The 57,671-nt window shown below is 63.7% G+C and carries 52 protein-coding genes (1 of these 52 running past the window's edge); 33 read left to right on the top strand and 19 right to left on the bottom strand.

What is annotated here, in order from left to right; genetic code table 11:
* From ET21_RS0112015 to ET21_RS0111965, 11 genes are all read left to right on the top strand, one after another.
* Positions 1-719 carry the end of a 2-hydroxymuconic semialdehyde dehydrogenase gene (locus ET21_RS0112015; protein WP_081856707.1) on the top strand. It extends 796 nt beyond the left edge of the window, so only the last 719 of its 1,515 coding nucleotides appear in the window; its start codon lies beyond the left edge, outside the window; the stop codon is at positions 717-719.
* Positions 716-1,528, top strand: a complete 813-nt coding sequence (locus ET21_RS0112010; protein ID WP_272945212.1) for a fumarylacetoacetate hydrolase family protein — start codon at positions 716-718, stop codon at positions 1,526-1,528. Before ET21_RS0112015 ends, ET21_RS0112010 begins: the two co-directional genes overlap by 4 nt.
* Complete coding sequence (locus ET21_RS0112005) at positions 1,521-2,309, top strand: fumarylacetoacetate hydrolase family protein (RefSeq protein WP_030539894.1); 789 nt, start codon at positions 1,521-1,523, stop codon at positions 2,307-2,309. Before ET21_RS0112010 ends, ET21_RS0112005 begins: the two co-directional genes overlap by 8 nt.
* On the top strand, positions 2,306-3,571 hold the full coding sequence (locus ET21_RS0112000) for an acyl-CoA dehydrogenase family protein (RefSeq protein WP_202807129.1): 1,266 nt from the start codon (positions 2,306-2,308) through the stop codon (positions 3,569-3,571). The genes ET21_RS0112005 and ET21_RS0112000 overlap by 4 nt, the downstream gene beginning before the upstream one ends.
* A gap of 7 nt (positions 3,572-3,578) precedes the next feature.
* Entirely contained in the window at positions 3,579-3,794 is a 216-nt protein-coding gene (locus tag ET21_RS0111995) for a 2-hydroxymuconate tautomerase family protein (RefSeq protein ID WP_030539892.1), read from the top strand.
* On the top strand, positions 3,791-4,714 hold the full coding sequence (locus tag ET21_RS0111990) for an acetaldehyde dehydrogenase (acetylating) (protein ID WP_030539891.1): 924 nt from the start codon (positions 3,791-3,793) through the stop codon (positions 4,712-4,714). The genes ET21_RS0111995 and ET21_RS0111990 overlap by 4 nt, the downstream gene beginning before the upstream one ends.
* Positions 4,714-5,787, top strand: a complete 1,074-nt coding sequence (gene dmpG, locus ET21_RS0111985) for a 4-hydroxy-2-oxovalerate aldolase (RefSeq protein ID WP_051768155.1) — start codon at positions 4,714-4,716, stop codon at positions 5,785-5,787. The genes ET21_RS0111990 and dmpG overlap by 1 nt, the downstream gene beginning before the upstream one ends.
* A 103-nt stretch (positions 5,788-5,890) precedes the next feature.
* Positions 5,891-6,238 carry a 2Fe-2S iron-sulfur cluster-binding protein gene (locus tag ET21_RS0111980; protein WP_051768154.1) on the top strand — a complete coding sequence of 116 codons (348 nt, stop codon included), beginning with the start codon at positions 5,891-5,893 and terminating at the stop codon, positions 6,236-6,238.
* A complete protein-coding gene (locus ET21_RS0111975; protein ID WP_030539888.1) occupies positions 6,235-6,669 on the top strand; it encodes a heme-binding protein in 435 nt (144 codons plus the stop codon). Before ET21_RS0111980 ends, ET21_RS0111975 begins: the two co-directional genes overlap by 4 nt.
* Positions 6,670-7,602 carry a catechol 2,3-dioxygenase gene (locus ET21_RS0111970; RefSeq protein ID WP_030539887.1) on the top strand — a complete coding sequence of 311 codons (933 nt, stop codon included), beginning with the start codon at positions 6,670-6,672 and terminating at the stop codon, positions 7,600-7,602.
* Positions 7,603-7,650: 48 nt separating this feature from the next.
* Positions 7,651-10,203: a TonB-dependent receptor gene (locus tag ET21_RS0111965; protein WP_030539886.1), complete on the top strand. Its 2,553-nt coding sequence runs from the start codon at positions 7,651-7,653 to the stop codon at positions 10,201-10,203.
* Positions 10,204-10,291: 88 nt separating this feature from the next.
* Here ET21_RS0111965 and ET21_RS0111960 read toward each other — a convergent pair whose 3' ends face one another.
* From ET21_RS0111960 to ET21_RS0111950, 3 genes are all read right to left on the bottom strand, one after another.
* A complete protein-coding gene (locus ET21_RS0111960) occupies positions 10,292-12,091 on the bottom strand; it encodes a bifunctional diguanylate cyclase/phosphodiesterase (RefSeq protein ID WP_051768153.1) in 1,800 nt (599 codons plus the stop codon).
* Positions 12,092-12,473: 382 nt separating this feature from the next.
* Complete coding sequence (locus ET21_RS0111955) at positions 12,474-14,921, bottom strand: TonB-dependent receptor (protein WP_223308010.1); 2,448 nt, start codon at positions 14,919-14,921, stop codon at positions 12,474-12,476.
* Between the two features lie 313 nt (positions 14,922-15,234).
* Complete coding sequence (locus ET21_RS0111950; RefSeq protein ID WP_030539883.1) at positions 15,235-15,903, bottom strand: SDR family oxidoreductase; 669 nt, start codon at positions 15,901-15,903, stop codon at positions 15,235-15,237.
* A gap of 236 nt (positions 15,904-16,139) precedes the next feature.
* Here ET21_RS0111950 and ET21_RS25865 point away from each other — a divergent pair, with 236 nt between their 5' ends.
* From ET21_RS25865 to ET21_RS0111925, 4 genes are all read left to right on the top strand, one after another.
* On the top strand, positions 16,140-16,415 hold the full coding sequence (locus ET21_RS25865) for an SWIB/MDM2 domain-containing protein (RefSeq protein WP_051209749.1): 276 nt from the start codon (positions 16,140-16,142) through the stop codon (positions 16,413-16,415).
* Positions 16,416-16,672: 257 nt separating this feature from the next.
* Positions 16,673-19,759 (top strand): response regulator, encoded by a 3,087-nt coding sequence (locus ET21_RS0111935; protein WP_030539882.1) that lies wholly within the window; start codon positions 16,673-16,675, stop codon positions 19,757-19,759.
* Positions 19,744-20,619, top strand: coding sequence for a protein-glutamate O-methyltransferase CheR (locus ET21_RS0111930; RefSeq protein WP_030539881.1), 876 nt, complete (start codon positions 19,744-19,746; stop codon positions 20,617-20,619). The genes ET21_RS0111935 and ET21_RS0111930 overlap by 16 nt, the downstream gene beginning before the upstream one ends.
* On the top strand, positions 20,612-22,444 hold the full coding sequence (locus ET21_RS0111925; RefSeq protein WP_030539880.1) for a response regulator: 1,833 nt from the start codon (positions 20,612-20,614) through the stop codon (positions 22,442-22,444). The genes ET21_RS0111930 and ET21_RS0111925 overlap by 8 nt, the downstream gene beginning before the upstream one ends.
* A gap of 274 nt (positions 22,445-22,718) precedes the next feature.
* Here ET21_RS0111925 and ET21_RS0111915 read toward each other — a convergent pair whose 3' ends face one another.
* Positions 22,719-25,313 (bottom strand): TonB-dependent receptor, encoded by a 2,595-nt coding sequence (locus tag ET21_RS0111915; protein WP_237751548.1) that lies wholly within the window; start codon positions 25,311-25,313, stop codon positions 22,719-22,721.
* A 274-nt stretch (positions 25,314-25,587) separates the two neighbouring features.
* Here ET21_RS0111915 and ET21_RS26640 point away from each other — a divergent pair, with 274 nt between their 5' ends.
* On the top strand, positions 25,588-26,049 hold the full coding sequence (locus tag ET21_RS26640; protein WP_162180705.1) for a cyclopropane-fatty-acyl-phospholipid synthase family protein: 462 nt from the start codon (positions 25,588-25,590) through the stop codon (positions 26,047-26,049).
* A gap of 31 nt (positions 26,050-26,080) precedes the next feature.
* Complete coding sequence (locus tag ET21_RS0111905) at positions 26,081-26,794, top strand: methyltransferase domain-containing protein (RefSeq protein ID WP_030539876.1); 714 nt, start codon at positions 26,081-26,083, stop codon at positions 26,792-26,794.
* Here ET21_RS0111905 and ET21_RS0111900 read toward each other — a convergent pair.
* The 8 genes from ET21_RS0111900 to ET21_RS0111865 all read right to left on the bottom strand — a co-directional run bounded on the left by ET21_RS0111900 (position 26,784) and on the right by ET21_RS0111865 (position 36,195).
* Complete coding sequence (locus tag ET21_RS0111900; RefSeq protein ID WP_030539875.1) at positions 26,784-27,866, bottom strand: NAD(P)/FAD-dependent oxidoreductase; 1,083 nt, start codon at positions 27,864-27,866, stop codon at positions 26,784-26,786. The two genes, ET21_RS0111905 and ET21_RS0111900, sit on opposite strands and share 11 nt — an antisense overlap.
* On the bottom strand, positions 27,866-28,936 hold the full coding sequence (locus tag ET21_RS0111895; RefSeq protein ID WP_030539874.1) for a type III polyketide synthase: 1,071 nt from the start codon (positions 28,934-28,936) through the stop codon (positions 27,866-27,868). Before ET21_RS0111895 ends, ET21_RS0111900 begins: the two co-directional genes overlap by 1 nt.
* Before the next feature lie 291 nt (positions 28,937-29,227).
* Complete coding sequence (locus ET21_RS0111890; RefSeq protein ID WP_030539873.1) at positions 29,228-30,370, bottom strand: LLM class flavin-dependent oxidoreductase; 1,143 nt, start codon at positions 30,368-30,370, stop codon at positions 29,228-29,230.
* Between the two features lie 71 nt (positions 30,371-30,441).
* Complete coding sequence (locus ET21_RS0111885) at positions 30,442-31,524, bottom strand: helix-turn-helix transcriptional regulator (RefSeq protein WP_030539872.1); 1,083 nt, start codon at positions 31,522-31,524, stop codon at positions 30,442-30,444.
* A 91-nt stretch (positions 31,525-31,615) separates the two neighbouring features.
* On the bottom strand, positions 31,616-33,886 hold the full coding sequence (locus ET21_RS0111880; RefSeq protein ID WP_030539871.1) for a TonB-dependent receptor: 2,271 nt from the start codon (positions 33,884-33,886) through the stop codon (positions 31,616-31,618).
* Between the two features lie 127 nt (positions 33,887-34,013).
* Entirely contained in the window at positions 34,014-34,544 is a 531-nt protein-coding gene (locus ET21_RS0111875; protein WP_030539870.1) for a nuclear transport factor 2 family protein, read from the bottom strand.
* Between the two features lie 102 nt (positions 34,545-34,646).
* The gene (locus ET21_RS0111870; protein ID WP_030539869.1) at positions 34,647-35,414 is read right to left on the bottom strand and encodes an SDR family NAD(P)-dependent oxidoreductase; all 768 of its coding nucleotides are present in this window, start codon (positions 35,412-35,414) and stop codon (positions 34,647-34,649) included.
* A 37-nt stretch (positions 35,415-35,451) separates the two neighbouring features.
* A complete protein-coding gene (locus tag ET21_RS0111865) occupies positions 35,452-36,195 on the bottom strand; it encodes a helix-turn-helix transcriptional regulator (protein WP_030539868.1) in 744 nt (247 codons plus the stop codon).
* Between the two features lie 135 nt (positions 36,196-36,330).
* Between ET21_RS0111865 and ET21_RS0111860 the strand changes: the two genes are divergently transcribed.
* The 4 genes from ET21_RS0111860 to ET21_RS0111845 all read left to right on the top strand — a co-directional run bounded on the left by ET21_RS0111860 (position 36,331) and on the right by ET21_RS0111845 (position 39,679).
* Positions 36,331-37,404 carry a Rieske 2Fe-2S domain-containing protein gene (locus tag ET21_RS0111860; RefSeq protein ID WP_021239312.1) on the top strand — a complete coding sequence of 358 codons (1,074 nt, stop codon included), beginning with the start codon at positions 36,331-36,333 and terminating at the stop codon, positions 37,402-37,404.
* 32 nt (positions 37,405-37,436) lie between these two features.
* Entirely contained in the window at positions 37,437-38,207 is a 771-nt protein-coding gene (locus tag ET21_RS0111855) for an SDR family NAD(P)-dependent oxidoreductase (RefSeq protein ID WP_030539867.1), read from the top strand.
* Positions 38,208-38,425: 218 nt separating this feature from the next.
* Positions 38,426-39,112 carry a hypothetical protein gene (locus ET21_RS0111850; RefSeq protein WP_021239314.1) on the top strand — a complete coding sequence of 229 codons (687 nt, stop codon included), beginning with the start codon at positions 38,426-38,428 and terminating at the stop codon, positions 39,110-39,112.
* A 63-nt stretch (positions 39,113-39,175) separates the two neighbouring features.
* Positions 39,176-39,679: a nuclear transport factor 2 family protein gene (locus ET21_RS0111845; RefSeq protein WP_030539866.1), complete on the top strand. Its 504-nt coding sequence runs from the start codon at positions 39,176-39,178 to the stop codon at positions 39,677-39,679.
* Between the two features lie 189 nt (positions 39,680-39,868).
* Here ET21_RS0111845 and ET21_RS0111840 read toward each other — a convergent pair whose 3' ends face one another.
* Both ET21_RS0111840 and ET21_RS26635 read right to left on the bottom strand, forming a co-directional pair.
* Positions 39,869-40,714, bottom strand: a complete 846-nt coding sequence (locus ET21_RS0111840; protein ID WP_030539865.1) for a hypothetical protein — start codon at positions 40,712-40,714, stop codon at positions 39,869-39,871.
* Positions 40,715-40,726: 12 nt separating this feature from the next.
* Positions 40,727-41,590, bottom strand: a complete 864-nt coding sequence (locus ET21_RS26635) for a TauD/TfdA family dioxygenase (protein ID WP_051768150.1) — start codon at positions 41,588-41,590, stop codon at positions 40,727-40,729.
* A gap of 110 nt (positions 41,591-41,700) precedes the next feature.
* On the opposite strand from ET21_RS26635, the gene ET21_RS26630 reads away from it, so the two are divergent.
* From ET21_RS26630 to ET21_RS0111815, 4 genes are read left to right on the top strand one after another with little or no spacing between them, the layout of a single operon-like run.
* Positions 41,701-42,984 carry a TetR/AcrR family transcriptional regulator gene (locus ET21_RS26630; RefSeq protein WP_021239318.1) on the top strand — a complete coding sequence of 428 codons (1,284 nt, stop codon included), beginning with the start codon at positions 41,701-41,703 and terminating at the stop codon, positions 42,982-42,984.
* Between the two features lie 51 nt (positions 42,985-43,035).
* A complete protein-coding gene (locus ET21_RS0111825) occupies positions 43,036-43,686 on the top strand; it encodes a TetR/AcrR family transcriptional regulator (RefSeq protein WP_162180704.1) in 651 nt (216 codons plus the stop codon).
* Positions 43,687-43,732: 46 nt separating this feature from the next.
* Positions 43,733-44,851 carry a Gfo/Idh/MocA family protein gene (locus ET21_RS0111820; RefSeq protein ID WP_030539861.1) on the top strand — a complete coding sequence of 373 codons (1,119 nt, stop codon included), beginning with the start codon at positions 43,733-43,735 and terminating at the stop codon, positions 44,849-44,851.
* Positions 44,848-45,750 carry a hypothetical protein gene (locus ET21_RS0111815; RefSeq protein ID WP_051768148.1) on the top strand — a complete coding sequence of 301 codons (903 nt, stop codon included), beginning with the start codon at positions 44,848-44,850 and terminating at the stop codon, positions 45,748-45,750. Before ET21_RS0111820 ends, ET21_RS0111815 begins: the two co-directional genes overlap by 4 nt.
* A 45-nt stretch (positions 45,751-45,795) precedes the next feature.
* Here the strand turns inward: ET21_RS0111815 and ET21_RS0111810 are convergent, their stop codons facing one another.
* Complete coding sequence (locus ET21_RS0111810) at positions 45,796-46,515, bottom strand: EthD domain-containing protein (RefSeq protein WP_021239322.1); 720 nt, start codon at positions 46,513-46,515, stop codon at positions 45,796-45,798.
* A 27-nt stretch (positions 46,516-46,542) separates the two neighbouring features.
* Positions 46,543-47,304 carry an SDR family NAD(P)-dependent oxidoreductase gene (locus tag ET21_RS0111805; protein ID WP_030539859.1) on the bottom strand — a complete coding sequence of 254 codons (762 nt, stop codon included), beginning with the start codon at positions 47,302-47,304 and terminating at the stop codon, positions 46,543-46,545.
* Positions 47,305-47,482: 178 nt separating this feature from the next.
* Here ET21_RS0111805 and ET21_RS0111800 point away from each other — a divergent pair, with 178 nt between their 5' ends.
* Positions 47,483-49,171 carry an FAD-binding protein gene (locus ET21_RS0111800; protein ID WP_030539858.1) on the top strand — a complete coding sequence of 563 codons (1,689 nt, stop codon included), beginning with the start codon at positions 47,483-47,485 and terminating at the stop codon, positions 49,169-49,171.
* 378 nt (positions 49,172-49,549) lie between these two features.
* On the opposite strand, the gene ET21_RS0111795 is transcribed toward ET21_RS0111800, so the two are convergent.
* A complete protein-coding gene (locus ET21_RS0111795; RefSeq protein ID WP_030539857.1) occupies positions 49,550-50,353 on the bottom strand; it encodes an SDR family NAD(P)-dependent oxidoreductase in 804 nt (267 codons plus the stop codon).
* 103 nt (positions 50,354-50,456) lie between these two features.
* Between ET21_RS0111795 and ET21_RS0111790 the strand changes: the two genes are divergently transcribed.
* Positions 50,457-51,161 carry an aspartate/glutamate racemase family protein gene (locus ET21_RS0111790; protein WP_030539856.1) on the top strand — a complete coding sequence of 235 codons (705 nt, stop codon included), beginning with the start codon at positions 50,457-50,459 and terminating at the stop codon, positions 51,159-51,161.
* 75 nt (positions 51,162-51,236) lie between these two features.
* Here ET21_RS0111790 and ET21_RS0111785 read toward each other — a convergent pair whose 3' ends face one another.
* Positions 51,237-52,412 carry a sulfotransferase gene (locus ET21_RS0111785; protein WP_030539855.1) on the bottom strand — a complete coding sequence of 392 codons (1,176 nt, stop codon included), beginning with the start codon at positions 52,410-52,412 and terminating at the stop codon, positions 51,237-51,239.
* A gap of 281 nt (positions 52,413-52,693) precedes the next feature.
* Here ET21_RS0111785 and ET21_RS0111780 point away from each other — a divergent pair, with 281 nt between their 5' ends.
* The 6 genes from ET21_RS0111780 to ET21_RS0111755 are packed head-to-tail and all read left to right on the top strand — an operon-like array spanning position 52,694 to position 57,322.
* Positions 52,694-53,161 (top strand): nuclear transport factor 2 family protein, encoded by a 468-nt coding sequence (locus ET21_RS0111780; RefSeq protein WP_030539854.1) that lies wholly within the window; start codon positions 52,694-52,696, stop codon positions 53,159-53,161.
* A complete protein-coding gene (locus ET21_RS25845) occupies positions 53,158-53,607 on the top strand; it encodes a VOC family protein (RefSeq protein ID WP_030539853.1) in 450 nt (149 codons plus the stop codon). Before ET21_RS0111780 ends, ET21_RS25845 begins: the two co-directional genes overlap by 4 nt.
* A 35-nt stretch (positions 53,608-53,642) precedes the next feature.
* Positions 53,643-54,902 (top strand): MFS transporter, encoded by a 1,260-nt coding sequence (locus ET21_RS26625; protein ID WP_030539852.1) that lies wholly within the window; start codon positions 53,643-53,645, stop codon positions 54,900-54,902.
* Positions 54,903-54,921: 19 nt separating this feature from the next.
* Complete coding sequence (locus tag ET21_RS0111765) at positions 54,922-55,941, top strand: alpha/beta hydrolase fold domain-containing protein (RefSeq protein WP_051768147.1); 1,020 nt, start codon at positions 54,922-54,924, stop codon at positions 55,939-55,941.
* A complete protein-coding gene (locus tag ET21_RS0111760; protein ID WP_030539850.1) occupies positions 55,938-56,720 on the top strand; it encodes an SDR family NAD(P)-dependent oxidoreductase in 783 nt (260 codons plus the stop codon). The genes ET21_RS0111765 and ET21_RS0111760 overlap by 4 nt, the downstream gene beginning before the upstream one ends.
* 41 nt (positions 56,721-56,761) lie before the next feature.
* Positions 56,762-57,322, top strand: a complete 561-nt coding sequence (locus ET21_RS0111755; protein ID WP_021239333.1) for a carboxymuconolactone decarboxylase family protein — start codon at positions 56,762-56,764, stop codon at positions 57,320-57,322.
* A gap of 11 nt (positions 57,323-57,333) precedes the next feature.
* Here ET21_RS0111755 and ET21_RS0111750 read toward each other — a convergent pair.
* Positions 57,334-57,671 (bottom strand): EthD domain-containing protein (locus ET21_RS0111750; protein ID WP_051768146.1); only part of this gene is annotated, 338 nt, incomplete at its 5' end.

The following is a 57,671-nucleotide window of genomic DNA, read 5'->3' as shown; positions in this document are numbered from 1 at the left end:
TGCGGGACGTTTCGTTCGAACTGGGGGGCAAGAACAGCGCGATCATCTTCGCCGACGCGGACCTTGACGGCGCGGTCGACACCATCATGCGGTCCGCTTTCCTGAACTGCGGTCAGGTCTGCCTTGGCACCGAAAAAGTGCTGGTCGAGCGTCCGCTGTTCGATCGCTTCGCCGCTGCGCTCAAGGCGAAGGTCGAGGCGCTTCGGCCGGGGCACCCGGACGACGCCGCGACCAGCCTGGGCCCGCTCATCTCGCATGAGCACCGGGCCAAGGTGCTGTCCTATTATGAGCGCGCGCGGGCGGATGGCGCCACGATCGTGACAGGCGGCGGCATTCCGGGCATGCCCGCCGAACTGGCCGGGGGAGCATGGGTTCAGCCGACGATCTGGACCGGCCTTCCCGATGACAGCCCCGTCGTGAACGAAGAGATTTTCGGCCCCTGCTGTCACATACGCCCGTTCGACACGGAAGCCGAAGCGGTGGCCGTGGCCAACAACACGCCCTACGGCCTTGCCGCCACGATCTGGACGCGTGACCTTGCGCGCGCGCATCGCGTGGCGGCTGCGGTGGAGGCCGGAGTCACCTGGGTCAATAGCTGGTTCCTGCGCGATCTGCGCACGCCTTTTGGCGGAACCAAGCAGTCGGGCATTGGCCGGGAAGGCGGCGTTCACAGCCTGGAATTCTATACCGAACTTCGCAACATCTGCGTGAAGCTGTGACGCGGACGCTGGAGCAGACGGCCGTGGAACGCCATGGCGACGAGCTATACGACGCCTTCCTGAACCGGACCACCGTCCCCAACCTGCGCGATCGGGTTGCGGGGATCACGATCACCGATGCCTATCATATTCAGGCGCATTTCGTGGAGCGGCGCGTCCGGGCGGGCGAGGCGATCGTCGGCAAGAAGATCGGCGTCACGTCGCGGGCCATACAAGAGGCCATTGGCGTGTTCGAACCGGATTTCGGCCAGCTCACATCCGCCATGGCCTTTGAGGATGGAGCGGCCATCGATCTCGACAGCCTGATCCAGCCGCGGGCGGAAGCGGAAATCGCATTCGTGCTGAAGCGGGACCTGAAAGGGCCGGGGATTACCGCCACGGACGTCCTGCGCGCGACCGATCATGTGCGGACCTGTTTCGAAATCGTCGACAGCCGGATCTGCGGCTGGGACATCAAGATCGAGGACACGGTTGCCGACAACGCCTCCTGCGGCGTCTATGTGCTGGGAGAGGACAAGGCGGATCCGCGCGACGTCGATCTGACGCTGGCAGGGCTGCTGGTCGAAAGGGATGGAGAGGCGGTCGCATCCGGCGTCGGGGCCGCAGTGCAGGGATCGCCGCTCAATTCCGTCGCCTGGCTTGCCAACAGGCTGGGGCAGCTTGGCATCCCCTTTCGCGCTGGAGAGGTCATCCTGTCCGGTTCTCTCGGCCCGCTCCTGCCTGTAAGCGACGGCGGCCTGCTCGTAGCCACGATCGGCGGGGTGGGGTCATGCAGCATCAACTTCACGCGCGGAGGGGTGCATGCTTGACGCGGCCGCCATAGAGAAGCTGACCGGCATCGTGGCGGCTGCGCAGGCGGCGCCACATACTATCGCGAAGCTGACCGATGATTATCCCGGCATGACGGTGGCCGACAGCTATGCCGTGCAGGATGCGCTGCTCGCGCGCTGGCAGGCCGAAGGGCGGGTTCTCGCAGGCTACAAGGCGGGGCTCACGTCCAAGGCCAAGATGGACCAGATGGGGGTGTCCGAACCGTCATTCGGCCTGCTCATGGCGGACACGATCGATGCCGATGGCGGGATCATCCCCACCGGAAAGCTGATCCATCCGCGCGCGGAGGCGGAAATAGCCTTTGTCATGAAGGACGAACTGGCAGGCGCGGCGGTTTCCATCGGCGACGTCATCGCTGCGACCGATTTCGTGCAGCCCGCGCTGGAGATCATCGACAGCCGCTTTGAAAAGTTCAAATTCGACCTGGTCAGCGTCATCGCCGACAACGGCTCCTCGGCACGCTTCCTGTTGGGTGGAAGGCCGCGCAGGCCGCAGGAACTCGACCTGCGGACGATCGGCATCCTGCTGGAGAGAAATGGCGAAGTTGCCGCAATGGCGTCGTCCGGGGCCGTGCTGGGTCATCCGGCGCGGGCGGTACAGATGCTCGTTGCCTGGCTTCATGCGCGGGGACGCACGCTGCCAGCGGGGTCGATCGTCCTGACCGGCGGCGCGACCGAGGCGATCACCGTAACGAAGGGCGATGCCATTGCCGCGCGCTTTCAGGACATGGGCGCGATTTCCGTAAGGATGGAACGATGATGGAACGGAATGCGGCCAGACAGGACGCGCGGGCGGGCAGCCAGTCATGGCCTGCGCGCAAGGAACCGGGGCTCTATAATGACTGGATGAGCCCTGCCGATGTGCGGGAGGTGCGCGCGGAGGTCAGGGCCTTTGCCGAGCGGGTTGTCGCCCCGCGTGCCCGTGCGATTGGCGATGCGGAAGAATGCGTGGATCATTTCCCGCACGATGTGTTCCAGGCGATGGCCGCCGAAGGACTGTTCCGCATTCCCTTCCCGGCAAGTGTGGGCGGCCGGGGACTGGAGCATCCGGCAGCCGCGACTGCCGCGGTGATCGAGGAACTGTCCTATTATTCGGCGTCCGTCGGCGCCATCTACGATGTGCATTGCATTCTGGCCGGTCAGGCATTGGCGCAGGGTTCGGACCATCTTCACCGTCAATATCTGACGCCGTTGCTGGAAGGCAGGATCGTCGGTTCCTTCGCAACGACCGAGCCTGAAGCGTCCACCGACCTGTCCCTGTCCTCCATGGTGACGGAAGCGGTCGAGGTGGATGGCGGCTTCCGCGTCAGGGGCCACAAGCGCTTCATCACCAACTCCCCGGTCGCTGGCTTCGTGGTGCTGCTGTGCCGGGATGGGCAGGGCATGACAGAATTGGTCATCGATATGTCCAGTGCGGGCGTGATGGTTGGCAGGCCTGACCGCAAGATCGGCAATAATGGCCAGCTAACGGCTGACATCCATTTTGACGATGTCTTCGTTCCTGCCGCCAATCTTCTGGGAAAGCGGGGAAAGGGTTTGAGAGTCGCGCTCCAGACACTGACATATGGAAGGATCGGCATAGCCGCCGCTGGCACGGGACTGGCCCAATCGCTGTTCGACCATTGCGTGGACAGGCTGGCGACACGCCGGGCTTTCGGCAAGAAGCTGGGACAATTTCAGCACTGGCAATTCCGCATGGCGGAGCGGGCGACCGCGATCGAAAATGCGCGCAACCTGTATCTGAAAGCGGCATTGCGCAGGGACGCCGGTACTGTTTTCCCGGAGCCCGAAGCGGGCATGGCGAAATATTATGCCACGGAACTTGCGGGCGAGTTCGCGCGGGAAGCGGTGCAGATCTTCGGCGGCTACGGCTTTCTGCGTGAACTCGGCAATGACGGCAGCCATGCGCATGTGAGCGAGATCTACCGCGATGCGAAGATCGCCGAAATCTATGAGGGTACGAACGAGATCCAGAAGTGGATCATCGCGCGCCAGATCTTCGGCAAAGAAATAACAGGGTGAAGACAGGATGCCGATAATTTCAGTGGTGCTTGCTGAAGGGCGCACCAGAGAACAGAAGCGCGACCTTTGCCGCGCGCTCACCGCAGCCGCCATCAGCGCGGTCGGGGCGAGACCTGAACAGGTGAGGATCGTGATCCAGGAAACGCCGCTCGACAATTATGCAGTCGCCGGGGTGACATTTGCCGAGCGTGCGGAAGACGCGCTTGAGGAACCAATGAAATGACGAAGATCAAATGCGCGATCATCGGGCCGGGCAATATCGGCACCGATCTGCTCTACAAGCTGCTGCGTTCCGAACTGCTCGATCCGATATGGATGGTGGGCGTCGATCCGGCATCGGAAGGGCTGGCAAGGGCCAAAGCGCTGGGCCTGAAGACCACCGATCAGGGCGTCGATGGACTGGTGCCATATGTGGGGGCGGATGGCGTCCAGATCGCCTTTGACGCCACGTCTGCCTATGTGCATGCCGAAAACAGCCGCAAGCTCAACGCGTTGGGTGTGTTGATGATCGACCTGACGCCCGCCGCGATCGGTCCCTATTGCGTTCCCCCGGTCAATCTCGCCAGCCTCGCGGACCGGCGGGTCATGAATGTCAACATGGTGACCTGCGGCGGGCAGGCGACCATTCCGATGGTCCATGCGGTCAGCCGCGTCCAGCCGGTCGATTATGCCGAGATCATCGCGACGGTGGCTTCGAAGTCGGTCGGTCCGGGAACGCGCAAGAATATCGACGAATTCACGCGGACGACTTCCGGCGCCGTGGCCAAGGTCGGCGGCGCCCGGCGCGGCAAGGCGATCAATGTCATCAATCCCGCCGAACCGCCGCTGGTGATGCGGGACACCATCTATTGCGAAACGCAGGACGATCCCGATCAAGCGGCCATCACCCGTTCGGTGCATGACATGATCGCCGAGGTGCAGAAATATGTGCCGGGATACCGGCTGAAGAACGGCCCGGCATTTGATGGGCGAAAGGTCTCCATCTTCCTGGAGGTGGAAGGGCTGGGCGACTTCCTGCCCGCCTATGCCGGGAACCTTGATATCATGACGGCCGCTGCCGCTCGCGCCGCCGAAATGTTCGCGCGGGAGATATTGGACGGGAAAATCGTCCTTGCTCCCCTGATCGCCGGGGAGGCCGCCTGATGACGCAGGAGCAAGAGGTCCGTGGCTGCAGGGTCAAGCTGCATGATATGTGCCTGCGCGACGGCATGCATTCGATGCGGCACCAGATCAGCATTGAACAGATGATCGATGTTGCCACCGGCCTGGACGATGCGGGCGTTCCGCTGATCCAGGTGACGCATGGGGACGGCCTTGGCGGGTCTTCGCTAAACTATGGCCGGGGGCGCCACAGCGACGAGGAATATCTGCGCGCGGTCGCGCCGCGGATGAAGAAGGCGAGGATTTCGGTGCTTCATGTCCCCGGCATCGGGACGCTGGACGAACTGCGCATGGCGGCTGATTGCGGCGCATCATGCGTCCATGTCGCGACCCATTGCACCGAAGCTGACGTGTCGGAACAGCATATCGGCCTGGCGCGCGAGCTGGGCATGGACACGGTCGGCTTCCTGATGATGGCGCATATGACCCCGGCCGACGCCCTGGTGGAGCAGGCGCTGCTGATGGAGAGCTATGGCGCAGAGACGGTCTATTGCACCGACAGCGCCGGTTATATGCTGCCCGATGAGGTAAGCGCGCGGATCACGGCCATGCGCGCCGCCTTGCAGCCTGCAACCGAAATCGGATTCCACGGGCATCACAATCTGGGAATGGGCATCGCCAATTCCCTGGCGGCCGTCGCGTCCGGCGCGGATCGTATCGACGGATCGGCGGCAGGTTTCGGCGCCGGGGCGGGCAATACGCCGCTGGAGGTTTTCGCGGCCGTCTGCGAACGCATGGGTATCGAAACCGGAGTGGATGTCTTCCGCCTCATGGACGTCGCCGAGGATCGCGTCCTGCCGATGATGCCCCTGCCCCCCAGGGCGGACCGCGATTCACTGACCCTGGGCTATGCCGGTGTCTATTCGACCTTTCTTTACCCGGCGAAGGATTGCCAGCGCAAATATGGCGTCCCGGCGCGCGACATCCTGATTGAACTGGCCCGGCAGCGCATGATTGGCGGGCAGGAAGACATGATCGAGGACACGGCGCTCACCATGGCGAAGGAACGGGGGCTGATCGGCCATAATCATGTCCGGGCAGCGGCAAGCGGTTAGCGTAGGTGATACGCTTCGGGCATCAACAAGGACCTTAAAGAGTATTTGTTGATAATAATGATATTGGATAGTCAGGCAAATAAATGCCGGGAGAGGATAGGCCATGTACGGCGAAGTAAAAGAGATACGGCGCGATGGATGCCGGATTGAAGTGCTTGGCCGCAAGGGCGGCTTCACTTGCCGGGAGGATGAGAATGTGCTCGCGGCCATGATCGCGTCGGGGCAGTCCTTGTTGCCGGTCGGATGCAGGAACGGCGGCTGCGGCGTCTGCCGCGTCAAGGTGCTTGCCGGGCGCTTTGCCGCTGGTCCCATGTCCCGCGCAATGGTCACTGCCGCCGATCAGGCTTCGGGCGCAGGGCTGTCCTGCCGCCTTTACCCGTTGAGCGACATGACGATCGTGCCGATGCCGCTTCGCCGGGGTGCCGGTTCATGGCCGGGGCTGCCCGCATGAACGCCGCCGTCGCGATATCGGGGCCGGCCCTTCCGGCGATCGAACTCATGCTGTCTTCGGCATGCGCCAGAGCCGGGGTGCTGGGCGTGAAGGCCAATATCGCCATTGTCGATGGCGGCGGTAACCTGGCCGGGTTCATCAGGATGCCCGGTGCTTTCCTCAGTTCGGCCGATCTCGCCATCGACAAGGCATACACGGCCGCCAGCTTTTCCATGTCCACGCGCGGGTTCGGGATATTGCTTGCAGGATCGTCGCGGGCGGTGCGGGAAGGGCTGCTGCGGCGGCCGCGCTTGACGGAGGTGCCCGGAGGCGTTGCGCTGGAACTGGATGGCCAGGCAGCGGGCGGTTTGGGCGTTTCGGGCGGGAGCGAGGAGCAGGACGAGGATATCGCCGCCTATGCCGCCGCCGCTATGACGCCGGGGAGAGGGTGAATGGCAATTCGTGGATTATTGCGTGTCGGAGAGGTTTGCCTCCGGGTATTCGACCTGGACGAAGCGCGCCGCCATTATGGCGAACGCATCGGATTGATCGAAACGCACAAGGGCGATCGTGACAAGCTTTATTACAAGGCGTCCGACGAGCATGACATCTATTCGCTCGTCCTGATGCAGAGCGATACGCCCGGCATCGAATATTTCGCGTTCAAGACCTATGCGGACTCTGATCTGGAACGGTTCGAAAAGGCGCTGACCGAATATGGCCTGACGGTCGAACATATACCGGCAGGCACCTATCCCCGGAGCGGGCGGCGCATTCAGTTCCGGCTGCCATCAGGCCATCTGATGCAAATATATGCGCAGAAGGACCAGATCGGAAATGGCATGCCCACACATAATCCTGGGACCATTCCCGATGAAGGCTATATTCGCGGCATGCGGGTGATCCGGCTTGATCATATTCTACTCGGCAGTTCCGAGATCATGCGCAATCGTGAGATCTTCACTTCCATTTTCGAAATGAGCATCAGCGAGGAACTGATCAGTCATGAGGATGAGACGCGCATAGCCATTTTCCTCACCGGATCGAACAAGCCGCATGACATCGCTTTCGTCTTGCAGCCGGATGGTAACCGCTTCCACCACATTTCATTCCTGCTGGAATCGGTGAACGACCTGTTTCACGCGGGCGACCTGATCGGCAAATATAATATCGCGGTGGATGTATCGCCTAATCGTCATGGTGTGACGCGGGGTGCGACGATCTACTTTTTCGATCCTTCCGGTAATCGCAATGAAGTGTTTACGGGGGGATATGTCCATTATCCCGATACGCCGCAACTTACCTGGGACACCAGTCAGATCGGGCGAGCCACCTTCTCGCACGACAACATGCCGCGGCAGAGCTTTCTCGATGTCTTGACCTGAATTTTCGATAAATCTGGCGGGATAAGCACCGCCTTAGGGGAGGTTGAAATGAAGATCGGCTTTTTTGACGGCGCTTCGGCGCTGACGGTGGCGCTCGTCCTTGGCGCGCCCGTTCATGCCCAGGATTTCGCCGCGCAGGATAGCGGCGGGCTGCAAGAGATCGTGGTGACGGCCCAGAGGCGTTCCGAAAGCGCGCAGGATGTTCCCATAGCGATTTCCGCTGTCACCGGGGATGCGCTCCAGGCCAAGGGTCTCTCCGATATCGCCAGCATCAGCGGCCAGGCTCCCAATGTAACGCTGAAAAGTTCGGGAGCCTTTGGCGGATCGAGTTCGACTCTCTACACTTATATTCGCGGCATCGGCCAGAATGACTTCGCCTTCAATCTGGAACCGGGCGTTGGCGTCTATATCGACAATGTCTATCTCGCCCGCAACATTGGTGCGAATGTGGATCTGCTTGATCTTGAACGGGTCGAAGTCTTGAAAGGACCTCAAGGAACGCTGTTCGGACGCAATACGATCGGCGGCGCGCTCAACATCGTCACCGCCGATCCCGGCAATGCGTGGAAGTATAAGGGCGAGGTGACGACCGGCCGTTTCGACCGGATCGACGTGCGGGCGTCGCTGGAAGCGCCGGTCATTCCCGATGTGCTCCGCCTTGGCTTCGCCTTTTCGACCAAGCATCGGGACGGTTATCAGAAACGGATTCCCTATGCCGGGGACACGGGCAACAATCCCATCTGGCTGCTCGCGACGGGCGGCGCATCGGGCGGGCCGCAAAACACGAACACGGATGAGGCGCTGCTCTTTCCCATTACGGCCAAGGACCGGCCGGGCCGCTCCGGCAACCAGAACCAGACCGCATTTCGCGTAAAGGCGCTTTTCACGCCTGACGACCGCCTGACCGTCCGGTTGATTGGCGATTATCTGAACGTCGATGAGCAGGCGACGCCCTTCTCCCTGCTCCAGGTCAACCAGAATGCCTATGTCGCGCTCTATAACACGTGCATTTCCGGCAATCCCGGCTTCTACGCGCCAGTCGCCGCGATGGCGGGTGCTCCGGCTGCGGGCGTGGCGGACCTTTGCGCCGGTCCTCGCGGAAACCCGGCTTCTCCCACCGGGGCACAGCCGTCACTGGAAAGCCAGGCCGGACAGCATCTTCCCTATGATGGACGCTATGTCGTCCGGAAAGCGGACGGCAGCATCGACCCGGACCGTTCCTATGCCAGCGGCGCCAATTTCAACAAGATCGACAATTACGGCATCAACGGCCAGATCGAATATGCCCTGACGGGTGACCTGACCCTGAAATCGATAACGGCCTACCGGCGGCTGGAATCCAAATTCGGAGTGGATATAGGCGGCGCTCCCTTTTCCGCGCTGAACCCCACTTTCGAAACCAATGAAAACCAGTTGTCGGAAGAGGTCCAGCTTGTCGGCAATGTTCTTCAGGACCGATGGAAGTTCGTTCTGGGCGGTTATTATTTCCATGAATGGGGACGCCATGATGAAGGCGTTCCCTTTACCGGAGGATTGATCCAGGTCTATTCGCCCGATAATCGCTGGGATACAAAATCCTACGCCGCCTTCATGCACAATAATATCGAAATCGTTCCCGATAAAATCGGCATCACGCTGGGAATTCGCTATACGCATGACCGCAAGCGCTTCACAGGTACGCAGCGGGACGAAAACGCCTTCGGCATTCGTCTTTTCCAACTGCCGCCAGCACTGGTTTCGCCCGACCCGGCGGACCCCTATCTGCTCTATCCCATTGGTGAAAACCGGCTGTCATTCAACAACCTGTCCTACCGCCTGGGCGCTGAATATCACATCAACCAGCGCATGATGGTCTATGCCTCCCACGCCACTGGATATAAGGGAGGCGGCTGGACGACGCGGCTGACCGCGCCCAATTTCATCGTCGATCCGGTAACCGGGCTGCCCGTCAGGCAGGGCGCACCGACATTCGGCCCGGAAAAGGCGTATACGACCGAAGTCGGATTCAAGTCTGAACTGTTCGACCGCCGCGTGCGGCTGAACCTGGCGCTGTTCAATACGGAATATAATGGCATTCAGCTCACCTTCCAGAATGGAGCTTCGCCCGTCACGGCAAATGGGGGCAATGGCCGTATTCGCGGTGCGGAGGTCGAACTTAATCTTGCTCCGGCGCGCAACTGGACGCTGGATGCCAGCGCGGGCTATCTGGATGCCGAATATCAGTCCGTTCTGCCCGGCGTCCCCCTTTCCGGGGACGAGAAGTTCGTCAATACGCCGAAATGGCAGGCGCAGGCGGGCACCGCTTACACGATCGAAACCGCGAACATCGGATCTTTCACGCCGCGGGTGGACTGGACCTATGCCAGCCGCACATTCAACGATGAAGCGAACACGCCGGTCCTTGCGACGCCGGGCGGCAGTTACTTCAACGCCTCGGCCACCTGGCGCTCACCGGATGAAAGATATGAAGTGCAGGCGGGCGTCACCAATATTGCCGATCGCAGGGTGGTCGTGTCGGGCTATACCAATGCCGAAGCCATCTATTCCGGCGTATTCAGCCGTCCGCGCGAATGGTTCCTGACCTTGCGTGTTCGCAACTAGCGGGATTTGGCGGAACTGTCAGGCAGGGCGGCCTCGATGGGCGAATGACGGCTGACCCTGCCGAATTTGTGTCAACGTGCTGGAAGGATCACACCGGATACCGTTTGGCAAGCACGGCGGGCACCTGATCCGCGGATATGGCGGGGCTGAACAGATAACCCTGGGCCAGATTGCATCCCTTGCGACGCAACTGGGCCGCCTGGGCTTCTGTCTCGACGCCTTCGGCCACCGTGGTAATGCCCAGCCGTTTCCCCAGGTCAGTCACCGTCTGCACGATCGCGGTGTTGGTGCTGTCCTTCAGCGCGCGCACGAAGGAACAATCGATCTTGAGCACGTCGATCGGAAATTGCTTGAGATGGATCAGCGACGCATAGCCGGTCCCGAAATCGTCGAGCGCAATCGTCATGCCCGCCGCGCGCAAGCGTTCGAATATGCCCAGTATCTTGCGGACGGCGCGTCCGAAAAACACTGATTCCGTGATTTCCAGTTCCAGCGAGGAAGGCTCTATGCCCGCGCGGGCCACCTGATCCAGAAGGCGGTCCGCGAAGTCGGGCTGGCCGAACTGCACCGCCGCAATGTTGATCGCGATCCGGCCGGACGCCAGGCCCGCCTTGCGCCAGCTGGCGATGTCGGCGGCAACCCTTTCGAAAATGCGCTGGTCGAGGGCGATCGCCAGTTCCGCATCCTCGAACGCAGCCGGGATCATGGCTGGCGTGTGGACGCCATAGATATGATCGTTCCAGCGCAGCAGGGCTTCGAACCCCACGACTGCGCCGGAGCGCAGATCGACCTTCGGCTGGTAAAAGGGCTGGACCTGATCATGGTCCAGAACATGGCGGGCGATCGACAGTTCCGACATGCGCACCTGCTGGTCGGCGCGCATCTCGCTCTTGAAATAGCGGACGCCGCCGCCCGCCTCCTTCGCTTCGTACAGCGCCAGATCAGCGCATTTGTACAGGCCGTCCGCATCCTTCCCGTGCGCCGGATACAGAGCGACGCCGATGCTGGCGCGGCAAATATGCGCCTGTCCGTTGAGGGAGCAGGGCGCGGTCAGCACCTCCCGAAGTTCGCCGACCGTCGCCTCAAGCTGTTGCCGGTCGGCCGTATATATGAACAGCGCGAATTCGTCGCCGCCCAGCCGTCCTGCCAGGGCGTCGCCAGCGCCGAACTTCTCCAATCGCCGCGCCGTCGCCTTCAGCAGGCCGTCCCCCGCATCATGGCCGTGGCGGTCGTTAAGGGATTTGAAGCCGTCAAGGTCGATGAGCAGCAGGGCGATTTCGACGTCGCTGCCTTCCGCGCCCGCAAGCGCTTTGCGGAGCCCGTCCATGAACGCGCGCCTGTTCCAAAGGCCGGTGAGATCGTCATGATCGGCTGACCAGCGGACGGCTTCATCCGCCATTTTCCGGTCGTCTATATCCTCGATCGTGCCGTACCAGCACAATATCCCGCCGTCAGCCCGGCGGCGAGGCGCCGCGCGGCAGCGCTGCCAGCGGAAGCTGCCGTCATGCTGACGCAGCCGCATTTCATAATCGAGCGGCTGCCCCGTCAGGCGGGCTTCTTCCCACGCGGCCTTTACAAGGGGGCGGTCGGAGGCATGGATCGCCGACAGGAAATTCCACCCCATGCATTGTTCGTAGGACAGGCCCGTCCTTTCCAGGCCGCGCACGTCTATGTCCATCACGCCGCCCCCCGCATCGGCGATCCAGGGGATGAGCGGGCTCAGCGCGACGGTGTAGCGATATCGTTCCTCGCTGATCTGGAGAGCTTGCTGGATGGTGCCGGAGGAAAACCTGTCCGTCAGGACGATGGCGTTACGCTCGCCCGCGAAGGCGAGCGGGCTGATCTGCTCGCCCTCAAGCCATTCGTCCTGATCGTAGGGCCGCCCCACCTTCTTCTCCTACGCGAATATTGTGCGACGCCCCTCTATGCGATCATTGGTCAAAACAGTCTTAATAGCCTCAAGTTATGGGGAATCATGCAAAGTGGCGTAGAATAGACGATGCGCCACGCAGGATTCTTCCACCAAAGAACCGTCTGGTCCATGAACAGAGCGGCGTCCGTTACACAATAGCAACAGTCCGCGCAGGCGCTATGACCCCTGCTGGCTTTACCGGGGGCTGATGCTGTTCTGAAATGATCGCTTGTTGAGCCAGCCGAAGGGGGTGGCGGCCCCTCAAGAACCGGACATCAACAAAAAAAGGAGCCTGCCGCGCTGCGGCAAGCTCCTGATCGTGACGCGAAGGGGGCGGATCGCTCCGCCCCGCTGCCTGTTACCAGCGGAAGCTGGCGATCAGGCCGAATTCGCGCGGCAAGGTGGTGTTGATCGTCGCGTAACCCGACTGGACCGTACCGGCGAGCTGCGTCGAGATCTGCGGCGCGGGCAGGAAGTCGGTGATCCGCTGCTGGTTCAGCACATTCTTGACGAAGCCGGTCAGTTCCCACTGTCCGTCATTGCCGCGCACGCCCGCGAACAGGTCGATGAGGGTGCGGCTGGGATAGTCGAAGTCGCGGCGTTCGGAATAGACGCCCGGACGATAGCTGATCAGGCCGCGAACGAAGGGCTCGACAGCGCCTTCGACCGGGATGCGCAGTTCCGTCGTGGCCGACAGACTGAAGTTCGGCGTGTCGCTGAGCCGCGACAGTTCGCAGAAGCTGACATTGCCGCTGCCGGTGATGGCCGCGTTGCCCGTGGTGTCCGGGCGGCCGTCGCCGTTGAAGTCGTTGCAAGGCAGGCGTTCGCCATTCTTATAACGGGCCTTCACATAGGCCATGTTAACCGACAGGTCCCAGAAGTCAGTCGGGCGGGCGTCGATCGTGGCTTCGATGCCCTTCACGGTGGCGTCGCCATTATAGTTGAAGTCGAAACCGCCATCGACGGCCGGAGTGTCCGTGCCATTGTTGATGGGCGTGGCCGGGGGGTTGCCGCCGACGACGCCGCAGACGCCGGGCGAGACGTTGGCGCAGTTATAGAAGACGCCGGGGAAGCGCGACAGGAAGCCGTCGAACGTCTGGTAGAAACCAGCAACGGCGAAGTTCAGGCGGCGGTTGAAGAGGGAGCCCTTCAGCCCGGCTTCGAAATTGTCGGTCTTCTCGCCCCGCGTGGCGATCAGGTCCGACGATATGCCGACCGGAAGCGCAACGCCGACGCTGCCCGCGCGGTAGGAATGGCCATAGGCGAGATAGCCGGTGAGCGCGGGGCTGAATTCATAGGTCAGCGTCGCGCCGCCGGTCAGCGGCTTGTTCTTCTGGTTGCGCAGGCCAGCGGGAATGCCGTCCTGCGACAGCACGAAAGGACCACCCGGAACACCCGCCGGGACACCCGGCAGGCCCGGCGACGTCGTCACGACATCCGCGATGCGGACGCCCTTGATGATCGTGTAGCGCAGGCCGCCTTCCAGCGTGAAGCCGCCCGCACGGATGCGGCCATTGGCGTTGAAGGAGATATTTTCCTGATGGATCGGGATGGTGGCGACCGAACTGATCGGCAGGTAGGTGCCGGTCACAGCCGGGGCAGGCACGAAGAATTGCGGAGCGTCCTGCGTCGAAATGGTGTCGCCGGTCGTCTTCTGGTAGAAGGCGCCCAGGCCCCAGCCGAACATGCCGTCATTATTGGACGACAGGCGCAGTTCGAAGGTGGGAACACGGAAAGGCGACTGGGTGGTCTGAACGACCGCAAGGCCCGGAATGCCGTTGCCCGCATCCGTGTCGCGCACCTGATTGAGGTCGGTCGCCTGATAGGCGGCGACGCCCGCCAGATTGGCCCAGCCCAGATCCCAATCGAAGTTGAGGTTGACGATGTGCGAGACGTTCTTGAAGCGGTTCAGGCCATCGGCCACCGCCACCCGGTCCCTGACGCCGATATCGCCCGGACCCGAAGGCACGCCGCCGAAGCTGCTGGCCGCGCCGAAAACCTGGTTATACTGGCGCACGTCCGATTGCAGATATTGATAGGTGAGGTAGGCGGTGAAATCTTCCGTCGGGCGCAGGCCCAGCGTGATGCGGCCGCTCTGCGTGTTGCCGCGCGAAAAGTCGCCGTTGGTGACGTTGCGGACCTGATTGCCGCGATTGCCGTCCACCAGCGCGGCGACGCGCAGCGAGACCTTGTCGTTGAAGGGCAGGGTGACGCCGCCCTGCACATTATAGGCATGGCGATCCGAAACGGTGCCCTGGATATAGCCTTCGACATCGTCGAACTTCGGGCGGCGGGTCGTGACGGTGATCGAACCGCCCGGCGAGGACAGGCCGCGCAGCAGGCCCTGCGGACCGCGCAGCACTTCGATCTGGCCAATGTCGTACATCGCCGTGAAGACGGTCTGCGCGTTCGCGGGCGCTTCGTTGAGGTAGATCTGGACCGTCGGATCGGTGCCCTGATCGGGGTCGAAGCCGATACCGCGCAGCGTGGTCGTGTTGTTGCGGCCGGTGGTGTTGGTCAGCTCAAGACCGGGCGCCAGGCGCGAGATATCCTTGGTGTCGAGGATGTTGAGCTTCTGAATCTGCTCGCCGGTCACTGCGTTGACCGACATCGGCACGTCCTGAAGGCTGCGCGTGTCACGCGTCGCGGTGACGACGATCTCGTCAAAGACGGGTTCCGCCGCTGCGGCCGCGGGGGCCTGAGCGGATGCATCCGCCGCAGCGTCCTGCGCATGGGCGGGAGCGAAGGACATCAGCGCGGTGATGGCTACACCGCTGGAAAGCAAAGAAATAAAGTTCCGATTCACGGCAACCTCCCCAGAATGTTGGGCGGGGAACTGCACTTGGCGGTTTACTTTGTCAAGGCGAGGACGGGCGCATGAAGGCAAAAAGTAAGTGCACACTAACGCGCTGGGCGAACTTCTTGTCGCCGGACGTCGATGCCGCAGGCAGGAAGGAGCCAGCGGAAAAACACGTTTTCGTGCGTTTTTTGCTGAGTTTGCCGCCCGGTTTTCAGAAGGTGCTTGAGACGCCCGCAACGAACGTCGATGCAGGCGCGGCCCCCAAAATTGCCCGGCGCCTGCGGCATTTCTGCAACAGGCGAAGGGCTAATCAGCGCCGTCAGCCCGCCAGGGACAATTTGACGCCCACGCCCGTGATGCAGGCGCTTTGCGGCGAGAGCAGGAAGGCGATCACCTTCGCCGCCGCCTCCGGCCTTACCCAGTTGCCGGTATCGGCATCGGGCATGTCCTTCCGGTTGGCGGGCGTGTCGAGGATGGTGGGGAGGACCGCATTGACGCGAATCCCGCGCGGCCGCAATTCGTCGGCAAGCCCCTCGGTCAGGGCCATCACCCCGGCTTTCGACGCGGCATAGGGCGCCATGCCCGTCAGCACATTGGCCGCCGCCGCCGCGCCCACATTGACGATCGCGCCGCCGGAAGGAAGATGCTGCAAGGCCGCGCGGGATGAAATGGCTGCCGTGCGCACGTTCATCCGGTACATCCTGTCCCAGTTGTCGATCGATCCGTCCGCCACGGTTTCCGACAGGAAGCCGCCCGCCACATTGACCACGGCGTCGATGCCGCCCATCGCCTGCGCCGCCGTTGCATAAGCGGAGATCACGGCGGCTTCATCGGCCAGATCGATGCCCTCCAGCGCGATGCCGCCAAACCCTTCCGGCGCGGCGGCCATGTCGATGACGGCCATGCTATGGCGTTCCTCCGCCAGTGTGGCGCAGACTGCTCGGCCCAGGACGCCGAAGCCGCCAGCGACGATAATTTTCAACGCCATATCCCTCTCCGTAAATGCTCACTCTGCCGCAACCCGCTAGTAAAAGAGCCGCGATCATCGAAGCAATGATTGAATCGCCCTCTTTCAAGGCAACTTTTTGGCCAGTCGGGACTTAGGCTGATCATCAACTCGCGAGAGCCGGGTCCTTGGCCTCGTCTCGCCTGAAAGAGGAATGATCGATGGCGCGTACCCGGGAGCAGCGTGGCGAGCAGGAGACGAAGGCAGCCGTTTCCAAGGTGAAGAAGACCGGCAAGCCCGCAGGCGGCGCGCGGGGCGGGATCACGGCGCCCGTCACGCCTTCGCCCGAACTGGCCGAGATCGTCGGCGACAAGAAGATTCCGCGCAGCGAAGTGGTCAAGAAGGTCTGGGACTATATCAAGGCCAATGACCTGCAAAACCCCAAGGACAAGCGCGAAATCCTGGCCGACAGCAAGCTGGAGAAGATATTCGGCGGCAAGAAGGCGAGCATGTTCGAAATGAACAAGCATCTGGCCAAGCATCTGAAAGCCTGACGCGCACGAACCATCACGCCACCTCCGGCGCGGCGATGATCGCGCCGGAGGTGGCGCGCGTTATGGCTGCGACGTTCAGCCCCGCCGTCCGCACCGGCTCCGGGCGTCCGCTCGTCTCCATCGGTCGCCTTCGTAGGAGCGCATGGATCTCATGCCACGAGCCGGCTGGCCGCAAATTTTCCACGCAGGATTTGCACCTTGGGGATCAGCCGCTCTAAAGGAGGCGGCTATCCCATTCGAGTACCGCCATGCTGTCCATGACCGATCGCGCCCGTTCTTCCCTCATATACACGATGCTGGCCGTGCTGCTGGTCCTGCCCTTCGTTGCGGACTTGGTCTTTCCGCTGGGGACGGCGGTGTGGGTGGCCTATCTGCTGCCTGCGGTGATCGCCTATCTCGCGCCCCGGCCGCAGGCGCCGCTGGTCGTGGCCGCACTGGCGACCTTGCTGACCATCGTCGGCTTCACCCTTGCGCCGCTGGGCATTGACCCTTCCATCGCTGCGCTGAACCGGACGCTTGGTTGCGCGGTGACCTGGATATTGGCCTTTGTCGGCTTCCTGTTCATCCGCAACCGCAATGCGATCCAGCGGGAAGAATGGGTGCAGACGGGGCAGGTGGGACTGGCCGATGCGGTCGGCGGGGAGCAGCCGCTGGATGAACTGGCGCGCAGCGCGCTGCTGTTCCTGGCGGATCATCTGGGCGCGCGGGCGGGCGCGATCTTCATTCGCAATGGCGACGGTTTCCGCCGCCACGCGACCTACGGCGTCCCGGCCGAGGCGCAGTTGCCGGTGCGGTTCGGGCAATCCGATGGCCTGCTGTCCGAAGTGGCGCGCGACGGGCGGCCCGTCCTGCTGGACGCGGTGCCGGACGGCTATCTTTATTACGGATCGGGGCTGGGGCAGAGCAAGCCCGCCACGCTGCTGATCGCCGCGGCCAAGGCGGACGGGCAGGTCAATGCGGTGATCGAGCTTGGCATGCCAAAGGCGCGCGCGGCGCTGGCGCAGGATTTCATGGAGCGCATCGGCCATCAGCTGGGCGTGGCGATCCGGTCGGGCAAATATCGCGCGCGGTTGCGGGAATTGCTGGAGGAAACGCAGCAGCAGGCCGAGGAATTGCAGACGCAGAGCGAGGAACTGCGCGCCAATAATGACGAGCTGGAAACGCAGAGCCGCCAGTTGCAGGAGGCCGCGACCCGGCTGGAGGCGCAGCAGACGGAGCTGGAGGAAAGCAACGCCCGGCTGGAAGAACAGGCGCGCCAGCTGGAAATCCAGCGCGACGACCTGACGCGCGCGCAGGCCTCGCTCCAGAACCAGGCGGGCGAACTGGAACAGGCGAGCCGCTACAAGTCCGAATTCCTCGCCAATATGAGCCATGAGCTGCGCACGCCGCTCAATTCCCTGCTGATCATGGCGCGGCTGCTGGCGGAAAATCGCGCGGGCAATCTGACCGCCGATCAGGTGCGCCATGCCGAAACCATCGAAACGTCGGGCAATGACCTGCTGACGCTGATCAATGACATTCTGGACATTTCGAAGATCGAGGCGGGCAAGCTGGAATTGCAGCCGCGCCGCGTCCGCGTCGTCCCCGTCATCGAAAAGTTGCAGGCGATCTTCGCTCCGTCCGCGCAGGCGAAGGGGCTGGCCTTCCGCATCGAAACCGCGCCCGACGCGGCGGAGATCGAAACCGACCAGCAGCGCGTGGAACAGGTGCTGAAAAACTTCCTGTCCAACGCCATCAAGTTCACCGAAAAGGGCGAAGTGACGCTGAGCGCCGGGCGGGAGGCCGACCGCCGCATCGCCTTCACCGTGCGCGACACCGGCGTCGGCATCCCCGCCGAACAGCAGCAGGTGATATTCGAGGCCTTCCGTCAGGCTGACGGGACGGTCAGCCGCAAATATGGCGGCACCGGCCTTGGCCTGTCCATCTCGCGTGAGCTGGCGCGGCTGCTGGGCGGCGAGTTGCGGGTGGAAAGCGCGGCGGGGCAGGGGAGCGCCTTTACCCTGCTGCTGCCCGAACAGTTCGATCCGGCGCTCAGCCATGTCCCCGCGCTTGCCACGTCCGATCCGGTGCGGCCGCGCCCGTCCAATCCCACGCCCCCCCGGCTGCGGCCAGCGGCGGTGGTGGCGGAGGATGACCGTGAGAAGCTCGCCGGGGATTCTCGCGTCATCCTGATCGTGGAGGATGACCCGGTCTTCGCCCGCATCCTGTGCGACATCGCGCATGAACAGGGTTTCCAGTGCCTGATCGCGGGCACGGCGGACGAAGGCACGCTGATGGCGCGGCAATATGTGCCCCATGCCGTCATTCTGGACATGAACCTGCCCGACCATACCGGCCTGTCGGTGCTCGACCGCATCAAGCGCGACGTGCGCACCCGGCACATTCCGGTGCATGTCGTGTCGGTGGACGACGACAGCCAGGCCGCCCTGTCCAGCGGCGCGATCGGCTATCTGTTCAAGCCGGTGAAGCGCGAGCAGCTCATCGACATGCTCGAAGGGCTGGAAGCGCGCATGGAACAGCGGCTGCGCCGCGTGCTGGTGGTGGAGGATGACGCCCAGCAGGCCGAAAGCATCAAGCTGCTGCTGGCGTCGCGCGACGTCGAAACGCTGGAGGCGCATTCGGCCGCCCAATGTTTCGACATGCTGGGCCGCGAAACCTTCGACTGCATGGTGCTTGACCTCAACCTGCCCGATGCGTCCGGCCTCGACCTGCTGGAGCGGCTGAGCGCGGACGAGAGCGTCGGCTTCCCGCCGGTCATCGTCTATACCGGCCGCGACCTGGGCGAGGACGAGGAATTGCGCCTGCGCAAATATTCCAAGTCCATCATCGTCAAGGGCGCCAAGTCGCCCGAGCGGCTGCTGGACGAGGTGACGCTGTTCCTGCACCAGGTCGTGTCCGAACTGCCCGAACCGCAACAGCAGCTCATCGCCAAGTCGCTGAACCGCGACGAAGGGCTGGAGGGGCGGAACATATTGGTGGTCGAGGACGACATACGGAACGTTTATGCCCTTACGAGCGTATTCGAACCTCATGGGGTGCATGTCCGTATCGCTCGCAACGGCCGCGAGGCTCTTGCCGCGCTTGATGAAAGCGCGCGCGGGTCCGCCGCGCCGGTCGATCTGGTGCTGATGGACGTGATGATGCCGGAAATGGACGGCCTCACCTGCACCCGCGAGATTCGCAAGCAGCCCTGGGGCAAGTCCATGCCCATCATCACCCTGACCGCCAAGGCGATGGCGCGCGACCAGCAGGAATGCCTGAACGCGGGCGCGAACGACTATCTCGCCAAGCCGCTCGACGTCGACAAGCTGCTCAGCCTGGTCAGGGTATGGATGCCGCGTTGATCGAGAACCCAGACTTCCTGCCCCATGAAGAGGTGGAGCTGGATCTGCTGCTGGAGGCGATCTGGCGACATTATCACTACGACTTTCGCGGCTATTCGCGCGGGTCGCTCCACCGCCGCATGGCCAGGGCGCAGCAGCATTTCGGCTGCGAAAGCCTGTCCCATTTGCAGCATCGCATCCTGCGGCAACCGGCGGCCTTCGCCGACCTGATGGGCTTCCTGACCATCCAGGTCAGCGAGATGTTCCGCGACCCTGCCTATTTCCGCGCGCTGCGGGAAAAGGTGATCCCGCACCTGCGCACCTATCCCTCGCTCAAGGTGTGGATCGCCGGGTGCGCCAATGGGGAGGAATTCTATTCCCTTGCCATCCTGTTCCGGGAAGAGGGGCTGGAGGACCGCACGATCTTCTACTGCACCGACATCAGCCCCGCCGCGCTGGAACGGGCGGAAGCGGGCATCTACAGCCGGGACCAGATCGCCCATTTCACTGAAAACCATCGGCGTTCGGGCGGCAGGACGTCGCTGTCGGACTATTATACCGCCGCTTACGGGGCGGCCGTGTTCGACAAATCATTGCGCCGCCGCGCCGTTTTTGCTGAACATAATCTCGCAAGCGATGAAGTCTTTTCCGAAGTCCAACTGGTGTCGAGCCGCAACGTGCTGATCTATTTCGACCGCGACCTTCAGGACCGTGCGCTGGGGCTGTTCGGCGGCTCGCTCGTGCGCGGCGGGTTCCTGGGCCTGGGGTCGAAGGAAACGCTGCGCTTTTCCCGCCATTCGGGCGGCTTCACCGACTTTGACGAGGCGGAGAAGATCTTCCGCCGCAATGGTCAGGCTCTGACGGGGGCAAGCCATGGCTAGCGAATCGGTCAAGATACTGGCGGTCGATGACGTGCCGGAAAATCTGGCGGCGCTCGACGCCCTGCTCAGCCGGGAGGGGCTGGAGCTGTTGCAGGCGCGCTCAGGTGTCGAGGCGCTGGAACTGCTGCTGAAACAGGATGTCGCGCTGGCGCTGCTGGATGTGCAGATGCCCGGCATGGACGGGTTCGAACTGGCCGAACTGATGCGCGGGACGGAACGGACGCGCCGCGTGCCGATCATCTTCCTGACCGCCGTCGCCACCGACGAACGCCGCCGTTTCCGCGGCTATGAAGCGGGCGCCGTCGACTATCTGCTCAAGCCCGTCGACGCGCAGATCGTGCGCAGCAAGGTCGACATCTTCGTCGAACTGTTCCGCCAGCGGCAGGAACTGGCGCGGCAGCGGGACGAACATGCCGCCGTGCTCGCGCGCCTGACGGCCCATGGCGACAATTCGCCGCTGGCCCTGGTGGAACTGGACGCCGGCCAGCGGATCATGTCCTGGTCCAAGGGGGCAGAGCGGCTGTTCGGCTGGCGGGCGGCCGAAGTGGCGGGGTTCAACGCGGTTGAGGTCAAGTGGCTGGATGCCGAACAGGCAGGCGGCTTCACCACCTTGCTGGACGAGATGATCGGCGGCGCGCTGCCCCGCGCGACGCGGACGCTGCGTTTCCATTCGGCGGAAGGATTGCCGCTCGATTGCGAATGCTATTGTTCGGCATTGCGGGATGCGGCGGGGCGGCTATTCTCGATCAACCTCCAGATATTGGACGTCACCGACCGCAAGCGCGCCGAGGAAACGCAGAAACTGCTGGTCGGCGAGCTGAACCACCGGGTCAAGAACACGCTCGCCTCGGTTCAGGCGATCGCGACGCAGACGCTGCGCCATTCGGCTGGCCCTTCGGATTTCGCGCCGACCTTCATGGGCCGCATCCATGCGCTGGCGAGCGCGCATTCGCTGCTGAGCGGCGCGACCTGGCAGGTGGCGAGCCTGCGGGAGTTGATAGAAGGGCAATTGTCGATCGGCGCGATCGAGGCGGATCGGTTCGAAGCGGATGGTCCGTCCGTGGACCTGCCCCCCGAACCGGCGCTGCATCTGGCGCTCGTGCTGCATGAGCTGGTGACGAACGCGCATAAATATGGCGCGCTGTCGGTGCCGGAAGGGCGCGTGCATCTGACGTGGGAAATCGCCGAGGACCGTCTGGTGCTGAACTGGCGGGAACAGGGCGGCCCGCCGGTGAGCGCGCCGTCCCGCCGGGGCTTCGGCACCGCCCTGATCGAACGCAGCCTGCGCGCCGATGGCGGCAGTGCGGAACCGCATTATGAAGCGGACGGAATCGGGTGGACGCTGACGCTCCCCTATATGTCGGGCGCGCGGCATCGCGGACCCCGCCTGCTGCCGCGCAGGGTGCAGCGCGCTGGGCGCGAGGCCGCGCCGTCATTAGCGGAATTGCGGGGCAAGCGCCTGCTGCTGGTCGAGGATGAGGCGCTGATCGCGTTCGAACTCGCCGCCATATTGGAGGATGCGGGCGTGATGCTGGTCGGGCCGGTCGCGTCGGTGGATGACGCCGTTATGATGATCGGGCGCAAGGAATTTGACGGCGCACTGGTGGACGGCAATTTGCAGGGCGAACCCGCCGACAGGGTGGCGCAGGCCCTGTCCGACCGGACGATCCCCTTCGTCTTCGTCAGCGGCTATGGCAGCGAACATCTGCCGTCGAGCTTCGATCATGTGCCGGTGGTGGGCAAGCCCTTCGACGCGCAGCAACTGCTGGAAGCGGTCGCGGGCATGTGGAGCGGCAGCCACGAGGTCGCTGCGGCCGGAGCGTAGCGGGCGGAAGCGCCCCGGATTCCCGGTGGATGCTCCCGGTTTCGATCATGTCTGGGTGATCGTCATCCCGGACTCGACCCGGGGTTCCGCTTCTTCTTCTTCTTCGACGTTGCCGAGGCAGCAGGGCCAGAGCCGAACCTGTCCTAAGCGTGTCGCAGGGGCGTGACGGAAAACAAGCCCCATGCGGACGCTTCCGTGCAAGATGATCACGCTCCAGGCAAAAAAGAAGGGGCTCGCCCTTTCGAGCAAGCCCCCAATATCCGGTCCCTGTCGCTCAGCCGCCGAAACGGTATTTCAGCTTCAACCCATACATGCGCGGTTCTCCATAGAGGGAGGACACGACATTGTTGCTGAAGGAGTTGGTATTGCCTACGCGATAAAGCTTGTTCGTAAGGTTATTGGCGAACAGAGTCAGATCGAAGTTGCTCCCTGCTACGCCATTCCAGTTGAGCGACGCGTTCAGCAGGCCATATCCCTTGACGGTGGCTTCCGGTTCGAAAGCGAAAGGCGCGGTATACTGATCGCTGACGGACGAATAGCTGGCGAACAGCGATAGCTTGCCCATGCTTTCCGGCACCGGCAGATTGATCGATCCATAGATATTGTAGATCCAGGGCGTCAGGAACTGGAACGGAGCGCAGCTGACGTCGACGAATACAGCCGGATTGAACGCAAAGTCTCCATTCGGGCAGGTGCTGACCCCGATCGCGCGGACCTGGAATTTCTTGTAATCGCCGTCTGCATGGCTCAGCGTGCCGCCGATCTCGATCGCTTCCGTCGGGCGGATGGACGCTTCGATCTCCAGGCCCTGAATGGTGGCTTCCGCGGCAAAGATCGCGGCCCCGAATGCCGGGGGCAGGCCAGGCCGGAGATTGCCATCGGCTCCGGGACGCTGGATATTATTGTACTTCGAATAATAATAGGTCGCGTTGAAGCGGAACGGCACGGCGCCGATCCGCCAGTCGGACTTGAACCCGGCTTCATAGGTTGTCAGCTTTTCCGGCGCGAACGTGGTCGTTTCCGCGCGGACGGCGAAGGTGTTGAAGCCGCCAGACTTGTAACCGCGGCTGACCTTTGCATAGACCAGCACGTCGCGCATCGGCTTGTAATCCACTCCGATCGTCCAGGTCGGCGCTTTGCTCTTGAGCGTAGCGCCGAAGTTGCAGACGACCGCCGGATCGCTCCCTGGCGGTACGACCGTTCCCGCGGTCGTCCCGAAGGAGCAGGTGGCCCCGCCATCGGCATTCGCCGCCCAGGAGGAACTGAAACCCCTGATCCTGTCCCAGGTATAGCGATAGCCGCCCGTGACGCGCAGATCTTCGAGCGAGGGAGACAGCGTGCCGAGGTCCAGCGTGGCTTGGGCAAAGAGCGCCTTGGACTGATTGCTCACCCCGGAGCGTCCGTCGGACGGCTCGCAGGTCAGCGCACCATTGAGGGGGTTCACCGTGGGATTGCCGGTCAGTGCCGCCGGGCAGAACTGCGCGGCCCTGGAACCCCAGGGGCCAGCGGGCGTCGCGTTGAAATAGAAGGCGCCAACCGCGAAAGTCAGATGGTCGTCCAGCATCGTGCCTTGAAGCTGCAATTCCTCAGTGAATTGCTTCACATCGTCGCGCGGCAGATTGAAATTCGGCTTGCCGTTCAGATAAACGTTGCCCGGCGTGTTCGGGATACCGAATTCCGCCAGACCTTCGATCGGGAAGTCCGGTAAATCGGCATTCTGCGTGAGCTGATACTGCTGTAGCGGCGTCGCGTCGCTGTCGCCTGCGTAATTGGTCTTGATCTTTTGGAAGCTGATGATGTTGCGCAGCGTCAGTTCATCGTTCAGTTCAATGCCAGTGTTGTTGATGATGCCCCAATTGTCGATCTTGCTGAATCCGTCGACATCCTGGCGGTTGCGGCGCGGGCCGATTTCCTTCGCGATCTCCGTCTGCCTGCGGTAGACATCGCACGACAGCACGCCGGGGCTGGGCGGGCCTTCCGTGCAGAAGCCCTGACCTATCAGGCCGGGGATGTTGAAATAGTTATGAATGTATCCCGCGCCGTTGTTCGACGACTTGGTTCCATATATCAGAAGATAGTTGTCGATCCGCTCTGTAGGCTTGAAGGTGATGCCGATGCGGCCTGAATACCAGTGCGTATCGTCGCGCCACTTGTCCCACACGAGGTCCTTGGTGTAACCGCGCCGGTCCTGGTAAGCGCCCACGACACGAACCATCAACTTGTCTTCGACCAGTGGTACGTTGATGGCGCCTTCGATACTGCGCAGGTCGTAATTGCCGATGCCGCCTTCAATATATCCTTCGAAGCGATCGGTCGGCTTGCGCGGCTGAAAGAGAACTGCGCCGCCGGTCGTATTGCGGCCGAACAGGGTGCCCTGCGGCCCGGAAAGGACCTGGACGCTCTCCATATCGACGAACAGGCCCGGACCGCCTTGCAGGCTGAGCGAAACTGTCGCCGGCAGCGGCACTTCGCCAAGGTAGCTCTGAACGCCTGGCGAGGCGAGGAAGCCGGTCGACTGCCCACGGATGGCGTAGGCCTGAACGTCGCGGCTCGCCTGCCCCTGGTTGCCCGCCGTCAGCGATGGAACGCTGCCATAAAGGTCCTGCGGCTCATTGACGTCCAGCCTTTCCAGCCGTTCCGGCGAAAAGGCCGTGACGACGACCGGCACGTCCTGCGCCCGCTCCTCGCGGCGCTGCGCGGTGACGATGATGTCCGCGCCGGAAATGGTTCTGGCCGATGCGGCATCTGCGGATTGCTGGCCCCCGGCAGTTCCGCCTGGAACATCCTGGGCAATGGCTGCCGGACTTGCAACTAAGACCACCGTGAAGGCTACGCCCCCCATCAGCGCTGAACGAGCAACACTCGTCATCATCCTCTCCCTAGCTATTCTTTTTGTGATGGCGGCGTACCAAAATGGTCATTCAGGCCACAAAGGCACGACGCACACCCAAAGCCTTCATAGCAGCTTCATTTGACTACGTATAGTAGGGTCAGGTGCACTGGCATTTTCTTCAAATGCGTAACATAAACAGCACTATTCTAAATAAAACGCTACCGTTCTTTAATTTTATAGTGGCATTTCCACGGCCTGAAATCCGCGCTTGTGGATTATACTTCACTCTCTAATACTCACCCGCATGATTGTGCCGGATCGACCAGCGACCGCGGCGCATGTCGCGGTTCATTATGACGAGCTTGATCTGGCCTACCGCCGGATGTGGGGCGATCATGTGCATCATGGCTATTGGCGCTCCGGCAAGGAAACGCCGCAGGAGGCCGCCGCCGCGCTCGTCGTGCTGGTGGAGGAGCATCTGGCGTTGCGGCCGGGGCACAGGGTCTGCGATATCGGTTGCGGCTATGGCGCGACGGCGGCGGCGATCCTTGGCCGCCATGACGTGACGATCGTCGGCCTCACCCTGTCGGCAGCGCAGCAGCGGATCGCCGATGGCCGCGCTCCGGGCTTTGCCTGCGGGCCTATGCCGTCGAAAAGTTCGGAGCATATGACCGACAAAGGATGCTTCTTCACGGAGGCGCGCGCCTCCTCATCGCCTTGCGCGCCGGAGCGATGCACTACGGCGTGTTCCAATGGGAAGCGCGCTGAATGAACCTGACAGGTTCATAAGGAGGGTGAGGCCCATGGCAAAGCTGGCCGCCAGATCGCGGCAAGAGGAGCAGATGGATGCGCCGGACCTCGACCCCGCCATCTACGAACGGGTGCTTCACGATCTGGCGCGGGTCAACCGCTGGACCTTTACCGCATGGCCCGCAAAGGCCTTTCTCGGCCGGGCCATCGGCTCTGCCAAGCGGTTCAGCCTGCTGGATGTGGGCTTTGGCGATGGCGACATATTGCGCGCCATCGCGGGCTGGGCGCAGCGGCGCGGGATCGAGGCGCAACTGGTTGGTGTCGATCTGAATCCGAAAAGCCTGAACGCTGCACGCAACGCCACGCCCCCTGAACTGTCCATCGATTACCGCATCGGCGATTATCTCGATCAGCCGGAGCGGTTCGATTTCATCATTTCCAGCCAGGTCACCCACCATATGACCGATGCGCAGTTGATGATGTTCCTGCGCCATATGGAAAGCAACGCAAGGCGCGGCTGGTTCATATGCGACCTTCACCGGCATGGCTTCGCGCATTGGGGCTATCCGCTATTGGCGCGGCTGCTGCGCGTGCACAGGATCGTGCGGGAAGATGGCCAGCTATCCATCGCGCGCTCCTTCCGCCCGCAGGAATGGTGTGATCTGGTGCAGCAGGCGGGCATCGCGCCCGATCAGATCAGGATCGTCCGCCGCTTCGCCTTCCGCCTGTGCGTCGAGCGGGTGCGGGAAATGCCGCTCAATCCCTGACGATCCGGGTCAGTCTGGCCGCGCGCGTCCCCAGCCGGGGCATCAGCCGCAGCGCCGCCATCATCGCCCTGCGTGGCAGTGGCGAGGCGGCGCCATGCCGCAGCATTTCGGCTATGCCGACAGGGCGGCGGGATTGGCGGTCCATGCCGCGCTGCCAGCCGGACGCGGCGCTGGGTCCGCCCGCAAGCATGGCGCGCGCCGCGCTGACCCCGCTGGTGAGCGCGATGGCGATGCCGTCCCCCGCCAGGGAGGCGATGACGGCGGCCTGATCGCCGATGCGGAAAATGCCCTCTCCGCTGTCCCGCGCGCGCCAGCCATAGGGCACGCCCGCGACCGCATCGAAGCGGGGCGGCACGGTCCCTTCCATCCGCGCGGCCAGGGCGGGCGCCTGCCGCATCAGGTCCGGCAGCAAGGCGGCGATGCTGCCCGCCTCGTTCAGGCGATCACGGCTCACCGACAGGCAAAGATTGGCCGACCCATCCTCCTGCATCAGCAGCCCGGCATAGCCATCATCGAACAGATGCAATTCCACCACCTCGGCCAGTCCATCGAGACGCTGCGAGGATGGCAGCGACGCCCGCAGCCCGGCCGAGGAGTGCGCGAACCGGCGGGCAAGGCCACGCATCTCATGCTTGCCCGTCGCCAGGAAAATGGCGTCTGCCGCGATCGTATCGCCATCGTCCAGCCGAACGCTATGGGCGAGGGGATCGATCGCACGGGCCCCCCGGCCGAGCGTCACGTCCGCGCCCGCCGCCCGCGCCGCGTCCAGCAGCGCCCGGTCCAGTACCTTGCGTGAAAGCCCGGCGGCGAGCGCGGGCAGTTCCGCTTCGACCACCTGTTCCGCCGTCACCAGCCGGAAACGGGAGATGGGCCGCGCGCCCAGCGCCCAAGGGTCGATGCCCAGCGCCTCCAGCGCGCGCAATGCGTCCCAGCCCAGAAATCCGCCGCACACGCACCCCGCTGGCAGCTTGTGCCGTTCGATCAGCTTCGGCCTCATCCCGGCCATCGCCAGGGTGATCGCAGCCGCCGATCCCGCCGGGCCGCCCCCGATGATCAGCGCTGGGACGGTCATCACTCCGCCGCCATGAAGCGGAAACCCTCCGCCGCTACGCCGGGGCCGAAGGCCAGCGCGACGCCACTGTCGCGCCGCTGCTGCTGGAGCAGTTCGGCCAGGATGAACATCAGCGTCGCCGACGACATATTGCCATAGCGTGCCAGGACGGAGCGGGAGGCGGAGAGCGCATCGCTGTCCAGGCCCAGCCCATGTTCCACCGCATCCAATATCGACCGCCCGCCCGCATGCACCGCCCACTGGCCGATGTCCGCCGGATCGTCCGATCCCCACAGGCGGTTGCGGATGCCGCCATCCTTGAGCGCTGACTGGATGCGTCCGGGCACTTCGCCGGACAGGTGCATCAGGAAACCGCTGTCCCCCACATTCCAGCGGATCAGGCCGCTGGAGCCGGGCAGCGTCAGGGCGAAGGGCTGGCCCAGCCTGATCCCCTCATTGCGCGTCGTGACGAGCGCCGCCGCCGCACCATCGCCGAATTGCAGCATCATCAGCAGCCGGTCGACCTGCTGTTCGGATTGAAGATGGAGCGAGGAAAGTTCGACCGTGACCACCAGCACCCGCGCCGCCGGTTCGGATCGAACGATATGGCGGGCGGTGCGCAGCGCGGCGACCGCGGCATAGCAGCCCATGAAGCCGACCAGCGTGCGTTCGACATCTTCCAGCCCCAGCGCCGCCGCGATGACCTGATCCACGCCCGGCGCGATGAAGCCGGTGCAGCTGGCCACGACAAGATGGGTCACGCCATCGACCCGCGCCTGCCCGCGCAGCCCATCGATCGCGCGCAGCGCCAATGCTGGCGCATATTCGCCGTACAGCGCCATCCGCTCTGCCGTGGACGGCATGCCATTCGCGTAGAACCCGCCGCGATCGACCGGCGACCCGCCACCCGGCGCGGCCGGCAGCACCGACCAGCGATGCGCAATGCCGCTGCGCTCGGCCATGCGCATGAACAACTGCCGGGCGCGATCATCCTCGATCCGCCCGTCCGCCCAATGGATGAAGGGGAGATGCACGTCCTGATCAGGAACCGCGCAACCGATCGCGTTTATGCAGGCGGTCGTCTCTGTCATGGGCGTCCACTTATTCCGGCGAAAGAACTGGAACGCCGGTGGGCCAGCAGATGATCCTATGGCAGGTGCGCGCTGGTGAAAAGCGGTGCGTTGCGCCCCTTAAATGCAACCGTTCGTGCTGAGCAGTGGCTACTGAGGACGAACATCGATCATTCAGCTTTCCCGCAGCACGCTCCAGAACTCCTATGGTTGTTCAGCCGGAGCGAAGACGTGCTCTTGCGCAGGCAGGAACCCAGTTCGAACAATGGAACTGGGTTCCTGGCCGTGCCCGCCTTCAACAAGCACCAGAGATTATTCCGCGGCGATCGCTTTGGCCGGGCGGAAATGCGGGATGACCTTTTCGCCGATGTTGCGGATCGTCTCCATGATGACCTCATGCGGGATGCCGCCCATCTGGAACATGAACAATATCTCGTCAGCCCCCGCGTCGAACAGGCGCGTGACATAGCGGATGCAATCGTCCGGCGTGCCATAGGCGTCCTGCGCCACTTCGAAGCTTTCAGTATGGTGGCGGCCGACCTCGATCTTCTCTTCGGAAAGCCAGGCGACCGTTTCTTCCTTGTGCCGCTGGAGCGCGGCTTCCTGCTCGCTGGCGTCCAGATCCTCGACTGATGGCTTGGGGCCGCCCGAATACCAGTAGCCCAGCGATTCCACGAAGAAACGCTGTCCGCGCAGGCCGATGCGCCGGGCTTTTTCCCGATCGTCCAGCACGATGGCGGGGCATAGCGCTGCCAGATGTGGCTGCGGGCGGTATCCGACCTGATCATCCGGCTTCCGATTGGCATAGGCCTCGCGGTAGATGGCGTTCTTGTCGGCGATATCGTCCGGTCCGGCAAAGCCCAGCACCAGCGCGCCCAGGCCACGCGATCCGGCGGTGATCAGCGAATCCGCGCGGGTGCAGGCCATGTAGAGTTGCGGATGCGGGTCCTGCTTGGGGCTGGGATGGATCGGGCGGTGCGGAATCTTCACATAGGTGCCGTCATGCTCGATCTCGCCCTGCTTCAAGATCTTGGGGATGAGATACATGCTCTCGTCGATCATCGGCGCAAGTTCCGAAAGCTGATAGCCGAAGGTGCCCGCTTCCTGCTGCGTCCCGCCCTTGCCCATGCCGAAATGCACGCGGCCGTTTGACAATATGTCGAGCGTGGCGATGCGCTCTGCGACCTTGACCGGATGGTTCATCGCGGGCGGCAGGCACACGACGCCATGGCCGATGCCGATGCGCCTGGTGCGCCCGGCGAGGTAGGCCAGGAACGTTTCCGGCGCGGACATATGCGCATATTGGGTCAGCGCCGTATGTTCGACCGCCCAGATGACGTCGAAGCCCATGTCCTCGGCCAGCAGCGACTGCTCGACTATCTCGTGGAACACGCGCTGTTCATTTTCGCGCGACGTATCCGCCATCTGCGCTTCATAGATGATCGAAAACCGCATCAACCTCTCCCATTGCCGGTTTAGCGGCGCAGCCTATGGCGGGCGCTGGCCGTCCGCATCGTCCAAATGGATCAGAGATCGAACTCGCTGCCGGTGGTGCGCAGCAGGTGGATGAGCTGCCCCTGCCGGTGCGTGCCGGTCTTGGCGAAGATGGCGCGCAGGTGCGAGCGCGCGGTGTTGTGGGCGATATCGAGAATGCGGGCCGCGTCGACCAGCGCAGCGCCCTGGGCAAGCTGCACCGCCAGCGCCGCTTCCGCCGGGGTGAGCTGAAAACGGTCACGCAGCGACTCCGCGTCGGGTCCTTCGGCGCGGGCAGGGTCGGACAGGAACAGAGCGACATGCGCGCCGTCGCCATAGACGGCGGACGGCAGGGCGCGCGCCACCCCGCGCAGGGGCGGGTCATCGGGCGCGGGAATTTCGAAGCGCACATCTTCTCCGGGCGCGGGTGGGGCAGCGAGCAGCCGGGCAAGGCTGGCGCTCGCCGCGCCCATGGTGGGGACCAGCCGTCCATGCTCCTCCCGGATGAAGCGGCCATCCTCCAGCAGGTGCTGCGCCACCGCATTGCGGCGCAGGATGCGGCCGTCCCGCGCCAGGATCAGCGTCGCGACCGCCAGCCCTTCCATCGCGCTGCTGAACACCTGCCGCTCCGCCTGGGTGGAGGTCAGCCGCGCATGCAGGTCCAGCGCGATCCGCAGGTGCGGGATCAGGCTGGCGATCAGACTGGTCTGCGCATCGTCGAAATCGGGGCGGCTCTGGTCGCGCGTGACCCGCAACCGTACTGAAGCGCCGGAGGGTGCTTGCAGGTCGACGCCCAGAATCTGGCCGCCGCCCGACTTGTCCAGCCACTCGCGGAAACGGGGCGGCACATGGCTCACGAAATCCTGAAAGGCGACCACCTGGCCTTCGGGAAGGCCGACGAAGGGATCGGCGTCGGACAGACGATCATATTCCCCCGCCTTGTCCGGATGCACATCGGGGGTGACATGCGCCTCGATCCCCGCCGGGCCGGTCGCGACCAGCAGCGTGGCGAAGGTCGCCTCCGCCGCCTCCGCCAGCGCGCGCAGGAAGGCTTCCCACGGCGGCTCCTGCGTCAGCCCGCCATAGAGCGCCTCCAGCAGCGCGACGGGGGGCAGGGGAGCGGCCGTATCATCCATGATCATGTCATAGAGGTTTTCAGCGGACGGCGGCAAAGGGATTTGCGTCCCTTCCGCCGATCCCGGCAGCCCGCTCCCCAGGCGTCCCGCGTCAGTGGCGATAGGCCAGCGTGATGCTGTACCGGCGCGGAGGATTATAATAGGCCTCGGTAAAGCCGAAGCTGGTCGAGGCGTCGTAACCCGCCGTGATGATCCGCTTGTCCGTCAGATTGTCCACCCCGGCCCGGATCGAAAAGCCGCTGCCGGTCAGGCGGAACTCAGCGCTGGCATTGATGATCGCATGATCGGGCTGGCGGAGCAGCGGCGTGTTTTCGGTATCCACGAACACGGCGCTCTTATAGGCGGCGTCGACGCGGAAAATGCCCTCCAGCCCGTCGGTCAGCGGCGTCTGGTAGATGGCGCTGGCATTGGCGGTGATGTCGGGCGCCTGCTTGAGCTTGCGGGAGCTGACATCGGTCGGCACGCCGTTGATGACCGATACATATTCCTTATACTTGGCGTCAAGCAGGCCCAGCGCGCCGGTGAAGGTGAATTGCGGCGATACCCGGAAGGTGCCTTCCAGTTCGATGCCCTGGATACGCGAGCGGCCCGCATTTTCGTTGCGGACCACGATCAGCCCGCTTGAAGGGCTGAGCGTCGAAATCAGGATTTGCTGGTCGCGATATTCATTGCGGAATATGGCGAAGTTGATGGTGGCGATGCGGCCGAAGCCCATCTTGAGCCCTGCTTCATAGGACGTCAGATGTTCAGGATCGTAGGAGCCGACTTCCTCCAGCGACGTCGGGCGGCCGTTGAACCCGCCCGACCGGAACCCGCGCGAATAGGAGGCATAGGCCAGGAAATCGGGCCTGAACTTGTAGGACAGCGACGCGCGGGGCGTGAAGGCGTCCCAGCTCTTTGCCTGGGAGTAGGACGGCGTGCCCGCCAGCAGCGGCTGGCCCGAATAGATGCGGATCGCCGTCTGGGAGAAGTTCTTGCGCTCCCATGTGTAGCGCGCGCCCAGTTCCACCGACAGCTTGTCGGTCAGCTCATAATTGCCGTTCGCGAACAAGGCGAGATTGCGGGTCTTCTGCCGGTTGCGGAAGTCGATGTTGAGGTCCAGCGCCACCGCCGGTATGGGATCGACGCCGGGAATGCCAAGGTCCAGCGGGTCCAGCCCGGCGGCGACCAGCGCATCATAGAGGCCGTCCGCCACAACCAGCCGCGTATTGTCGCGCGCGATCTCCTGATAGGCGAAGGCGCCCAGCAACAGCGATCCGCGGCCGCCAAGGTCGAGCGCGAGCTGAAACTCCTGGCTGATCTGCTGTGCATTTTCGTCGTGAATGTCGCCCGCATAATTGACCTGCGACGACGCATCGCCGTCACGCCCGAACAGCGCATCGACATAGCGATAGGCGGTGATCGACTTGAGCGTCGCGCCGCCAAGGTCCGCCGTCAGCGTCAGCGCCGCGTTGATCGCGTCGGTATTGTCCTTGCTGAGCGAAGGCGTGGTGTCGGTGCGGTCGATGTCGCCCGGCACCGTGCAGCAAGGCCCGATCAGGGTCGATTGCAGGGTGGACAGCAGCGTCGGGGTAAAGGCGATCATGCTGTGCGGGGCGCTGTGCTGCCGCCGGTGCAGCCCGTCCACCATCAGCAATATGTCAAGGGGACCGGACTTGTGCAGAGACAGCTTTCCCGCCACCACGTTGCGGTTGCCGAGATTCTCGCCAGAGGGCACCTTCTGCCAGCCTTCGCCGAACTCGCCCAGCGCGGCGACGCCCAGCGACCAGTCGCCCGACAAGGGCATTTCGGCATAGACGCGCCCGCGCACGGTGTTGAAGGAGCCGTAGCGCAGGTCGGCTTCGATCCGCTGCTGCTGCCCCGGAATGGCCGACACGATGTTGATCGCGCCGCCCACCGTGTTCTTGCCGAACAGCGTCCCCTGCGGTCCGCGCAGCACTTCTATCCGGTCGATGCCCAGAAGCTCGGTCGTCGCGCCGAAGGTGCGGGCGACATAGACGCCGTCCATGTAGACGCCCACGGCGGGGTCGGAGGTGATGATGAAGTCGTTTTCACCCACGCCGCGAATGAAGGGCGCGATGCCGCCGCTATTGCCGCCCTGGCCCGGCGTGAACTGGATATTGGGCGCGATCTGGCCGATCTGCGTCACATTATCGAGGCCCCGGCTGTCGAGCGCGCCTGAATCGACCGCCGTCACCGCGATCGGCACATCCTGCAACCGTTCCTCCCGCCGGCGTGCGGTGACGACGATGTCGCTGCCCATCTCTCCTTCGGAAAGGCCGGGATCGCTGACCTGACCCAGGGCAGCGCCCGGCGCGGCGAGCGCGAGGAGCGAAACGATGGAAAGCAGATGATGGCGCATGGTCTTCCCCCAACAACATTATATTCTTGCGGCGCATGATAATGCGGGCCGCCCCGCTTCACCGGGCGCAGCGAACAGGCCGCGCCCGGTGCAATCGTGCCTTACTGGCGACGGCAGGCTACCGCCTTCACGCAGTCCATTTGATCAGATGAGTGATATCCGCGCGCTCATGCGGTTTGCGCCCGGCTTTCGCGAGATGATGGGCGGTGACGCGCGCCTCCGGGCTAAGCGGCGAGACGAGTTCGATCACCCGGTCATATTCGGTCCGCGCGATCAGCCATTGCCCGCCTTCGCGGCGATAGACGTCGCGATAGATGGCCGAACCGATGGTGTGGGAACTATGCTCCACGTCGATGAAGATGTCCTCCAGATACCAGATGCCTTCGGCCTCGTCCTCGCCCGTCAGGGTGATTTCGGGCATATGCCCATGATGCATGGCGACCGCGCCTGAATGGAAGCTGTTGGCGAGAAATTCCAGCATGTCCTCACGCCCCGACAGGCTGACGCGGTAGGTGCCGCCGCGATAGTCGACCGTCACGTCTTCAGTGAAAAGCGTGCCCAGGAGCGCCATGTCCGCCGTGTCGATGCCCCGGAAATAGCGATGCTTGAGCGTGCGGATATCCTCGAAATCGGAAAGCTGCTGCAATGTATAGGCCATTGATCCTCATCCCTTGGTTGTACGCAAAACATTCTTCTCTTCGACATTGATAATCATGATGCGTAGAAAGTCACGCATGATTGTTGCCGGATTATGGCATCATCAGACGCCGAACCCGCCCGAGACGGAAATGCGCTGGCCGGTGATATAGGCGGCTTCGTTCGACGCGAGGAAAAGGCAGGCGTGGCCGATCTCCTCCGCCGTGCCCCAGCGTTTCAGGCAGAGCAGCCGGTGCGTGTTCTGGACCCAGCGCTCGTCGATCTGGCCAAGGCGCGTCAGTTCATGCAATTGCCCGGCGTCGATCACGCCGACCAGCACGGAATTGGCGCGGATGCCATAGCGCCCTTCTTCCTTGGCGATGCCCTTCACCAGTTGCTCGTTCGATGCCTTGACCGCGACGGACATGCCGTCGCGCTGCGGCCACCAGTCATGCCCGGCCGATCCCAGCGTGACGAAACTGCCGCCGCCCTGCTCGCGCATATGGGGGATGACGGCCTGCGCTGCGGCCAGGAAGCCGTGCACTTCGACATCGAAGGCGTGCCGCCACTCCTCCATCGGGGTGGAGGCGAGATAGCGCTGGTTGACCAGCGGCCCCGCCGCCCAGACCACCGTATGCACCCGGCCATGCGCGGCGATCGCGTCGGCCACCACCGCCTGCACCTGCCGCGGGTCGCTCACATCAGCGCGGTGGATGCTTGCCCTGCGCCCCAGGTCACGCCCGGCCTGCGCGACCTGCTCCGCGCGTGCCTGATTGCCGCGATAGACGATGGCGATGTCACTGCCGCCGCCCGCGAACACATTCGAAATACCGCTGCCGATGCCGCCGCTGCCGCCGAACAGCAGGGCGCATCCTTCCGGGAAACTTGCCACAACCTCTCCTTTTCCAATCTTCTGCGCGGCGCGGGCGTCAGGCCCGCAACTCCGCCGTCGTTTCCTCCATGTCGAACGGGCGCACCATCATCAGCACGCCGCTCCATTCCCGATCGTCCAGCCGGGCCGCCTTTTCCTGCTCCGCGATCATATGGATGTCGTCCCGCAGCGCTTCGAACAGGGCGTGCACGCGCGCCTGCCCGGCCTTGCTCATCACCACCATGTCGGAAACATAGAGGGCATCGGCGGACCCGAAGTCCATCGACATGAACAGCGGTTTCACCGTCCGTTCGAAGGCGGCGGACAGCGGCCCTCCACGCCGCCAGCGCACGGGCCGCTTCACCTTGGGCCGCACCCGTCCGCGCGGGGCCAGGTCGATCAGGCCCAGCCGCGCCAGCCGCTCGAAATGCGCGTGGAGGCGGCTGCGCGGCAGGCCCAGTTCCCTTTCGATCTCGGCAGGCTGCGCGCCGTGCAGGATCGCGAAGAAGACGAGCGCCAGACCCCGGTCGGCGGCGAGAATCCGTTCCTGCGCCAGCGTGAAACTCTCCTCCCCCTCTTCGCCGCTACGCGCGGCCAGGTCGCGCAGGTCGACGCCCGCTATCGCGCACATCTCGTCCAGCCGGTCCAGCGTCAGCCCGTCGCCGCGCAGCCACCGCCACACCGTGGGTTCCGCCACCTCCAGTTCCTGCGCCAGTTGTCCGACCCGCACGCCCCGCGCCTTCAATTCGCGCCTCAGTTCGGAAAGGATGGTAGCGGCCCCCGGCCGTCGCGTCGTCGCCATTTTGCACTCTCCTATCTTGGTGCGATAGTTATCTATCACCACAAGATAGCATCAATCACAATCCGGTTGCACGCGCCATGTCTCGCCGCCACCCTGCGCAAATGGCGGCACGGCTGCCACGGCGGGAGAGGATATATGGCGACGACGGCTGACTACAGGCTCGGCGAATTCACCTTTCCGCGCGGCTGGTTCATGGTCGCGCGCAGCGGCGAGGTGACGGCTGCTCCAGCGGCATTGCGGATGCTGGGGCGCGAACTGGTGATCTATCGCGGGGCCTCGGGACGCATCGTCCTGCTCGACGCTTATTGCCCGCACATGCAGGCGCATCTGGCGGCGGAACAGACATCGGGCGCGGCGGCGCAGAGGGTGGAAGGGGACTCGATCCGCTGCCCCTATCATAGCTGGCGCTTCGGGCCTGACGGGCGCTGCGACCATATCCCCTATTTTGACGGCCCTATCCCGGCCGCCGCCAGGCTGCGTTCCTACCCGGTGCAGGAGGCGTTCGGTTGCGTCTTCGCCTGGCACGATCCCGAAGAGGGGGAGCCGGACTATGACCTGCCCGCTCTGCCCGAATGGTCGGACCCGCAATGGATAACCGGCGAATATGATGACCTTGGCACCTTGCCGGTCCATCCGCAGGAGATACTCGACAATCTCGTGGACACGCGCCACTTCGGCCCCATCCATGGGCAGAAGCTCGCCTATTTCGACTCCGTGTTCGAAGGGGTGGTGGGACGGCAATTGTCGGGCGGCGGCCATGAAACCATGACCAGCGAGGAAGGCGTGCTGGATGTCGACGCCTTCTATACGGGCCCCGGCATATTGATCGCGCGCTATTCGGGCGAGACGGACGCGGTGCAGATCATCTGCCACACGCCCAAGGAAGATGGCGTGACGCAGGTCTGGCACGGCATATTGACGCGGGCGCGGAACACGCCGCCATCGGCAGAGGATGTGGAACTGCGCAGCCAATATCATGCCGCCGGGCTGGGCGCTTTCTCGCAGGATTTCGCCATCTGGCGCACCAAGGGCCCGGCGATCAGCATATTGCGCCTGCCCACCGATGGCCCCTTTCACCGCAGCCGGGCCTGGTATCGCCAATTCTACAATCCGCGTGACAAGGCGCGGGAAATCCAGTCGCGCGTCGATGGCGTGCACCACACCAGCGGCATGGCGGGCGCGCCCGGCCTCGCCGACGCCGCCGAGTGACGCGCAGGAAATTCGAAGAGAGAAGGATGACTATGGACAGACAATTTCCAGAAGGCGCGGTCGCGGTTTTCGGCGGCAGCGGGGGGATCGGCAAGGGCGTGGCGCTGCAATTCGCCAGGGCGGGCGCGGACGTCGCGATCTTCTACCGGTCCAAGGAGCATGTGGCGCAAGCGGCGGCAGAGGAAATCCGCGCCCTGGGCCGCAAGGCAAGCATCCACCAGGCCGATGCGCGCAGCTATGAGGAAATCGAAGCCGCGTTTGGCGGCGCGGTGGAAGCGCATGGCCGCGTGCACAGCATCGTGTGGGGCGCCGGCCCGATCGTGGCGCAGGTGAACATCGCCGACTGGACGCTGGAACAGTTCCGCGCCTCCATGGAGATCGAAGCATTCGGCTTCTATTATGCGGCGCGCATCGCCATTCCCCATTTCCGCGCGAAAGGGGGCGGCTCCTTCGTGCATCTGGGTTCGGCCGGGCATGACTGGTGGCCGCATCTCGACGGCCTGTCCGTCGCGCCCAAGGCGTGCAACGAATCGCTGGTGAAGGGCATTGCCAAAGAGGAAGGCGTCCATGAAATCCGCGCCAACTCCATCCTGGTCGGCGTGATCGACGCAGGCCAGTTCAAGGTCGGCCAGGAAGAAGGCTATTTCGACGAGAATTGGGAGCGCGAGGTCAAGAAGATGCTGCCGATCAAACGCTGGGGCAAGGCGGAGGATATCGGCAAGGCCGCCGTGTTCCTGGCATCGAACGACGCCAATTACGTGACCGGCCAGACCCTGTCGGTCGCGGGCGGCTTCGGCGTCTGACCCGCTGCGGGCGGGCGGCGCGGGCGCGGTATTCTTTCTGCCTCCGCCCCGCCCGTCATCTTTGCTTTGCGTGAAGCCTGTTGCTACAAGCTACGCGTAACGCTGCGATCAAGATCAAAATGCCAATGCATGGCGTTGGCAAAGGGAAGCAGCTATACGCGCGGTCCGGCCGCGGGCAGAGAACGCAGCATGCGGGAATGGCGAACAGGAGACGGTAAATGGCGACGGCATTGAAATCGGAAGCGCTGACGGGCGCAAGGTCGATGGGTCACATGGCCCTGCACTATAAGAAGCCGGAGGAAGGCCCGCTCGCCGCGCGCCTGCTTAGCATGCTGGGCTATATCCAGACGCAGGACCTGCCCCTGCCCGACGGCACGCACTTCTACCGCTTCGTCGTGGATCAGCAGCATCATCCGCGTGGCGACGGCATCGTCTATCTGTCCTGCGTGCCCGAGGCGCAGCGCGACCTGATGAACGCGATCCACGGCGCACTCAACGTCGGCACCGATCAGGAACATCCCGCCGTGACCGCGATGCGCGAAAGGATGGACCATGATCCCGAATATGGATTCCACTATGGCACGCTGTTCGAAAGCCTTGAGGATCTGGAAAATGTCTTCATGGCGCTGGAGGAGGCGAACCGCAGCGACCCTGAAATGAAGGGGCGGTTGAAGCTGGTCTACAACCGCGCGCTGCCGGGCAACCCGGATGTGGATGCGCGGCTGGATGCATCCCCCATCTACAAGGATGCGACCCGCTTCGCCTATGGCAAGAACGGCGTGCAGGCCTTTCTGGAAACCGACATCCTGTCGAGCGGCCTGCTGGGCGAAACCATGATCCTGGAATTCGATTATGTGTTCCCCGGCTATGCCAACCACGTCCTGTCCGTGGTCGAATGGGAATAGAATGAGGATTGCCGGGGCGGCTGCCGCAAGCCGCCCTGTATGACGAAAATTGAAGGAGAGGGCATGGCCCATAGCATCGAAGATCTGGCGGCCCGCTTGCAGGCGCTGGAGGACAAGGAAGAGATAAGGCTGCTGAAATCGCGCTATCTGCGCGCCTGCGACCTGAAACAGCCTGAGGCCGTGCGCGACTGTTTCCTGCCGCGCGGCGTGCGGATCGCCTATCAGGGCTTTCCCGTGTTCACCGGCCGCGACGCCTTTGTCGCGACTTATGAGAGCATGGCCTGCAATGGCGGCGTCTATGACATTCACCACGCCACCAACTGGGACATCAGCCTGACGGGGCCGGACGAAGCGCGGGGCCTGTGGTCGCTCAACTTCCGCACGATCCTGACCGGTCCGCGTCATGTCACGCGGCTGGGCGTCGAATATGACGATATCTATCGCCGCGAAGATGGCCGCTGGTGGATCGCCGAGAGCGTCAGCCGCGTCACATCCATCCTGACCGAGCAGATCAACGAGGACGGATCGCTCACCGTCCTGGCGTCGGGCGAACCAACGGCTGCCTGAACGAGGCGAGGGGGAGGTTGGCCGCCCCTTCGCTGTTCGCGCAGAGGCGCAGAGGACGCAGAAAAGAGATCAAGCATCCCGCCGAAGGCGCTTTTCTCCTTTCAAGCGGAAGGAAAGCGTCAATCGCCGCCTCCGCCGATAAGCACCCCTCTCGCGCCCTCTGCGCCTCTGCGCGACCCTGTCAACCCGTCACGCAGGCTCCAGAGCAGGCTCCAGCGGCGCACGCCCGGCCCAATAGGCCCCTTCGCGATCGGTATTGACGTCCACCGCGCCGCGCACGCCCAGCGCCGCCCGCGCTTCTTCCAGCGGCAGGTGGAAGGCCGGTTCCAGCTTCTTCATGAACAGGGCGTCGCTTTCCTGCCCCACCCGCATTCCGCGCTGGATCGCATTCACGCAGGTCGGCCACACATGCGGGTAATGCAGCATGGTCCGCACCGTGTAGCGCAGCGATCCGAATAGCTGGATCAGGTTCAGTTCAGCCGCCAGTTCAGGGTTCTTGATGAAGCGCGGCACATTGGTCAGCCGATACCAGTAGGGAACCAGCTCACCCATGAAGTTGAACCCGCCGCCGCACAATATATGTTCGAAATCATGGGTCTGGCCTGACCGCAGATTATAGAATTGCAATTGTGTCTGCGGCTGCGTCCATGGCGTGATCTGGATCTCGTAATTGCCGGACGTCATCTGCGCGTAGAATATGCCGCCTAGCGACCCCGGCGCATAATCCTTGAAATCCTCGATCTTGTAACTGGAAATGAAGCCTTCCTCGAACCATGCGTCCAGTTGCGGATTGACCTTGCGTTCCTGCGTGAACATCTCCTCCACCGCGTCGAAGTCGCGCAGCGAATCCAGTATTGGCAGGAATTCGTACATCTCCGCCTGGGGTGGTATGTCCGCGCCATTCTTGCGCAGGCAGATCATCGCCAGCCATTCGCGCAGGCGCGGATTGTTCAGATATTTGGATGACGACACCAGCACGCTGCTGTCGGTGCCCACCGGCATGACGCCGCGCATCAGATAGGGAAGCTCCGTCATCGCCATCCTCCGTCAGTTGAGTTCCAGCTTCTTGCCTGCCGATCCCCATGCGGCGATGCGCGGATCGTCCAGCTTGAATTGAGGCAGCAGTTCAAAGAAGCTCTTGTTCGCGACGCATACCCGCTGGAGCCGCCGCGGCGTCATGCCGGTCAGGTCGCAACGCGAATGCTGGAGCGCGATATTGTCCCAGATCAGCAGGTCGCCATTGTTCCAATGGTGGCGATAGATGCGGTCCCCGGCATAAAGCTCGTCGAACAATGCGCCCAGCAAGGCATCGCTGTCCTCGCGCGGCAGGCCGTCGATCCGGGCGGTCTGCATGTCGCTGATGTAGAGCGTGGGTTCGCCGGTGCGCGGATGCGCGATCACCACCGGGCGCGTCTGCTGCGGCACGAAATCGGGCACGTCATATTCGACGGTGCGGTGCGACTGGATGAGCGCCAGCGCCGTCACGGCATCGCGTCCCTCGATCGCTTCGGCCAGGTCTTGCGGCAGGCGCTTCGCTGCCTCCACGCCGTTGGCGAAGGCGGTCCAGCTTTGCCCGTCATTCACCTCCACCGCATGCAGCGACAGGATCTTGAACGGGTCCTCCGTAAAGGCAAGGTCGCTGTGCCAGGTCAGCGGCCCCGACCCCAGATTGCCGTCGCTGGAAATCTGGCGATATTCGCCGGTCGATCCCAGCACCTTGCCGAACAGCGACAGGATGCGGACCTGCTGATCCTCGCCAAGCTGCTGGTCGCGGAACAGCAGCAGCTTATGTTCGTCGAACAGCGTCAGCATGCGCTGTTCAAAGCCATCGGGCAGCGGCGCGTCCAGGCGGATGCCGATCTCCATGCCGAACGGTTCGATCGGCCGTTCTTCCCACGCGTCTCCCGGCATAGCCTCTCCTCTGTCTTTCCCGAACGGTATCGAACCGTTCGGCAGGCGTCAAGGCTGGCATGAAAGGGGGAGGGGGGTGCAAGCCGCGCCCAAGCTGATATAGCGGTCCCATGGGGCAGCATCAGCGCGCGATTACCGAAGAGGCTGGGACGGAGGGAGAGCCCCCGTCCCAACGCGTGCGCCATCTGCTGGCTGTCGCGCGGGCCGAGTTCGTGGCGCGCGGCTTCGATGCGGTCAGCATCGATGCGATTGCGCGCGCGGGCGGGGTCAGCAAGGAAACCATCTACCGCCATTTCGCCGACAAGGAGGCGCTGTTCCGCGCCGCGCTGGAGGCGGCGGGCGCGGAATTCACCGCCCGCGCGCAAGCGGTGCATCAGGCGGCGGCCCACCCGCGCATAGAACTGGCGGGTCTTGCCCGCACCATCATCGACGCGACGGTCGATCAGGGCATGTTCAGCGTACTGTGGGTCGCCACCAGCGTGGCGCAGCGCATGCCGGACTTCGCTTCCCTGCTGCACGACCAGCAATGGACGCGGATGGAGCCGGTGCGGCTGGCGCTGGAGGAATATGCGCGGCAGCAGGGCTTGGGGCGGCATGTGCCGCTGGAGCTGGCGCTGGATTTCGGGTCGCTGGCGGTGGAAGGCCCGGCGATGCTGATGGGCTTCCCGCCACCGGCGGCGGCCGAGCGGGACAGGATGGCGGGACAGGCGGCGCTGCTCTTTTCCCAGGGGATCGGCCCGTGGATCGGCGAGGCTGGGTCTGGGGCTGAAGCTGGGGCTGCGGCAAACGAGGCCGCGCGTCCTGACAGCCTCTCCGGCCCGCCCGATCATATCCGCACCTTGCTGGACGTGGCGGCGCGCCATTTTCTGGAACAGGGCTTTGAAGGCGCGAATCTGGATGTAATCGGGGCCGAGGCGCGGGTGGGCCGGGGAACGCTCTACCGGCATTTCGGCAGCAAGGCCGGGCTGTTCGCGGCCGCCCTGCGCCAGCATGCGCGGCGGATGGCGGCGATCGCGGCGCCTCCTCCTCTGCCGGAAGGGCTGATGGACAGGGGCGCGCTGGAGGCATTTCTGGACAAGGCGATCGCCGCTCTTGCGTCCCTGCCCTCGATCCGGCTGCACAGGGCAGCGATCAGCCAGTCCCGCCGCGATCCCGAAACAGGCCGGGCGGTCTTCACCCTGTTGCGCGCGCCATGGGTGGATGCGCTGCTGCGCTGGCTTGCGCCGGTGAATGCGGGCGGGGACCGGGAATGGCTCGCGCGGCAATTGCTGGTGCTCGCCACGCGCGGCAATCGCCTGCTTGGCGCGGAACGGGTCGTATCGGCCACTGACCGGCGGCGCTATGCGGAACGCGCCGCCTCCATCTTCCTCGACGGCTTCACCAGCCTGCTCTGACCGCATTTTTCCGGGACCGTACGCCATATGCCGCAGCAGGGGAGTGACAGGATGATGCAGCCTCCCGCAGCGCTTGCGCCGGGCCGGGCCGCCTATCTGGAACGCAGGCGCATCGCGACCCGCGCCGCGATCCTGGTGGCGGCGCGGCGGATATTTGCCGACGCTTCCTATGCCGATGCGAAGATAGACGACATCATCCGGGCGGCGGGGGTCAGCCGCGCGACCTTCTACTCCTATTTCGCGTCGAAGCTGGAACTTGCCTGCGCCATCTATGATGAGATCGCGCCCGAAACCGCTGCCCTGTTCGCGCGCCTGCCCGGTCAGTTGCGGCAGGGGAAAGGCGCGGTCCGCCAATGGCTGACGGACTTTGTCGGCATGCATCTGGAACATCGCTACGTGACGCCGCTGATCGCGCAATTGCAACTGTTCGAAAGCGGGTTCCGCGCGCGCATCCTCAAGGACACCGAGGCGCTGATCGATCTGGTGGCCAAGTCCGGCGATCCCGCCTTCGCCCGCGCGGCCGGGGAGGGGGACGACGCGCGGCGGCAAAGGATGCGCGTCCGCCTGCTGTTCAACCAGGCCGCTGGCGTTTGCGCCGGGATTGCGCGGGGCGAAATGCAGGGTGCGGACGCGGACATCTGCCTGGATATCATCTCGTCCGACATGCTGCACCTCTGGAACGAAGGCCGCTCTGGACAGTAAACTAGACTCGCAGTATGGTCTGGGAAACAAGGCTGGAGAGGCAGATATGATCCGCGTGGGGATGGTCGGTGCGAATCCGGACTTTGGCTGGGGATCGGGCGTCCACCGCCGGGTGATCGATCATCTCCCCGGCTTTCGCCTGCATGGCGTGTGCACCACGCGGGAGGAAAGCGCCCGCCGCGCTTCGGAACAGTTTGGCGCGCCGCTCTGGACCATCGATCATGAAGAATTATGCGGACATCAGGACATTGATCTCGTCGCCATCTGTGTGAAGGTGCCGCACCATTATGCCATCGCGCGTGCGGCGCTTTCCGCGGGCAAGCATGTCTATTGCGAATGGCCGCTCGCCCTCACCGTGGATCAGGCGGAGGAGCTGGCGGCGCTGGCCGCCGCGCGCGGGTTGAAGGCAATGATCGGCCTGCACCTGCATGGCTCGCCCGCGTTGCGGCAGGCCGCGCGGCTGATCGCGGACGGCTATGTGGGGCAGCTTTACAGCCTGTCGCTGCATGCGCGCATGTTCGGCCCGGTCATGCGGGCGATGGCGACGCGCGACGGGGGCACGACGCTGCTGTCCATCTATGGCGGCCATCTGCTCGATGCGGTGGATCATTATGGCGGCGGGATCGCGGATGTCGCGATGCGCGGCGCGATCCATCTGCCGCCGGTGGACGAAACCGGCGCGCCGGTCGCCCGCGACGCGTTCGATCATCTGCAATTCCATGGCGCCCTGTCGAACGGGGCGCTGTTCAACCTTGATCTTGCGGGCGTGTCGATGACCGGCATGGGGTGCCTGTGGCGGATCGAGGGGAGCGAGGGCATGCTGACGCTCTCCACCCGCGACCCCGCTGTGCCCGGCATAGAAGCGCTGCTATTGCATGGCGCTAGCAGGGGCGGCCCGCTTGAACCCATCGCCATCGATCCCGCGCTCGACTGCGCCGCTATCCCTCCGGCCCCCGATCGCTATGTCGCCTATCCCGGCTCCTTCGCATCGCGCGAGGCATTGAGTTCAATCGCTAGTTTATACACCGGACTGGGCGAGGCGATCCGCACGGACGGCCCGGTCGCGCCGGATTTTGGCCGTGCCGTGCATATCCAGCGGATGCTCGCCCGCTTCGACGGCGCCACGCCCGCTTCATTCCAACCGGATACCGGAGTTGCAGCATGAAACCACAGCCCGAAAGCCTGGACACCGGCGCGGCGAACGAGGACGTCACCTCAGGCAGCCCCGTCTTCTACCTCAACGGCCGCCGCAAGGTGCGGACGGACAGCAGCGTGCTGGTGAGTTCGTCGCCCTGGCTCAACGATGCGCGGGTGAGGGAATGGGTCTCTACCGAAAGCCTGCGGCGCAACGGCCATGATTATCCGCTGCTCTATGGGCTGCCCACGCTGATGCAGGCGGTGGATGAGGTCAGCGACGTCGATCATATCGAACGCCTTGCGGCGGAAGAACGCCGCCGCAACCCCGCCTTCGACCAGTGGCTCAGCGAAGCCTTCGTATCGACCTATGGCAAGGAGGACCTGCGCGGCTATCCCGCAGGATCTGTGGGACGGCAATTGTTCGAATATATGGACGAGTTCGACCTGTCGCCGGAACTTAACTCCCGGCTGCTGAGCGATCCTGACTGGAAGCCCGCCAACACGTTCGATTATTGGAACCTGCGCATGGGGCAGACCCATGACTGCTACCATATATTGGGCGAGATCGGCTTCGGATCAGTCGCCGAATATTTCATCACCGGCGTCGTGACCGGCAATGCCTTCCGTCATCTGGGCCCCGAACTGGCGGGAGCGCTGATGACGACCAATACGCTCATCATGTTTCCGTGGATGACGCGGACCATGCTTCATTATCCGGGAGCATGGCCTACGCTGTGGCGGAATCTGAGCTATGGATATGAAGTCGGCCAGCAGTCGGACATGCTGTTCGCCGCGAAATTCGAAACCATCCTGCACCTGCAACCGGCGGAGGCGCGCGAAGCGCTGGGTTGGCGCGGCTTCAAGGGGCCGATGGACAGCAAGGAAGCATCGCTGATCTTCGGCGAAGGGCGCGAGATCATTCCCTGACGCGACAGGCGGGCGGGGGTCAGGTCCCCCGCTCGCTGCGGCCCTTCAGGCCTTGTCCAGATGGGCGAAGTCGAACTGGCTGGTCGGAATGATGTCGATCCGCGAGAAGTCGATGAACCCGGCGCAACTGTCGGCCATGTCCTTCGTGTTCTTCGCGAACTTCTCCTCATCCCCCACCGCGTCGAAAAAGGCGGGGGAATCGGTCATCGCCTCCAGTGGGAAGCACTCCTCGACGAAGGCCCCGTAAAGCGGCGCGCCGCTGGTCAGCGGGCGGACGACGATATTCTGGACATATTCGAAGTTGGCCTGGGTATCGATCGCCACGCGCGTGTGATGGCTGTGCCAGTGCGCCACCGCCGCTTCCCGGGTCATGTCGGGGCGGAAGGAAATGAAGCTCGCCTGCGACCAGCCCCAGGTGCGTTCCCCGGCATGGGGCGGATGCTCCTTATTGGGGATGATGGTGGATTCGGCGGTCAGCCATGCTTCGAACCGGCCGCTCACCGCGGCGAGCGCGGCGTCGATCCGTTCCCGGAAGATGGCGTTGGCCGACGGCAGCCAGAATTGCACCACTGCGTCCTGCTGCGGCTGCTGCCATTGCTGGACGAGCGGCGCGGCTGGCTCGACAGTAGCGTCGCGGATGTTAAGGCGGATGCCGCTCGCGCCCGCTGCCTTGAGGGCGTCCGGCAGTTCCGCCAGCAGGTGCGCGCCGAAGTCAGCCCGGCTCTCGCCTTGCGGCGCCCACAGGGCGCAGATCAGCTTTTCCATAAATATTCTCTCCAGCAGATCATCATGTCAGTCAAAATTGGCCTGGCCGCCGTCCAGCGGAATGGTTGCGCCCGTCAGATAGCCGAGGTCCGGCCCGCAAAGCGCGACGATCGCGCGGCCGATATCCTCTTCCAGACGGCCTACCCGCCCCAGCGGAATGGTTCGGAAAAAAGCTTCCGCTTCATCGGGATTATGTTCGATCCACGCCTTTAGCCCCGGCGATTCCGCATGGGGGGCAATGGTGAGGACGCGGATATTGTCGCGGCCCCATTCGGCCGCCGCTCCCCGCGTCAATGCGCGCGTCGCCTGCTTGATCGCGCCATAACAGGCATAGTTGCTCATGTCCCAGCGGATGCCAGCCGACGAGGCGAAGTTGAAGATGGTGCCGCCGCCCCGTTTCGCCATGTACGGATGCACCAGCTTCATCAGGCGGAAGGATGCGAGCGGGCCTGATTCGAAACCGGCGGTAAAGGCTTCGTCGGTGACCTGATCGATCGGCCCCAGGGGCACTTCCTGCGCATTGTTGACCAATATGTCGATGCCGCCAAATTCTGCCACGGCGCTGTCCACCGCCGCGGCAAGATCAGCGGAGGATTTGACATCACATGCGGCAGGAATGGCCCGCACGCCACGGCTGGCGGCAAGCCGTGCGGTCTCCTCCACCTTTTGCAGCGTGCGCCCGGCAAGCAGCAGGTCGACCCCTTCGCTCGCCAGCGCAAGGGCGATTCCCTGCCCGATACCCTGACCCGCGCCAGTGATAAGAGCGGCCTTTCCCCTTAAACCGGGCATATCCTCATTCCTTGAATGTCGTATCTGATAAAACAAATTCCTACGCGTATGTTGACTTTATGGCAAGATAAGGCGACGTCTGCGTGGATTTTGCGGGAGATATCGGGGCTATTCCGGCGTTTGGCCGTGAACCTGCTCCCGTACTATATAAGAGCTTTTCTATGTGCGGGCGGGCAGCATGAGCGATTGGGACAAGGAAGTCGATATCCTGGTGATCGGGTCCGGGGCGGGGGGCCTGATGGCGGCGCTGGTGGGCGCGGACAATCGCGCCGACGTGCTGGTCGTGGAAAAGGCGGACAAGTGGGGCGGCACCTCGGCGACTTCGGGCGGCGGCATCTGGATACCTGGCAGCGATGTCGCCAAGCAGGCGGGTTTCGAGGACAATCTGGACGACGCCTTTACCTATCTGCGCAAATTGTCGGCGGATAATGTGCCGGACGACAATATCCGTGCTTATGTTGACAATGCCGCGCCCATGCTGCGCTGGCTGATGGCGAACACGCCGGTCCAATATATGGCCTTTCCCTATCCCGACTATCATGCGGAAAATCCGGGTGGATCGGCGAAGGGCTTCCGCACCCATCTTCCAGCCCCTCTGGACGGAAAGGCTCTGGGCGCGGACATCCGCACGCTGCGGTTCGCATCGCCTGCCGCCAGCCTGTTCGGCTATCTGAACTGGCATTTCAGCGAAACCTATGAGCTGCTGTACCGGCAAAAGGGCTGGATGAAGAATCTGGTCAGGAACATGGCCAAATACTGGTTGGACCTGCCGTTCCGCCTGACATCGCGCAAGGATCGGCGCCTTACGCTGGGCAACGCCCTGGCTGGCGGTTTGCGGATGGCGCTTAATCGCAAGGGCGTGCCGCTATGGCTGGAAACGCCCCTCAAGGAACTGGTGCGCGAAGGCGATGCAGTAACGGGCGCTGTCGTCGAAAAGGACGGCAAGCCCTACCGCATCCGGGCGCGCAAGGGCATCGTGCTGGCGGCGGGCGGTTTCGACAAGAACCAGGCCATGCGCGCGGACAACGCGCCGCTCTATCCGGCGGCGCGCTATTCGGGCGGCGTGACCAGCAACACCGGCGACAGCATCGTCGCGGGCGAAGCCATCGGCGCTCGCACGATGAACATGCAGTCAGCCTGGGCCGCGCCAGTCTTCTACGTGCCGGGCGAGGATCGCGGACGGCTATGCACCGTCGAACGCGCCTTGCCGGGCTGCATCATGGTGAACCAGAGCGGGGAGCGTTTCCTCAACGAAGCCGCGTCCTATCATGTCGTCGGCCAGCAAATGGCCCGCCGTCAGGCCGAACATGGCGACGCCGATCCGTGCTGGATGATCTTCGACCATGAATACCGGCACAAGTTCCCGATGGGTCCGCTTTATCCGCTGATGCCCACGGCGATGCATGGCAAGGGTGTGCGTTCCATCCTGAAGAAGGGTCGCTCGATCGAGGAACTGGCGGGCAGGATCGGCGTCGATCCGGCGCGGTTGTCGGCGGCGGTCAGCCGGTTCAACGCGGGGGCGGCCAAGGGCGAGGACCCGGAATTCCACCGGGGCGAGGCCGCTTATGACAAGATGTATGGCGACTTCCGCCACCAGCCCAACCCCTGCCTGCGTCCGCTTGACAAAGGCCCCTTCTATGCAATGCCGATCTATCCGGGGGACATCGGCACCAATGGCGGGCTGATGACCAACGCCAGGGGACAGGTGGTGGACGGCGAAGGAAAGGCGATCCCCGGCCTCTATGCGGTTGGCAACAATGCCGCGTCGGCCATGGGGGAAAGCTATCCGGGCGCGGGTGTCACGCTGGGGCCAGCCCTGACCTTCGGCTATGTCGCCGCGCGGCACATGACCGGGGGGAATGCCTGACGAGGGCGGCGCTCTTTCCAGGCGAGGCGTTGGAGTTTGTTCGCGCAGAGACGCAGGGGACGCAGAAAGTTTTGAAGGGGGCTTTTCCGCCTTCTTTGCGCCCCTGCTGAACATCGGCAGACGTCAGCTCACGCTTTACTTCTCTCCGTTGGAAAGACGGTTCTCGTTTAAGTGTCGATCTGTGAAGGTGTCCTGATGAGGTGACGTTCTCCTGCGAAGGCAGGAGCAGAGTTCAGACCTGAAAACCAGGGGCTCACCATTCCCTCGCCCCGTTTGAGTGGCTTCGCAGAACATGATTCAACTTGAGCAGGAAAGTTCCATCTTCTTCTGCATCCTCTGCGCCTCTGCCCGAATTAAATGATCGCTTTCACCTGATCTTCACCCCGGAAACCCGGTGAATGCAGTAATGCCCCCATCCACAACCAGCTCCGTGCCGGTGATGTAGCGCGCTTCGTCGGAGGCAAGGAAAAGGGCGGCGTGGGCGACATCCCAGGCATCACCCATCCGGCCCATCGGCACCTGTGCATTGCGCTTGGCGACCATCCCCTCATAATCGCCCTGATTGTACCGTTCCGCCAGCCGCTGGACGAGCGGCGTCAGCATCAGGCCGGGCACGACGCAGTTCAGCCGCACGCCCTTTTCCGCATAGGAGACCGCCGTGACCTTGGTGAACTGGACCAGCCCGGCCTTTGCCGCCGCATAGCCCACCTGGTCCTTGCCCACCCAGCGCATGCCTGCGATGGACGAAACATTGACGATCGCGCCGCCGCCCTGCCGCACCATCATGGGCAGAATGGCCTTCGAGGTCAGGAAAGCGCTGGTGAGATTGAGGTCAAGCTGCGCCTTCCACACATCCTCATCCATCGTTTCCGGGTTGCCGGGCTCCGACCGGCCGACATTGTTGATGAGGATGTCCACCCGCCCGAAGCGCTGCTCGCAATCGGCCACCATCGCATTCACATCGGCGGCGCTGGTGACGTCGCATGCGGCCACATGGATGCTGTTGCCTTCTCCGGCGATGATGTCCCTGGTGGCTTCCGCCGCGTCCAGGCTCAGATCCACGCCATAGACGGTGGCGCCCTGCCGGGCGAGCAGGGCGGCGATGGCCTTGCCATTGCCCCAGCCGGGCGCGAACGAACCGCAGCCCGTCACGATCGCGATACGTCCGTCCAGTCTCAGCATAGGCCACTCCCGATGTTTTCGCATTTCCGCTTGCTGCGGGCTGATCGCACTGACAATGCGTAAAGACAAGCCGTCACCGGCATCTATGGAAGAAGGGAAATGCATGGCTGACGCACCGCGCATCATGCTCATCAGCGCGCTGGCCCAATCTCCGGGACCCGCCATCGCCGCCATGCAGGACGAATGGCCCGAAGCGCGCGCCTATAATCTGATCGATGATTCCCTGGCCAGCGACTTTGCGGCAATCGGGGAGATCAGCCCGGCCATTTACGACCGTTTCCTGATGCTGGGCCGCTATGCCGCTTCCGCCAGCGATGGGCGGGCGGCTGCAAGCGGCATATTGTTCACCTGTTCCGCCTTCCGCCCGGCGATCGAGCGGGTGAAGGCGGACCTTTCCATCCCTGTCATCACCCCAAATGAGGGCGCGTTCGATGAAGCGCTGGCGCTGTGCCGGGGGAAGGATGACGGCGGCCGCATCGGTCTGCTGCTGACCTTCGAAGGATCGGTTGCGCCGCTGACTGGAGAAATCCGCGCCATGGCTGACGCGATCGGGCAGGCGCATCCCACGATCGTCCCGGCCGTCGCCACGGGAGCGCTGGAAGCGCTGCAAGCGGGCGATGCGGAGCGGCATGATCTGCTGAGCGCGCGCGCGGCCGAAAGCCTGCCGCCGGTCGATGTCGTGGTCATCGGCCAGTTCTCCATGGCGCGCGCGGCCCAACTGGTGAGGGAATGCCGTGGCGAGCCAGTGCTGACCACGCCGCACATGGCCGCGCGGAAGATGCGGCGGCTGGTCGAACGGGCAGGGTAGGGAGCGCCGCCGCGACCCCGGCCTTCGGGCTCCCCCATCCAATATGCGGCCCGAAAATGCGGGAAACCTTCTGACCTAAACGATGTAACGCTGGCGGTAGGCGGCGAATGCCTGCTTGATTTCCTCTTCGTCGAGGCCGAAGCGCTCCAGCGAATAGTCGTGCATCGGCCGCTGCTCGCGCTTGTTGCCTGCGAGGAATTCCGTGAGCGCTGCTTCCAGGCGATCGTCGACCGGGATGCCGATGCGTGACAGGACGCGCTGCGCCTGATTCATCGGGTCCTTGCCCACATCCTTGTAGCTTATATCGATGAAGCGATCCTCGCCGATCCGTTCGCGCGCGGCTTCGAACATGCGCATCCATTCGGCCAGGCGCGGGAACCAGAAGCCGCTGACATCCCTGTCGGAGACGGTCGCGCTCAGCTTGTAGAGCGCGGCCTGCATCGAAATGTAGGATGGTACGGTTTCCACGGGATCGCGATGCGTCATGATCAGCAGGGCGTTGGGAAAGGCCTTCGCCGCGACCTCCACATAGGGAAGGTTGGACGGGCTTTTCAAAATCCACTTCGCTCCCCGCCGTGACGGGTCCTGCCATTGAAGATATTGGAGGATGGTCTTCAAATCCTCATGCCCGAGCGATTGATCATAGCCGTTCAGCCACCGCGCGAAGCTGGGAACGAAGTTCATCCCTTCGATCATGGTGCTGACGAACATCTGGCCCAGCACCAGTATCTCCTCGTCCGGTGCGTCGGGGTCGAGCGGGTGGATGGAGGCGAGTTCGGGCGACAATTGCAGCCAGCCATCGATCATCGCCTGCGCATAGGCGCGCCGCTCGACGGGATTGCCGCGTTCTTCTCCGGGGAAGGGGGCGACATTCTGCGCCTCATACCAGCGAAGGCCGGTCATGCCCGGCGCGCTGGCCAGCAGGCGCTGGAAGATGGTGCTGCCGGTGCGCGGCAGGCCCAGGATGATGCCCGCGACCTCCACCTTCTCATCCAGTATTTCGGGGTGGCGCTTTATGTCCTCGACCATGCGCAAGCGGCTGACCAGCCCCTTGACGACCACCTCCGTCATTGATGCAACCCCTGCGGGCGTCAGGCGGCCTTCCCGGTTGGACGCCTCGATATAGCGGTCCATCGGCTCGATGAACCAGAGGTCGCCGAAATCGGACAGCCCCGCACGCTCACGCGCCTGCTGGAGGAGCTGTTCGCGGTCAAGGAGCGCGCTGTCTGCGATGGGTAGGGAAGAAGGCATTAGGGTCACTCTTGTTGATGATGGGCCGTGAAGGGAACGCAGGCAGGCATGCGGGGGCACAAGCGCCGATGCTCCTTGTAGAATATCATATTTGCATCCTCATCCCGCGGGCTGCCCCGCCGCCTTTTTCACCGCTCCAGAATCTCTCTCCGTCACGCGTTGTCAATCAATACTTGCGTCCGTGCGCTACGCATATCAATAATGACAGAGGGAAAACCAATGCAAAGCGCGGAACGAATCACGCTATTCGTCCATGCGGTCGTAAAGGAGGAGGATTTTCGATGCTGTCCCTTCAGGAAATATCCGATCGCATGGAGATATCGGATCTTCTGTCCCGCTACAGCCATGCCATCGATTTCCAGGACTGGGACGCGCTGGACGAGGTGTTCACGCCCGACGCGATCATCGACTATAGCGAAACCGGCGGTGCAAAGGGCAGCTATGCCGAAATCAAGGCCTGGCTGCCGGGTGCTCTAGGCCGCTTTCCGCGCTACCAGCACATGGTTGCCACCACAAAGCTTGACCTGGACGGCGACACCGCGGGCAGTCGCAGTATCCTGTTCAATCCGATGGTGTATCAGGGGGAAGGCAAGCCCGAACAGGTCTTCTTCATCGGCCTTTGGTATCGCGACCGGCTGGTGCGCACGGACAAGGGCTGGCGCATCGCGGAACGCTATGAGGAAATGGGCTATTCCTACAATACGCCCGACATGCCGCCGGTCGCTTCGCTGGACGGCGCCGCCGCATGATCCGGGCTTTTCCCCATTTCGGCATTCACGTCACCGATCTGGAACGGTCGACCCGCTTCTATGTCGAGGGGTTGGGGTTCGAGGCGCAGGAAGGCGGACGGACGGATGCGCCGGGGCCGCTGCTGGAACTGCCGGGTGCGACGGTTTGCACGCAGTTCGTGCGCCATCCCGAAGGATTGCGCATGGAATTATGGTCCATTGAGGGTGGTGCGGCAGCATCGGCCGATCCCCGCCCCGCCAACCTGCCGGGGCGGCCGCATCTCTGCTTCATAGTCGATGATCTGGACGCGGTTGCCGCCCGCGTCGTGGAATATGGCGGACAGCGGCTGGACCAGAGCCGCTGTGACCTTGGCTATGGCATACTCATGTTCTGCGCCGATCCGGACGGCACGCGGATCGAATTGGTGCAGATGACATCGCAGTGGCAGGGCTACGCGCAGGATTGATGGGCCGTCATCGGCGGCCGGGAAGGATTTGGCAGATGCATGCAGGCCAGCAGGCGAATATGAGCGCGGCGGCGGTAGCCGGACAGGGCCGGGCGCGGTGGATGGTCTTCCGCGCCTTCCTGACCCAGAATGTCGCGGTGGGCTGCGCCTTTGGCGGCTATGGCGTCACCGTCCTGCCGTTGCAGGAGCAGTTCGGCGCGAGCAGGGGCACGGCGACGCTGGGCCTTGCGCTGTGCGTGCTGGTGATGGGGCTGGCTGGCCCTCTGATCGGCACGATGATCGCGCGTATCGGCTTGCGCTGGACGATGATGGCGGGCGCGATCCTGTCCGGGACGGGTTATGCGCTGCTCGCCGCCGCTCCCGGCATGACCGCGGTGCTGCTGCTCTATGCGTTGCCGATCGGCTTCGGCATGGCGATGCTGGGCTCCTTCCCATCGAGCGTGCTGGCGAGCAACTGGTTTCCGCATAATCCCGGACCCGCGCTGGGCGTCACCAACATGCCGCTGTTCGTGGCGATATTGCCGATGGTGGGGCTGGTGCTGATCTCTGACCATGGGCTTCCGGCATTCTACCTCACGCTGGCGGCGATCCATGTGCTGCTGCTGCCCGTCATCCACGGGGTATCGGACGGCCCGGTGTTGCGCGGTGATCCCAAGCCGGACGCGCATGGGCATATCACGCATGAAATTCCATCGGCGCGCGCGGTGCTTGCCCGCCCTGCTTTCTGGGCGATGTGCCTTGGCGCGGGCTATCTCAACGCGGCGGGAATCACCGGCGTGTCGCATCTGGTCGCCTTCGCCATGGAAAGGGGCGTGCCGGGCGGTGCGGCCGCGCTGCTGCTGTCCATCATGGGCGGCGCGTCCATCCTGGGGTCGCTGCTGTCGGGCGTGCTGTGCGGGCGGATCGGCCCGGCGCTGACGCTGACGCTGATCGCGTGCGGCATTTGCGTGAGCTGGGTCATCCTTTTGTCGACGATCGCCTATCCGGCGATGATCCCGGCCGCGTTGCTGGTCGGCATGAGCGGGGCGGCCGTGTTCCCTGCGGTCAACATGCTGTCCAGCCGCCTGTTCGGCCAGCATTCGCTGCCGCGCGTGATCGGGCTGTTCGGCCTTGCCACTCTGCCGCTGACCTTCTGCCTGCCGCCGCTCGCAGGCGTGCTGCACGATGCGGCGGGCGGCTATGGCCCCGTGGTCTGGGTCATCATCGCGGGTTCGGGCGCCGCCGCCTTCCTTTTCCTGATGATGAGGCGTGAGGCGCTTTCCAGCAGCCGCATTGAAAACACGGCGCGGGCCTGAACCGCAAAGGAGAGAATGGATGAGCTATCAGATCGACGAGGACGGGTCCGTTCTGCTGGGGAAGAACCGCGTTCCCGTGCCCGCAACCGTCAGCGTAGAAGCGCGCACGTTCCTCGCCCCCGCTCCCTGGGCGGAGCCGCCGGCCCCCGACGCCGAGCGCCTGCCGATGTGGATGCTGCGTAGCTTTGTCGATGAGCAGATGAAGACGCTGAGCGACGCCGCCTTGCAGCATTATCCGGTGGACGTGGAGGAAATCGAGATTGCCGGGGTACGATGCCATCTGGTGAAGCCTAAGGAGATCCCGCCCGAAAATCAGGGTCTGACCCTGATGAACCTGCATGGCGGCGGTTTCGTGCTGGGGTCGGGATCGCTGATTGAGGCGATTCCCGTCGCCTTCCATGCCAAGGTGCCGGTTGTGGCCGTAGATTACCGGCTCGCGCCCGAACATCCTTATCCGGCCGCTGTCGATGACGCCGCCGCCGTATACCGCACGATGCTGGAATATCACCGGCCGGACCAGATCGGCATCTATGGCGGTTCGGCGGGCGGCTTCATTACCGGACAGACGATCATGCGGCTGGAAAAGGAAGGCATGCCCTTGCCCGCCTGCTGCGGCATCTTCACGGCGGGCGGCGATCTGGGGGATTTGGGCGACACCGCCAGCATTTTCACGTTGATGGGCTTCTGGGGCGATTTGGTGCTGCCGGTGGATCATGAGATAAGCGAAATTCGCGCCTATCTGAACGGCGCCGACCCGCGCGATCCTGGCGTCTCGCCCATATATGGCGACCTTGGCCGCTTTCCTCCGGCCCTGCTGGTCAGCGGCACGCGTGACGCGCTGTTGAGCGCGACTGCCTCCTTCCACCGGGCATTGCGCCGTGCGGGCAGGTCCGCCGACCTCTTCGTCTTCGAAGCCATGCCGCATGCCCATTGGTACACCTTCCACCTGCCCGAAGCGCAGGAGGCGATCACGGTCATGACCGAATTTTTCCTGCGCCATCTGGGCGTGAAGACCATGAAGAAAGAAGGTGAATCGTGAACCGATTGCAGGGCAAGACGGCCATCATTACCGGCGGCGCGCGCGGCATGGGCGAGGCGACGAGCCGCCTGTTCGCAGCCGAGGGGGCAAAGGTCGCGATCGCCGACCTGCTGGATGATCAGGGCGCGCAATTGGCTGCCGAACTGGGCGGCGCGGCGCGCTTCTACCATCATGACGTCACGAGCGAGGCGGACTGGGCCAGCCTGACCGCGGCGGTGGAGGCTGACTTCGGCCCGGCCGACATATTGGTTAACAATGCGGGCATTCTGCTGTTCCGCACTTTGTTTCAGACCTCGCTCGACGATTATCTGAAAGTGCTGAAGGTCAATCTGGCGGGCGCATTTCTGGGGATCAAGGCGGTCGGCCCCGGCATGGCCGCGCGCGGCAAAGGATCGATCGTCAACATCTCCTCGGTCGATGGAATGAAGGGAGCGAACGGCCTTGGCGCTTATGCCTCCAGCAAATGGGGCCTGCGCGGGCTGACCAAGGTCGCGGCGATGGAGCTTGGCCATAAGGGCGTCCGGGTCAATTCGGTCCATCCCGGCGGCGTGGACACGATGATGGGCAATCTGGACAGCCGCAGCCGCGACGAAGTGAACAAGGATTATGGCAATGTGCCGCTGCAACGGATCGGCGGCCCGGAGGAAATCGCCAAGGCCAGCCTGTTCCTGGCGAGCGACGACGCCTCCTACCTGACCGGGGCTGAGATCGTCGTCGACGGCGGCATGATCGTCGGCCATTATTATGAAGGTTTCCCAGGCGCGCCCGGCGTGGATTGACGCGGAGGCGCTGGCATCGCGCAATATCGAAGGAGGGTTCCATGATACGCATCGACATTCCGGCCGACAGCGCCGCTGATCCCTACAGCTACGCTGCGCGCACCCATGGGCGGGAGATCATGGCTGGAGCGGACGCCTTTTCAAAGGCCGTCTATCAGCACAGCATCCTGTCTCTGCGCGAATTTGAAGGTGCTCGCTCGCGGATCGCGCAGATCAATGGCTGCGTGATCTGCCAGCAGTTCCGCGCGGCGAAGGATGCGCCGTCCATGTTCGCTGCGACCGGGGTGCGGCCGGACCATCTGATTTCGGACAATGGCCCCGCGCCTGACGAGGCGTTTTACGACGCGGTGGAGCAATGGCGCACCTCCCCGCTGTTCAGCCCCCGTGAGCGGCTGGCGATCGAATTTGCCGAACGTTTCGCGCAGGAGCCGAAGGTGATCGCCGCCGACGAGGATTTCTGGGCACGCGCGCATGCGCTGTTCTCCGATGCGGAGATTGTCGATCTCGCGCACAGCGTCGCCGCCTGGGTGGGGCTTGGCCGCGTCGCTCATGTGCTGGGCTTCGACAGCGTCTGCCTGCCTTTCCAGCAGGCGGCGGAGTAGGCTGCGGCGGCTCAGGCCGCCGGAGCGCTCGCCCGTTCCTCCACCACGAACATGCGCGTCGCGGCGCGGTCGAGGAAATTCGCTTCATCTTCGGCAATCTGGCGCGCAATGTCCGGCTCGGCGGCCTTTGACAGGAACAGGTCATAGGCCGCCCGGTCAGCGAAACGGATTTCGGTGACGGAATCAAAATCTATCGGCGCTTGCGGTGAGGTGAACGCGCCCTCCCGCTCCACATAGTTGCGCCGGTAATCCAGGATGCCGGGCAGAAGGCGCAGGATCAGCCTGGCATGCTGTGTCTCATAATAGATCCTATGCAGGCCGGATCGGCTATGCCGTTGTTCCGTCAGAC

The sequence above is a fragment of the Sphingobium sp. DC-2 genome (genome assembly GCF_000722555.1).
GTDB lineage: Bacteria > Pseudomonadota > Alphaproteobacteria > Sphingomonadales > Sphingomonadaceae > Sphingobium > Sphingobium quisquiliarum.
Note: the sequence above shows the minus strand (reverse complement) of the source record. Positions and strands in the feature narration are given on the sequence as shown.

Coding starts and splice junctions, on each gene's coding strand:
- ET21_RS26630 (WP_021239318.1), top strand. CDS start 41,701: ATGGGGCAGCATCAGCGCGCGATTACCGAAGAGGCTGGGACGGAGGGA.
- ET21_RS0112005 (WP_030539894.1), top strand. CDS start 1,521: ATGCTTGACGCGGCCGCCATAGAGAAGCTGACCGGCATCGTGGCGGCT.
- ET21_RS0112000 (WP_202807129.1), top strand. CDS start 2,306: ATGATGGAACGGAATGCGGCCAGACAGGACGCGCGGGCGGGCAGCCAG.
- ET21_RS0111785 (WP_030539855.1), bottom strand. CDS start 52,412: ATGCCTTCTTCCCTACCCATCGCAGACAGCGCGCTCCTTGACCGCGAA.
- ET21_RS0111885 (WP_030539872.1), bottom strand. CDS start 31,524: ATGGATGATACGGCCGCTCCCCTGCCCCCCGTCGCGCTGCTGGAGGCG.
- ET21_RS0111765 (WP_051768147.1), top strand. CDS start 54,922: ATGAGCTATCAGATCGACGAGGACGGGTCCGTTCTGCTGGGGAAGAAC.
- ET21_RS0111805 (WP_030539859.1), bottom strand. CDS start 47,304: ATGCCCGGTTTAAGGGGAAAGGCCGCTCTTATCACTGGCGCGGGTCAG.
- ET21_RS0111825 (WP_162180704.1), top strand. CDS start 43,036: ATGATGCAGCCTCCCGCAGCGCTTGCGCCGGGCCGGGCCGCCTATCTG.
- ET21_RS0111840 (WP_030539865.1), bottom strand. CDS start 40,714: ATGACGGAGCTTCCCTATCTGATGCGCGGCGTCATGCCGGTGGGCACC.
- ET21_RS0111990 (WP_030539891.1), top strand. CDS start 3,791: ATGACGAAGATCAAATGCGCGATCATCGGGCCGGGCAATATCGGCACC.
- ET21_RS26625 (WP_030539852.1), top strand. CDS start 53,643: ATGCATGCAGGCCAGCAGGCGAATATGAGCGCGGCGGCGGTAGCCGGA.
- ET21_RS0111880 (WP_030539871.1), bottom strand. CDS start 33,886: ATGCGCCATCATCTGCTTTCCATCGTTTCGCTCCTCGCGCTCGCCGCG.
- ET21_RS0111905 (WP_030539876.1), top strand. CDS start 26,081: ATGGCAAAGCTGGCCGCCAGATCGCGGCAAGAGGAGCAGATGGATGCG.
- ET21_RS0111795 (WP_030539857.1), bottom strand. CDS start 50,353: ATGCTGAGACTGGACGGACGTATCGCGATCGTGACGGGCTGCGGTTCG.
- ET21_RS0111900 (WP_030539875.1), bottom strand. CDS start 27,866: ATGACCGTCCCAGCGCTGATCATCGGGGGCGGCCCGGCGGGATCGGCG.
- ET21_RS0111860 (WP_021239312.1), top strand. CDS start 36,331: ATGGCGACGACGGCTGACTACAGGCTCGGCGAATTCACCTTTCCGCGC.
- ET21_RS26635 (WP_051768150.1), bottom strand. CDS start 41,590: ATGCCGGGAGACGCGTGGGAAGAACGGCCGATCGAACCGTTCGGCATG.
- ET21_RS0111810 (WP_021239322.1), bottom strand. CDS start 46,515: ATGGAAAAGCTGATCTGCGCCCTGTGGGCGCCGCAAGGCGAGAGCCGG.
- ET21_RS0111780 (WP_030539854.1), top strand. CDS start 52,694: ATGCTGTCCCTTCAGGAAATATCCGATCGCATGGAGATATCGGATCTT.
- ET21_RS0111975 (WP_030539888.1), top strand. CDS start 6,235: ATGAACGCCGCCGTCGCGATATCGGGGCCGGCCCTTCCGGCGATCGAA.
- ET21_RS0111890 (WP_030539873.1), bottom strand. CDS start 30,370: ATGCGGTTTTCGATCATCTATGAAGCGCAGATGGCGGATACGTCGCGC.
- ET21_RS0111965 (WP_030539886.1), top strand. CDS start 7,651: ATGAAGATCGGCTTTTTTGACGGCGCTTCGGCGCTGACGGTGGCGCTC.
- ET21_RS0111820 (WP_030539861.1), top strand. CDS start 43,733: ATGATCCGCGTGGGGATGGTCGGTGCGAATCCGGACTTTGGCTGGGGA.
- ET21_RS0111875 (WP_030539870.1), bottom strand. CDS start 34,544: ATGGCCTATACATTGCAGCAGCTTTCCGATTTCGAGGATATCCGCACG.
- ET21_RS0111970 (WP_030539887.1), top strand. CDS start 6,670: ATGGCAATTCGTGGATTATTGCGTGTCGGAGAGGTTTGCCTCCGGGTA.
- ET21_RS0111855 (WP_030539867.1), top strand. CDS start 37,437: ATGGACAGACAATTTCCAGAAGGCGCGGTCGCGGTTTTCGGCGGCAGC.
- ET21_RS0111790 (WP_030539856.1), top strand. CDS start 50,457: ATGGCTGACGCACCGCGCATCATGCTCATCAGCGCGCTGGCCCAATCT.
- ET21_RS25845 (WP_030539853.1), top strand. CDS start 53,158: ATGATCCGGGCTTTTCCCCATTTCGGCATTCACGTCACCGATCTGGAA.
- ET21_RS0111850 (WP_021239314.1), top strand. CDS start 38,426: ATGGCGACGGCATTGAAATCGGAAGCGCTGACGGGCGCAAGGTCGATG.
- ET21_RS0111950 (WP_030539883.1), bottom strand. CDS start 15,903: ATGGCGTTGAAAATTATCGTCGCTGGCGGCTTCGGCGTCCTGGGCCGA.
- ET21_RS0111755 (WP_021239333.1), top strand. CDS start 56,762: ATGATACGCATCGACATTCCGGCCGACAGCGCCGCTGATCCCTACAGC.
- ET21_RS0111915 (WP_237751548.1), bottom strand. CDS start 25,313: ATGACGAGTGTTGCTCGTTCAGCGCTGATGGGGGGCGTAGCCTTCACG.
- dmpG (WP_051768155.1), top strand. CDS start 4,714: ATGACGCAGGAGCAAGAGGTCCGTGGCTGCAGGGTCAAGCTGCATGAT.
- ET21_RS0111925 (WP_030539880.1), top strand. CDS start 20,612: ATGGCTAGCGAATCGGTCAAGATACTGGCGGTCGATGACGTGCCGGAA.
- ET21_RS0111895 (WP_030539874.1), bottom strand. CDS start 28,936: ATGACAGAGACGACCGCCTGCATAAACGCGATCGGTTGCGCGGTTCCT.
- ET21_RS0111935 (WP_030539882.1), top strand. CDS start 16,673: ATGACCGATCGCGCCCGTTCTTCCCTCATATACACGATGCTGGCCGTG.
- ET21_RS0111995 (WP_030539892.1), top strand. CDS start 3,579: ATGCCGATAATTTCAGTGGTGCTTGCTGAAGGGCGCACCAGAGAACAG.
- ET21_RS0111800 (WP_030539858.1), top strand. CDS start 47,483: ATGAGCGATTGGGACAAGGAAGTCGATATCCTGGTGATCGGGTCCGGG.
- ET21_RS0111865 (WP_030539868.1), bottom strand. CDS start 36,195: ATGGCGACGACGCGACGGCCGGGGGCCGCTACCATCCTTTCCGAACTG.
- ET21_RS0111845 (WP_030539866.1), top strand. CDS start 39,176: ATGGCCCATAGCATCGAAGATCTGGCGGCCCGCTTGCAGGCGCTGGAG.
- ET21_RS0111930 (WP_030539881.1), top strand. CDS start 19,744: ATGGATGCCGCGTTGATCGAGAACCCAGACTTCCTGCCCCATGAAGAG.
- ET21_RS0111980 (WP_051768154.1), top strand. CDS start 5,891: ATGTACGGCGAAGTAAAAGAGATACGGCGCGATGGATGCCGGATTGAA.
- ET21_RS0111815 (WP_051768148.1), top strand. CDS start 44,848: ATGAAACCACAGCCCGAAAGCCTGGACACCGGCGCGGCGAACGAGGAC.